This window comes from Desulfatibacillum aliphaticivorans DSM 15576, from assembly GCF_000429905.1.
Lineage (GTDB): Bacteria > Desulfobacterota > Desulfobacteria > Desulfobacterales > Desulfatibacillaceae > Desulfatibacillum > Desulfatibacillum aliphaticivorans.
In genome coordinates this window covers 1-57,671 of the sequence record NZ_KE386983.1, presented here as the reverse complement: position 1 = coordinate 57,671, position 57,671 = coordinate 1, and the positions used below count along the sequence as shown (strand labels likewise).

The following is a 57,671-nucleotide window of genomic DNA, read 5'->3' as shown; positions in this document are numbered from 1 at the left end:
GTATGGGCGTGGTGCACACAACGCCCTTTTCCTCCCGCTCCACTTACGCTCATTGCGTGGAATACGGGCCTGCCGGTCCGGTCCGGGTGGAAAGCATGTTCCCCCTGGGACCCAGCGGAAACATTGATTACCAAGGCAATTTTGATCCCTATTTCTTCTCCCTCACCACCAATTTCGACGCCTTCGCGCCCCGGGACTTCCCTGTTCCGCAATAAGGGGAGCCGGCGTGGCGCAAGCTGAGAAAACTTCATAAGCAACCATAACCAAACGGGGAGGCCAAGCGGCCTCCCCGTTGTATTTACAATCTTCCGATTTTTTGAGTCTCGCCGCCTCGCAATTTCAATCTTTTTCCGCCTTGCGTTTGACGGCGAGGTCCAGGGCCTTTTCCTCAATCAGGCGGGTGCATTCCCCTCATTTTCGTTTTTGATCGGGACCTCCCTTTTCCATGGTGAAAAAACAGGTTTCGGCCCCTGCCGGAATGGGGCTTTTAAACTCCACATTCCAGACCTTTTCCCGCCCCTGGCTTTTCATGAAATCCGTGCTGGCGTCTATCATCCCCTGAACAAAATACCGTTGCACCCGGCAGTCAAAAGGTTTGTAATGGTCCTGGTGAGGGCGCCAGTCAATATGGAAGCTGACCTTTTCCTCTGAATCAACGAGGGCGCTTTCCAGGGATGCATAGGCGATTCGGTTGATGACGGTGGCGTAAAAGCTGACCCATTCTCCCGTGGACATGTCGTCAGGAACCCGGGTATTTTCCGTGATCTGGCGGCCGATGTCATAGCCCACCTGCCATAAGCTGTCCAGGACCAGCTTTTGCCCCTCGGCCCCGCACTTTTCCTCCACGGTTTTCAACACCTTGATGGAGGTCATGGCCTGCATGGCGCCCCATTGCCAAAGCATGGCAGGGTCAAAATTTATTTTGGAAAGCACCTCTTTGTTGAGCCGCTCCAGACCCTTGGCGTAGGGCTGGTTGAACTGGAATTTTTCCCAGTTTTTTCCTCGCGGTGTTCCCAGTGCTTGTGGCTTTTATCGTCATGGGTGGATTTCATGGGACAGCCTCCCTTATGGGGTTCATTTGCTGTTTCGCGTTCACCATTCGATTAAGCGCTTGTTGCCGGGAACAGGATGGTATACACGGGGGATAGCTTGCAAGCGGTAATTTTCGGGCGCCGAAATCCGGCGCCCAAGGACCCAATAACCCGAGCCAGACCACTCAACTGCTCACGACACTCAAACTCTATATCAAGGCTAAAGGCATGATCTACAAGGATCTCGCCCGGGAAATGAATCTTAGTCTTACCAGTATCAAACGCCTTTTCTCCCAGGAGTCCTTTATCATGAAGCGCCTATAGGCCGTATGCCGGATTCTGGACTTTGAGTTATTCGACCAGGTCCGGGTTCTAGTAGCCAGCAATATCTTTTGGAACCCGATGGACCCTTGAGCAGAAGCAATATAGCAACCTTCATGACCGACCTCATGAAGCACCCCTTTGATAGGCCAAACCAGCGTTTGGGTTATTATCCTGGCATTATTACCGGGGATTCTTAAAAAATTATTTTGCGCAAGGCGGACGAACTTCTGGCCCAGTTCAACGAGCTGGCCGAAATGGACGCCAATCTTCCCCTGAAAAACCAGCGGAGTATGGGGCTGATGGTCGGGCTCCGGCCCTGGTATTACCGAAAAATGGCTGAACCCCGCAGAAAACCCGGAACCAGGGAGTCAGTAGAGCTTTCGACCGTGGGCCTGGCCCGAACAAATTGCGGACAAGGGAAGCCCTGCGCCCTACCAATGAAAAAAGACCTTTCGGTAAACCCAAACCCGTGGATTGCAAAAACCCGCCCGGCGGCCGTATCGGGGCGCTGCCTGCTGCGCCCTTCCTGTCATATCGCTCAGCGACCTCGTTCCCCACGCTCCCGCGTGGGAATGCATACGGATAGTGGGAGAGGTTTTTGTAGTTGGGTAGAGCCCCGCGAAACCCAACTAATCACCGCCGCAACGCAGTTCCTTATCAATTCCCCTTCCCCCCTGGCGGGGAAAGGCCAGGATGGGGGGGCTTGTCCTACCCGTGTTCCCATGTGAGGCGGTTCGGCGTGTCCGTTCTCGTTTTGGGGCCCTGTATAGGAGATGATTTTCGGTTAAAATATAGGGTTTTTACTGTTGTATATTTTTTATGCTTTATGTTATTTCAATATATTGTAAAGTTATTGAGTGTTTGACTGATATTCATCAAATACACAGGAGGCTGGTCTTTATGAAACGGTCATTTGTTTTTTTGCTATTTCTGCTGTTGTGCCTGCCATCCTGTGATGACAATGACAGCTCCGGCTTTTTTCACTCATTTTTTGGAAAGCTCGACGCATCCTTCAATAAACCGGAGGGCTTTGTTTTATTTGATGGTCCATTTTCGGAAAACGACACGGGAGTTGAAACACTTATTCAGTCCGACGGAAAAATCGTCGTCATGGGGTATTCATTTGACGGCGTCAAGAATCAGGTCCTGCTCCTTCGATACAACCCGGACGGAACGTTAGACAACCTTTTCGGAACAAACGGAACCGTTTACTTCGATGACGGGTTGGACCAGAAGGGCCTCGGGCTGGCCCTGGCTCAGAATGGCGCCATTATTGTCACGGGCTATGTCAGATATAACACCAAACGGGATATTCTTGTTTTAAAATATGAGCCGGACGGAACCCTGGACATTTTCACCACTTATTCGAGCCCGGGGGAGTTTACGGATATCGGATTCGGGGCCGCCGCCGGGCCTGACGGCAGAATTTATATTGTGGGAGAAATACTTGGCGCCAACAGCCAGGATCTTATCCTTTTGTGCCTGGACAACAATTTGAACCTTGAACCGGGATTTGGAAATAACGGCGTAGTAACATATAATGGGTCCGGCGATGACAACGACAAGGGCTTTGCGGTCGCCATACAGCCGGATGGCAAGGTTGTTGTTGCAGGCGCTGATATTGTAGTGGGGATGATAGAGGAAGACCTCCTGGTGTTGCGATATAATCCCAATGGCGTCCTGGACGCCTCATTCGGAAACAACGGCGTTTTCAAATACAGCCACGCAGGTGACAATGCAGATTACGGCAATTTTATCGCACTCCAGGACGACGGGAAGATCGTGGTCACAGGCTCGGCGCACGATGGAAACAGCTATAAAATCCTTCTTTTGCGTTTGGAAGAAAATGGAGTTCTGGACAATGGGTTCGCCAAAGGCGGCGCAGCCGTATACCCGGATCAACCCGGCGTGTTTGAATATGCATTTGGTGTGGCGGTTTCGCCACACGGCGAAATATTCGTTGCCGGGGTAAGCGACAACGGCCCCAAAAACCAGGCAATTGTCCTGGGATACGACTGCAACGGGAATTTGGACATGGATTTCGCCGAAAACGGCGTATTCACTTTTACCGGGCTGCCAAATACTGACGACCAGGCCAATGGGATCGCCATGCAAGCTGACGGCAACATTGTTGTAACCGGTTTTTCCAACAACGGGGTCGATAATGAAGTTCTGACGCTCAGGCTCATGGGACAATATAATGTGAACTGGACGAACGATCCATTCAGCCTCCCCCAATAAAAAATGGCAATATAAGAAGGCATGGATTGGGTGACCTCCATCCCTGAAATAGAGGAAACGGGAGCGGGTTCCGACCCGGCTATTACGGAAGCGCGGCCGCGTCCATGGAAAGTCAGGAACCACGGAATATATAGAACCATTCACAGGTATGGCAGCCATTCCTTTTGCTGCACGATTCACCCGCTTATACATAGCCTCGAAGTTTTTGCATTTCTTTTGCTTTGCCTGCCAAGGAATATTTGCTAATCTAAACCCAACGAAAAAAGCAACGGCTGGCGCCAACGGAACAGTCTGAAATTGAACTGAAAATGCAAGGCGCGCCCGTCAAGGATGAAAGAACCCCGCCTGGCAAGGAGACATGGATGAGTGATGTGGAAGTCGTTAATGTTGCAACCCTGGAAAACGAAATTGAGGCAAGGCTCTTAGGGGCGATTCTGGACGAAAAAGAGATCGTCCATACCATATTGTCCTATCACGACACGGCCTACGACGGCATGTACCAGGTGCAAAAGGGCTGGGGCGTGGTGCGGGCCGAGCAGGAATATAAGGAAGAGATCAGGGCCATTCTCGAGGATTTGCGTTCGGGCGAGGGCATGGTGGATATGCCCGAATCCGGCGGCGACGACGAGGAAGACGAGTAACAAGGCCTTTTAAAACCCGGCCGCAATAAATGCGCCTGACTGGATTGAGGTGAAAGAGGGGCTACGCGGCAGCCCTCTTGCCCCTATGTTGGCGGCATGCGATTATCGTGTATTTTTTAGGTCGTAAAAAAACATGGATCCATGCCGCGAAATCCTTTGGGGACGCAGGTTTTTTTCCGCCGGAATGTCACCAAATTTTATTCTTCGGCGTCTTGAATTCCCAAGGGGGAAGTGATATCGTCCGAGCGAAAAGATCGGTTATCATCATTGTGTTTCGCCGGGGCTCGCATTGGGCTTACGGCTTTAACGCGGTTTTTTAGCATGAATATATAGAGGTGATGCCATGACACAATCGACCGCAGTATATTCCCCGGATTTCTTGAAAGCCTTGGAAATCGGACGCCCGCCCAACATCAAAAAACTTTTTCCCAATTCCAAAGCGCTCATTGTGAGCGGAAAATACATAGACAGGGCCATGCTCGCCAAAGGCGGCGCCATGACCATCGCAGCCAACGGCAGGAGCAACCTGGTCATCAGGGGCTCTTTGGCCGCCGCCCAGCGCGCCAATGCCGCTATCATTATCGAAATCGCCCGTTCCGAAGGCGGCGCCAGTTCCTATTGCGCCACCAATTACTGGAACATCGCCCGGCAGGTGGACGCTTTGTGCAATGAAATGGGCGTGACCGTGCCCGTGGCCATCCACGCCGACCATTACGGCATTAAAAAACCCGAAGACGTGGCGCCGGCCGCCGTGGAAATCCCGACCTTGTTTGAAGCGGGGATGACGTCTATCGCCATTGACGCCTCTCATATGCCCGACGCCCAGAACCTGGCCGCCAACCTGGCGCTTAACGAGTTTGTGCCGGATTGGGCCGGACTGGAAACGGAAGTAGGCGAAATCAAAGGGAAGTCCGGCCTTTCCACGGTGGACGAGGCCAAATTCCTCATCGCCGGGCTCAACGCCCACGGCATCGTGGCCGACTGGATCGCCTTGAATAACGGGACCACCCACGGCATCGAGGCCAGCGATCAGGGAATCCAAGTGGAATTGACCACGGAAATCCACAAGGCCCTGGAGCCCTACGCCACCTCCGGCGCCCAGCACGGCACCTCGGGCAATAACTCGGACCGCCTACGCCGCATCGCCGCCGAAACGCACACCACCAAAGCCAACGTGGCCACGGCCCTGCAGATGATATCCTGGGGCCTGGAAGTCAACGATTACGGCAACGCGCAACTGGACGCCGACGGCAATTTCATCAAGGTGAAGGGCGAAGGCCTGACCGAAGAGCTTTGGGAGGAAATGAAAGCCTACGCCGCCAAGCAGGATTGGAAGGGCGGCAATTACAAGAAGCTCAATCTTCCCTTTGAAAACAAAATTATGGGCCAGCCCCTGGAAGTGCGGGAACGCATGGCTAAACGAGTGGAAGACTTCGTCTATACGCTCCTGACAGACGTATTCAACGCCGGAGACACCGCGCCCCTGGCCATCGAAGCCATGCTCAAGGCGGGATCATACGATCCCGGCCCCAAAGCCGAACGCATCGAAGACCCGGCGGATTGGACCCCGGAGAAATACCAAGCGCGCGCCGCCTCCCTGGAAAAGGAAGAAGGGCCGGAAGGGAATTTTGACGATTAGCATGGTCAAAAAAGCCTTTTGCCGTTTTTGCGGAAGCCTGCTTGGTGAAAAACATGTGGAAGGCAGGCTCCGCCTGCATTGCGATGAATGCGGGCTGACCAACTACCAAAACCCAGTCCCTGCCAGCGCCCTGGTTGTGGTGGACTCCCGGGGCCGATTGCTGTTGGTCAAGCGCAATGTGGAGCCCAAAATCGGCATGTGGTGCCTGCCCGGGGGATTCATGGAAATCGGCGAGCAGCCCGAAGAATGCGCCCTGCGCGAGCTTGCCGAGGAAACCGCTTTGAAAGGCAGGATCGAAGGCCTCCTGGGCCTTACCAGCAGTTCCAATTCAGACTACGGAACCGTACTGCTCATGGGCTATCTGGTCCGGGAATACAGCGGAGAACCCGCCCCTGGAGACGACGCCCAGGAGGTAGCGTTTTTTCCGCCGGATGACCTTCCCGAGCTTGCTTTTGACAGTCACAAACGCTTTGTGCGCATTTATCTGGCCGGGTATCGCATTGAAAAGCCGGTTTATTAAAGGCGCAAAGACGGCGGGCGCCTGCCGCGCCAAGAGAATAGAGGCTTATGCCGGTTTATGAATACGTAGCTCTGGACTCCAAGGGCAAAAAGCGGACAGGCATCCTGGATGCAGACAGCCCTTCGGTCGCCCGGGCCAAACTTCGGGAGGCCGGGTCCTATCCGGTGGAAATCACGGAAGCGCCCGAGGTTTCCGCCAGCCAGGATGAAAAACGCTTTTCCCTGCCCTTTTTGGAAGGCAGGATTCCGTCCAAGTATATCTCCATCACCACGCGTCAGCTTTCCACCCTGGTGGGCGCGGGCCTGCCCATTGTGAGCGCCCTGGAATCCCTGATTCCCCAGTCGCCCCATCCGGTTTTGCAAAAGGTTCTGGCCCACGTCAAGGATGACATCGTGGAAGGCAAAAGCCTGGCCGACGCCTTGTCCTCCCACCCCAAAGTTTTTTCCCCCTTGTACGTGAACATGGTCCGGGCCGGCGAGGCTTCCGGCGCCATGGAAATCGTCCTGGCGCGCCTTTCCGATTTGACCGAACGCAATGAAAACACCAAGGGCAAAATCCGGGCCGCCCTGGCTTACCCTGTAATCATGGTTCTGGTGGCCATTGTGGTTTTGACCGCCCTGATGGTCAAGGTGGTGCCCAGCATCGTCTCTCTCTTTGATGACGTGCAGCAGGCGCTGCCGCTGCCTACCCGGGTTTTGATAGCCGCCAGCGATTTTCTTGTCGACTATTGGGTTGTGCTTTTCGTCCTGATATTTGGCGCCGCCCTGGCTTTTCGCCAGTTCAAGAATTCCAAGCGAGGCCGCAAATGGTGGGATGCAAAATACCTGCGTATCCCTATTTTAGGCCCCTTGGCGCAAAACCTGTCTTTGGCCCGGTTCGCCAGAACCCTGGCCAGCCTCTTGACCAACGGCGTGCCTTTGGTGCCGGCCATGGGCATTGTGCAAAACGTGGTGGAAAACGTGCATATCGCCGAGGGGATTGGAGACGCCGCCGGAGAAATCGGCGAAGGCCGAGGCCTGGGGGAATCCCTGGCCGCCAAGCCCGGATTTCCGCCCATCACCATCCAAATGATGGAAGTGGGGGAGCAAAGCGGCGAGTTGGAGGCCATGCTGGAAAAAATGGCCGACATGTATGAAGCGGAAACGGAGAACACCATCGACGCCCTTACCGCCAGCCTCGAGCCCATCCTCATCGTGGCCATGGCCGGCGGCGTGGGATTTATCGTTTTTTCCATATTGATGCCCATGATGGAGCTTACCACAACCTTGCGGTAAACCGATCTTATTCCGGGCAGTTTAGCAATGAGGACAATAGAAAGATGAATAAAAGAGTGAACAAGGGCGATTCGGGCTTCACCCTTCTTGAAGTTATGGTTGTGATTGTGATTTTGGGCATGTTGTTCGCTTATGTGGGCGTGCGCGTCATGGGCGCCAGCGATGGGGCCAAGGTGGACATGGCTAAAATGCAAATCCAAACCTTTGAAACCGCCCTCAAAATGTTCAAGCTCCATAACGGCTTCTACCCCTCCACGGACCAGGGCCTGCAGGCGTTGGTGGAAAAGCCCACCACGGGCCAGGCGGCAACCCGTTACCAGCCGGGCGGATATCTCGCCAAAGGAAAAGTGCCGCTGGATCCCTGGAAAAATGAATACCTGTACAGATGCCCCGGCGAAAACGGCGACTACGACATCATTTCCCTGGGAGAAGACGGACAGATGGGCGGCGTGGATTTCGCTGCGGACATCAATTCCTGGGAGTTGGATTAACGGCTGCATCCGCGCCGGAAGCGACGACCATGGCTGACCGAGCAAATCAACGCATTAAAGGCCGCCAAGGGGGCTTTTCCCTCATGGAGCTCATGGCGGTGATATCCCTCTTAGGCATTCTGTTTTTTGTGATTGTGCCTCGTTTTGAAGAGGCGGCCAGCGCGGGAGACATGGATGAGTTGGTCCGCCTTATGTCGGCCAACGTGGCGAAAGAGCGGGAGACCGCCATCGCCAACCAGTCGCTAAGAAGCCTGTACATCGATTTTGAGGAGAGGACCTACGGCACGGACGGACCTCCCCTGACCGAAGAAGAGCTCATGGAAACGGAGCGGCAGGGAACGCAAATTTCCGAGGCCGTAACCCTCCTGGACGTGGAATGGCCCGGGGGAATCCTTCAAACGGACGGGGTGGCTCAACTGCCCATCAACAAAATGGGCTACATCGCCCATGCGGCTTTACACCTGGAAGATCAGGACGGCCCCGTCACCATGGTTTTTGAACCCTTTTTGGGCAAGGCAAGGTTTTATAAGGGATATGTTTCATTGGACGAGGAATAGGGCTGTAAATAGCCCGGCCGGATTCACCCTGTTGGAGATGATCATCTCCCTGCTTATCTTGGGAGTGGCTCTTTCCACCATATTCCGGCTTCAATCCATGTCCATCATGATGGCCGGCAACGTCCAGTTTGAAACCGTAGCCCCCATGCTCGCCCAGAAGAAAATGGCCGAATACATGATGACGGAGCCTGATGAGCTTGCATCGGACTCCGGCGATTTTGGGGACGAATACCCCAACTATTCCTGGTCGGCGACCGTTGATGAGATGGAATCCGAATACCTGGACGCCACGGGCGAAAGACTCCGTGCTGTCACCGTGTCCGTGATGGCGTCTGAATTCACCTATTCCTATGACGTCAAGACCTACCGTTTTTTGGACCCCCAGCAATGAGAATTTCCCGAAATGTCATCCATACTCTGTTTAATGACAAGGGCTTTACCCTGCTGGAAGTCCTCATCGCCATAGGTATATTTTCCATTATCATGACCATTGTGCTGGTTTCGTTCTCCGGCGCCATGTCCAACGCTGAGGGTGTTCAAAAAACCATCACCGTGTACGAGTCCGCAAAAGGCGCCATGGACCGCATGGTTATGGATCTGGAATCGGCTCGGGTGGCTGTGGCCAACACGTACAACAAGCCCGCCGAAGCCGAGGACTACGACCCGTTGCGTTTTGTCTGCACCAAGGACTATACCAGCGGCTCCTCCGTCTCCACCCTGCGCTTCGTGTCCCAGGCCCATGTGGACCTGACCGGGGCGGATGAAAAAGGCTTGGCTGAGATCACTTACTACCTCACCCCCGATCCCTCGGACGAAACGCGCAAGGTGCTGCGGCGCCGGGACATCCTGGACTGGGAGATTTTCGGGGAAGAAGACCAGGAGCTTGGCTCCGACCCCATCTTGTGCGAAAGGGTGCATAACATAGAGTACCTTTTTTACGACCAGGACGGGGATACGAGCGAGTCCTGGGACTCCGACTCGGAGGAGACGGAATTCGCCACCCCCATGGCCGTGGACATTATCCTGGAACTGGAGGCCTTTGACGAGGAGGACGCGACTCCTTTCCGGTTCGAGACCACCGTCAACCTGCCTTTCTACAGGGAGGAGCAGGAATGGTAAGGCTATTCTCAAGAATAAGGGCGCATCTCAGGCGCGATAAGGACGGAAGCCAGCGCGGAGTGGCTTTGCTTATGGTTCTCGCCGTCATCGCCTTGCTTGTCGGAGTGTCCGCGGAACTGCACCACCGGGTGCGGGCCGCCGTGTTTTCCACCGAAGCCTCGCGCCAGCGGCGCCAATTGGATTGGACGGCCCGCAGCGGCGTGGCTCTGGGCATGGCCATGCTGGTGTTGGATAAAAAGGCCAATACCCTGGATTCCGTCCAGGATCCGTGGGCCGACCCGAATGAAATCGCCGAAATGATGCTGGATTTTGACATATCGCCGGAATCGTTAAAGCTGGAAATCAAGGACCTGACGGGCCTGATCCAGATTAACGCCCTGGTGGAGCCGCCCAGCGGGCAGAAGTTCAACGCACCTCAACAGGAGTTGTGGGACCGCTTTCTGCGCCCCATCGCCACTTTGTATGATGACCTGGACCTGAACGCCACTACGGACATCATCAACTCCATGAAGGATTGGATGGACCGCGGGGACGACGAAGCCATTACCGGCCTGAACGGAGCGGAATCCGACTATTACCTGTCCCTGGACCCTCCGTACTCGGCCAGAAACAACTATTTCAACAGCGAGTCCGAACTGCTGCGCGTCAAGGGAATGACCCCGGAGTTGTTTTACGGATCGGAGGAGATTCCGGGAATAGCGGAGTCCTTCACCGTATACGGAGCGGACCCCGCCAAAAAAAATCCCGTGGAGTATCCGGGAAAAATCAATATGGGCAGCGCCCCCCTGGAGGTAATCCGGGCTCTCATGCCCATAGGCAGCGAGGATTTGGCCGAGTCCATCCTGGAGTACCGGGAGGAGCGGGAGGAGGATTATTTTCTCAATCCCATCAACGACGCCAATTGGTTCTTAAACGCGCCGGGATGCGCGGACCTTAAAATTGATGCTAACCTTTTGACCAGCGTCAGCGACTATTTTGAAATAACGTGCACGGCCAAACAGCAGGAATTCGTTAAAACGGTGAAGGCGGTCGTGCTTCGAAAAAAGGCGAACAACAGCCAGGATTATATCTGCGAAATTCTGGCCTGGCACAGCCTGTGACACAGATATGGTATTTTTATAAATTATTTGTTATTAAGGGTTTTGAAACCATTTTTACCACAGGTTGGAAGGCGAAAATAGATAATGCCGGAAAATAGGCTTGGGTTGGACATACAATCTGATTCGGTGCGGGCTGTGGTCATCGGGGGCGGGCTTAAGCCCAGGGTGGCGGCCCACGCCCAGGTCGAGGTTAACGGGCAGGGCGGCCTTGCCCTGGCCCTGAATAAAGCCCTGGAAGACCTTGGCGGCCAGACAGACGTGGACAGGATTCCGTGCAGCGTTTCTTTTGGAGACGCCAACACCTCTTTCAAGAACGTCGTCATTCCCTTTTCCGAAGCCAAAAAAATCCGCCAGGTGCTGCCCTTTGAACTGGAAAGCCTCATTCCTTACAAGGTGGAGGAGGCGGTTCCCGATTACCACGTCATCCGCAAAGGCGACCATACGGAGTGCCTGGCGGCCGTGACCACGGCTTTTGAGGTGGGCGGCGCTCTGGAGATTATGGCCAACGCCGGGCTTAACGCGGACATCCTTGCGCCCAGCGGCGCTTCCAAGGTGTTGGGCTACCTGGCATGGGCCCAGCCAAAAGAAGACGGCGTGTTCCTGGACGTGGAGCGCGACAGGGTGCTGCTCGGTTTGTTTTCGGGCAGGGAATTGATTCTGCTGCGCAACCTCAGGCAGAATTTCGAAGGCAATTTAAAAGCATTGGCCGGCCAGATCAACCTGACCATCAGGGCCTTTACGGAAAAAAACAAACCCGCATTCAACGCCAAAGCCATTTACTGCGCCGGCGCAGGCATGAATTGGGAAAACTTGCAGGATGCGGTTCAGGAGCAAACCGGGCTTCCCCTCAAGGAAATCAACCTGACCCGGGACCTCCAGCTTCCCATGGAAGGCCGCGTGGCCGGGAACTGGGACTCCAGCGCCATGGACGGGGCTTTGGCCCTGGCTTTGTATCACCCCACGGAGACCACCGGCTTTAACATGCGCCAGGGGCCTTTCGCCGTGCGAAGGCGTTGGGAGCAGTACAAAGGCTGGGTCATCCACGTCAGTATACTGCTTGCCATCCTTCTGGCGGCTTTCGGCGTGCGTTATTTCGCGAACAAAAGCGTGCAGGAAGCTAAAATAGCCAGCCTGAAAAGCCAGATTGAAGAGGTTTATCAATCCGCCATGGAAGGCCGGGCTTCCTCGGGAGATCCCCTGGCCGCCATGACATCCGAAATGGAGGCCCTGACCCAGGCCCCGATATTCCCGGGCGCCGAGGGCTCCAACGTCCAGGTGGTGGATGTGCTTAAAGCCATCAGCGACGGGATTCCTCCGGCGCTTAATGTAAAAATCACCAGTTTTTCCGTCAACCCGGAGCGGGTTGAAATAAACGGCGAAACCGATGCCTATGAGTCCGCCACGGAAATAAAAACCGGCCTTGAGAAGCAGCCGTTGTTTGAGGACGTCAGCCTGCAGTCCGTTACGGCGGGCAAAGATCCGGGAGTGTGGAAGTTCCGCATTAAGGCCCAGGTGCAAAAGGAGTCGGGGACCAACTCATGAACAGGCTTGGAAATAGAGAAAAATTAGTCCTGGCGGCGGGAATCTTTGTGGCGTTCGCGATTCTGGTCCACGCCTTCATCATCACGCCGGCCCTGGAAGGAAGCCGGAAGAGGCTGGCGGAGCTCCGGAAGATGGAAAGCAACCTTGTATCCATCATGGAATTGGCCGAGGAGTACAAAAAGGCCAAGATGAATACAAACGGCGACTGGGACAAACTGATCAACCGCAAGGACTTCTCCCTGGATAATTATCTGGGGCAGTTGGCGCGCCAGGCTGGGGTCATGGGCAAAACCAAGTACATCAAGTCCAGCAAAAAGCCCATCGCCAACAGCGATTTCGTGCAAACCATCGCAGACATCAAGCTGGACGACGTAACCACGGAGGAGTTGCTCAATTACTTGCATAAGATTGAAACCTCCCCCAATTTTTTATCCGTGCGCCGCATTACCGTCACGCGCTCCCAACGGGAGGACGATTACGGCGTCAGCGCCACTTTCCAGGTGACCACCATAGAAGCTGAGAAGGAAAAATGAAGAAGTTTTTCGGATATACAGCATATACCTTGTGCTCCCTGGTTTTCTTTTTGGCGATTTTGTTTCCCGCCGATCAAGCAGGACGATTCGTGGAAATGCGCCTGACCAAAGAACTCAAAAAGGACGTCTTTATCGGCGGAATCGCCCCGGCGGGACTGACCAGCGTCCGCCTGGAACGCCCTGGCCTAAGCGACCGGACCGGAGTTCTTTTACAGGCTGAAGAGGTCGTGTTTTCGCCTTCCATCATCTCCTTGATACGTAAAAAGCCCAATGTAGACATAGCCGCATCCATCTACAGCGGGGAAGTGGACGGTAAAGTCAAGGCCTCGGACAACGCCAAGAGCGTGAGAGGCCCTTACGAAGGGTTTATAGGCTTCCAACGCATTGACCTCAGCGCCATGGATGCCGTCTCGCGCATTCCTGAACCCGGGCTGGTGACAGGTTCTTTGAATGGCGAGTTCACTTTCTCCAATCTGACGGAAAGATGGATGGATATGGAGGGAGAGGGAGACTTTTCCATCTCCTCCGGCAATATGGTCATGTGGACCGGCATCGGCGCCGGCATGAATATTCCGTACGACGAAATCACCGCCCAGATTTCCATGAAAAACGGAAAAATCGATGTAAAGGATTTTGTGCTGAAAGGGGATCTGGTCCGGGGACGCTTTTCCGGCGCCATTCGTCTTAACAAGGATTTTGCCAGAAGCAGGGTCAACTTAAAAGGCAGCATGGAACCCACGCGGACCTTTTATGAGTCCGACCTGGGAAAAATAGCCAAGACGGTTTTCAGGAATAAAAAACCCGGCGACGCCATTCCTTTTACCGTAACCGGAACCCTGGGCGACATGCAGTTTGCACCCAAATGATTGGAAACCCAAGGCAGGGCCAGGCCTGCGCAGGATGAAAACATGAAGAAATTTGCGCCAATAGCCTTGAATTTATTAGTCATCACGCTGGTTGCATACCTGGCTGCGGACGCCTTTTATCAGGTCGCGGAGTCCAAGGTCGGCGCAATGCCCGTGGTTTTGGCGGAGGTTAGCCCGCAAGCCTCCCAGGCGCCTCAAAAGACCTCTCCTTACAGCGAATACAAGAGGTCCGTGGTGCAAAGGGATCTGTTTCACACTATAAAACCCAAGGAGCCCGCGGTTGCGCCTCCTCCCAAACCTGTGGAGGACATTGACCTCACGTCCCTGAAACTGAGCCTTTTGGGCACCATCACAGGCCCGGAAAAATACGCCTGCGCATTCATTGAGGACGCCAAGGCAAGATCTTCCGATTTGTACCGGATCGGCGACGACGTACAGGGCGCACAGCTTCGGCAGATCATGCGCGGCAAGGTGGTTTTGCATGTTAACGGCCGGGACGAGCTTCTTGTCATGGACGACGATGAGAAAAAGGCCCGCAGAAGAGGCCCCTCCAGCGGGCCGGCGCCCGTACAAGACTCTTCGGGCCGCGATTTTAAAGTGGGCAAGGAACAGATTAACAACGCCCTGCAGAATATCAATCAATTAATGACCCAGATCAACGTCCGGCCTGTGTTTGAAGACGGCAAGCCGGCGGGGCTTATGCTCAGGCGGATCAAGCCCAATTCCATCTTCAAGGAAATGGGGCTGGAAGATGGAGACGTCATCCAGGGAATCAACGATAGGGAAATTCAGGATACGGAAGATATCTTGTCTTTATATCAGAGTCTTAAGAATGCGGAAGAGGTCTCCCTGCAGATCAAGCGCGGCGGAACCCCCACGAGTTTGAATTACAGCTTTGAATAAAACCGGCGGCAAGGTCCATGTACTACGAACATTTCGGCCTTAAAGAAAATCCGTTTCACACCACGCCCGATCCCCGCTATTTGTATTTAAGCCGGGGGCATCAGGAGGCCATGGATCACCTTGTGTACGGCATCACCCAACGCAAGGGGTTTGTGATGATCACCGGCGGCGTGGGCACGGGCAAAACCACCCTGCTGAGGTCGCTGCTGTCGGATTTGGACCAGAACGTCAAAACGGCGCTTGTCATCAATCCGTTTTTAACGGCGGATGACCTGCTGCCCACCATTTGCGACGAGTTCGGCATCGACGCGCCTGAATCCCAGGGAAAAAAGGGACACCTGGACGCCATCAATGCTTTTTTGCTGGATAGCTTCTCCTCCGGGCGAAACGTGGTTTTGCTTTTGGACGAAGCGCAAAACCTCTCCCGGGACGTCCTGGAGCAGGTGCGCATTCTTTCCAACCTGGAAACGGATAAGGAAAAACTCCTGCAAATCGTGCTGGTGGGCCAGGAGGAGTTGGTGCATGTGCTGGGCATGAACGAAATGCGCCAGCTAAATGAGCGCATCGTGGTTCGCTACAGCCTGGACGCCCTGGATTTTGAGGATGTAAAAGCCTACATCCAGCATCGCATGATGGTGGCCGGCTGCAAAGGCCGCATTCCGTTCACCAACGGCGCGTATAAGGCCTTATACGCTTCGTGCCGGGGCATTCCCCGCAGAATCAACGCGGTGTGCGACCGATCCTTGCTGGCTGCGTACTCGCGCAATTTAAAGCAGATTGACAAAGACCTTATTTTGCAAGCGGCAAAGGAAGTCACGGGGCATACTCCCGCTGCCATGCCGGAAAAAAAGGCTTCCTGGGCATACGTGTCGCTCATGGCTGTTTTTGCGGCCGCCGCCGCACTGGGAGTCGCTTACGGATTCTGGCAAGGCCAGGGCGCTGCAAACGAAGATAAGTTAGAGGCTCAAACCCAGGTTGCAGCCCCCGCGCCCCCAACCGTGGAGGCGCCCAAAGCACTGGAGGCCCCGGCGCCTCAGACGCCGAAAGCGCCCCAGGCTGCCGCTCCCGAAGCCGCCGCCCCTCCGGAGGTCCCGGCCGCGCCTGATGTGGAGAGCCCGGCTGAACCGGAGCCCATGGACATGGTCGAAGCCTTGGAGCCTGTTGCTGAGCCGAATGAAAATGCGGAAGCCGCCCCGCCCGCCGAGGAAACGCCGGCGGCCAAGACGCCTGAAGCTCCTGCAGTTCAGCCTGTACCGGAAGTGAAAAAAGCCCCCCCCCCAGCGTCAGAACCCGTCCGGACAGTCGGCGCCTGGGCTTTGGATACGGAAACCAGCCTGGCGAAATTGTTCAGCCTGTATGAGTCCAACCCCAGGATCAAGGCCCTTTACGGGGATGAGCAGGCGGGAATTGTCTCTTTTCGAGCTCGGGCCGAGGTCGTCAAATTTTTCCAAAGGCCTTTCCGCGCCAGCCTAAAAGGCTTGCAAGACTCCCAGGGCGGGCACGCCGTGGTGGTGGGTTCTTTCTCCGACGGCTTTGTGGTTTCGGACGCGGCCGGGAACCTGGTGGAGGTTTCCCTGGATGATTTTGAAAAGCGTTTTTCCGGCGGCCTTGTCTGGCTGATTCCGGAAAAATTATGGATAAATCGGATCGGCCTGGGCGACAAAGGCCCCCTGGTCAACTGGATACAGGACGTGCTGATTCACGGAGGATACAGCCTGAGCAAGGACGGAGTTTACGGCCCCAGGACATCCAAAGCGATCAAAAGTTTTCAAACGGATTTTGGCATTCGGGCTGACGGGGTGGCTGGTCCCACCACCATTGGCCTGATGTATCAGCTTGCACAACATTTACCGGAACTGTCTGACTAAATGAGTACTATACACAGCGCACTTGAAAAAGCTCAAAAAGAGCAGGACGCCCGAAAAGGGCCGTTTCCCGGAAGCGGCGCGCCCCACGAAGGGCCGGGCCGGGGCAAAAACAAACGCGTTATTTGGGTCGTGATTGGAGTTGTTCTCATTTTTCTGATCGGATACTCGGGATTCCTGATCGCCGGCCGTCTTCACGGACCGGATTCCGGCAAGATGCAGGCTGATGCGACGCCCCCGGTGAAGCAGGAAGTCAAGGCTCCGGAAGAAAAAATTGAAGACGAATTTTTGCAGGAGCAGGAAAAACAGTTTGAACTGGAGGAGCAGGAGGAGGCGCCTGCTAATATTCTGGACCGAAACGGACGCCCCTATTCAGGAAACCAAAGGCCGGCCAGAGGACAATTGGTAGCCAGGGCGGAAGAGCAGCCGAAAACGGAAGCGGCCAAGGAAACCGAAGCCAGAGCCAGGGCGCTGGTGGAATCTCAGACTCTATGGTCGGAAAACCAGGAGCCCTTTGCACCCAAACGGCGCAGGCCGGAGGGTATGGAGGAAGGACGCCGACCCAGATATCGGCGCGAGAACGCCTGGACTATGGCCAAGGAGAATGAGCGGTTTGCCTCCTTACCGGGTTTCGACAAGATGGAGTTTAAAAACCTTCCCCGCAGGAGGGGAAGTTTTCAAGAAGATAACTTGCGGGAAGAGCCCGTGGAGCCGAGCGCCCCTATGGAGCCTGAAGTTAATGAAGATCCTCCTGCCATTGTGGCTTCCCGCTGGTATTCCAAGGGCCTGGACAGCCAAATGCTGGGAAGGATGGACGAAGCGCGGGCTTATTACACCAGAAGTTTGATAGAAGATCCCACCTATGCCCCCAGCTTGAATAACAGGGCTGTCATAGACATGGAAAACGGCCGAATGGAGGAAGCCAAAGACGGCTTCATCCAGGCGATGACCGCCGATTCGGCCTATGTGGACCCCTGCTACAACCTGGCGTGTCTGTACGCCCGTGAGGGCGCCCTGCAAGAGGCCATCAAGTATTTGAAAATGGCTGCGAACATGGATAAGGCTGTCCTGGACTGGGCCGAAGAAGATCAAGACCTGGCTGTCCTCAAGGATATGGACGAGTTTAAAGAGGTAATGAATGATTAAGGCAACTCACATGAGGCGAATGATGACTCACATGGCGAAATCCCTGCGCTTTATGCTGGCGCTCCTCGCAGTTGCGATCCTGTTGGGGACGAACGTCCAGGCCGCCCGGGTGACGGGTGCAGACTCTTCCAATGGCGTGGAAGAAATCCTGGAGCCCTCCGATTCCGGCGTGGATCAGGAGGATGAAGGCCTGATCCAGATTGATTTCGAGGATGCCGAGATTGCGGAATTCGTAAAATACATCAGCGAAGTGACTGGGAAGAATTTTGTCCTGGACAGCAAGGTTCGGGGGAAAATCACCATCATGTCGCCCAAAAAAGTCACGCCCGATGAAGCCTATCAGGTGTTCCTGTCCGTGCTGGAAGTTTACGGATACGCCACGGTTAAGGTGGGCTCTCTCACCAAGGTCGTTCCTGCGCCGGACGCCAAGACAAAAAACCCGGAAACCCGGCTTTTTGACCATAGAATTTCCGAGACCGACAAAGTGGTCACCCAATTGATTTCCATGGACTTCGCCCAGGTGGAGGACGTAGTCAAGCTGTTTCAGCCCATGGTTTCCAAGGGCAGCCTGCTGGTGGCGTACAGCCCCACCAACACCCTGATTGTCACGGACGTGGAATCCAACATCCAGCGTCTTGTAAAAATTCTTAAGGCCATTGACGTCCACGGCGTGGGCGAGGAGTTGACGGTCGTCCCCTTGACGCATGCCGGAGCAGCCGAAATGGCCAAGCTGGCCACTACATTGTTTGAAAGCAAAGGCAACACTTCCTCCCGGCCGCGGGTCAATACCAAGTCCAAGAACGCACAGACCGTGGCCGCCACCGGGGACGTGGTTAAAATCGTGGCTGACGAACGCACCAACAGCCTGATTATCCTGGCCTCCAAAGACGACACGGAAGCCATCCTCTCCTTTGTTGAATTGCTCGATAAAGAGCAGCCCACGGGCGAAGGCAAAATCCAGGTGGTTTACTTGCAAAACGCCACGGCCGAAGAGGTGGTGAAGGTGCTCCAGGCCCTGCCCGGCAAGCAGACCGACACCAAGAACAAAGCCGAAGCGCCGGTGGTTTCCAAGGATGTGCAGATTTCCGCGGATAAGGCCACAAACAGCATTATCATCGTGGCGGACAAGGAGGACTTTAAGGTCCTTAGGGACGTGATCGAAAAGCTGGATATTCCCAGGTCCATGGTTTATATTGAAGCGTTGATCATGGAAGTCTCCACGGACAAGGCCTTTGAACTGGGCGTGGAATGGCGGGTAGGCGACAACTTTGAGGTCAACGGCGATCAGGCGGTGGGCTGGGCCGGATCGGGCGGTGCGGGCAGCGAAGGCGCCTATACGCTCTTTCCCACCACGGCGGAAATCGCTTCCGGGGTGGCTGGCTTTCCTACGGCTTTTTCCATGGGCGTGATCGGCGAGAACATCAAAATCGGCGATATTTACTTCCCCACCCTGGGCGCCGTCATGCGGGCCTATAAAAATGACTCGGACGTCCACATTCTGTCCGCGCCCCATATTCTGGCCACAAACAACGAAGAATCCGAAATTTACGTAGGCAAAAACGTGCCTTACGTCACCCGTCAGGACACATCCAGCTCCAGCGTGGACTACACAAGCTATGAATACCGCGACGTGGGCGTCACCCTGAAAATCACCCCCCAGATCAGCCAGGAGCGCTTGGTCAGGCTGGATGTGTTTCAGGAAGTCACCCGGCTCATTGAGACGGCCGGAACCACCACCCAGCCCACTACATACAAACGCAAGGCGGACACCACGGTTATCGTCAAGGACGGAAACACCATCGTTATCGGCGGTCTGATAGACGAAAGCACCGAGGGGGGCACGTATAAAGTGCCATGCCTGGGCGACATCCCCTGGCTGGGCTGGGCGTTTAGAAGCAAAACCGAAAAACGCGAAAAAACCAATCTGTACGTCTTCCTCACCCCCCGGATTATCCAGACGCCTACGGAGGCCAAAGAGATTTCCGAGAAAAAGATCGAATCCATCAAGGAAGTGGAGAAAAACGTCATTGAATTGTATAAGCGCAAGCCGGAGCAGGTTATCAATGTAGAGGATTACCTGCCCAATTCTCCCGAGAAGGTTGACGAATTTCAGGAACCGGCAGAGGAGGAGACGCCCGAATAATGCTCCCGTCACTGGATGAAATACTGATCAGAGACCACGGGCTGCCGCCGGAAGATCTGGAAGACGCAAGGCGGGTTTCCGCGGAAAAAGGCGTCTCCCTGGGCGACGTCCTGGCCCAAAAGAACCTGTTGCAGGAAAACGCCTGGCTTCAGGCCGTGGGTGAATATTACGGCCTGGAGGTGTGGAACGAACTGCCCATTGACGCGGGGCCGGCCGACTATACCCAGCAAACGCCCATCCAGTTTTTAAAAAAGCATAAAATGGTTCCCCTGTTTTTGGCCGAGGAATCCGAAGATGAACAAGAGCCGGATCAGGACGAGGAACGGGAGCGGCAGGTGTACGTGGCCGTGGCCGATCCTTCGGGCTTCGACGCGGTGGACGACCTGGCTGCCCTGTTGAACGCGGGGCCTGTCACTACGATCCTGGCGCCCAGCGCCGCCATTACCTCCGCCATCAACATGGCCTACGACATGGCCCGGGACAGCGCCGAGCAATTGGTTGCGGACATGGAGGAAGGCGCGGACTCCATTATTTCGGAGATCGAAAAAACCGCCGACCTTCTGGAGGAAACCAGCGACGCGCCCATCATCAAACTGGTGAACCACATCCTGTCCCAGGCGGTCAAGGCCCGGGCCAGCGATATCCATATCGAGCCCTATCAGACTATGCTCAAGGTGCGGTATCGCGTGGACGGCGTGCTGTACGATCTCATCAAGCCGCCCAAGCGCATTCAATCGGCATTGGTTTCCCGCATCAAGGTCATGGCCAAGCTGAATATCGCCGAAAAGCGGCTGCCCCAGGACGGCAGGATCGAAATCCGCATCGGCGACCGCAACGTGGACATCCGCGTGTCCACCATCCCCACCACATTCGGGGAGCGCATCGTCTTGCGTTTGCTGGACAAATCCACAACCATACTCAAACTGACGGACATCGGCTTCACCGGCGAACAGTTGAAAACCATCCACGGCCTGATCCACCAGCCCTACGGAATCATATTGGTCACGGGCCCCACGGGCAGCGGCAAAACCACCAGCCTGTACGCGGTCCTTTCCACCATCAATACCGAGGACATCAATATCATCACCATTGAGGACCCGGTGGAATACCAGATTTCGGGCATCGGCCAGATTCAGGTCAATCCAAAAATCGACCTGACCTTCGCCCGCGGGCTTCGCTCCGTCGTGCGCCAGGATCCGGACGTTATTCTGATCGGAGAAATCCGCGATATGGAAACCGCAGAAATCGCCGTGCAGTCCTCCCTGACCGGCCACTTGGTTTTCTCCACCCTGCATACCAACGACTCGGCTAGCGCCATCACCCGTTTGATCGACATGAACGTGGAGCCTTTTCTCATTTCGTCATCGGTTCTGGCGGTCATGGCCCAGCGCCTGGTGCGGGTGCTTTGCCCCCATTGCAAGGAGCCCCACACGCCGGACGAGGCCTCCATGGCTTTTCTTAAGATGACGCCGGAGGATCTGGCTAAAGGCCAGATATACAAGCCTGTGGGCTGCCCCGAATGCCTGCAAACCGGGTACCATGGCCGGAAAGGCATCTTTGAGATCATGCCCATGGACCGCGACATTAAGTCCCTGCTTCTTACCGCCTCGGACGCTAACACCATCAAGGCCAAGGCGATTGAAAACGGCATGATCACCTTGCGGCAGGACGGCGTCAACAAGGTGCTGGCGGGCATAACCTCCATCGAAGAAGTCTTCCGGGTGACTCAACAGTGATAGGCGCGGCGCACAAGGGATTGCCAAGGGGATGTTTTCTCGTCCCGGCCCTGATTGTTTTGCTTACAATCCTCTCCGCCCCTGCCTTGGCCAACCAGGCTCTTACCATCGACGCCGACAGCCAACTGGCCTTCGCCGAAAGCAATTTCAGCCAGGGCGAGTATTACCGGGCCGTTTCGGAATATCGCCGATTTCTGTACTTTTTCCCGAATGACGACCGCGCCCCCCAGGCGGCCTTGCGTATAGGCCAGTCCTACTATCTGGGGCAGGATTACGAGGAAGCCCAAAAAGCCCTGGAATCCATGGCGGCGCAATATCCCCAAAGCCCCCTGGCCGCCGAGGCCTCGCTTTTAATCTGCCAGTGCAGCGTCAAAATCCAGGATTATGAGGAAGCCCGCACCTGCCTGAGCGACGTGGTCCAAAACGCAGGGCCTGGCGAACTGGCGCAAAAAGCCCGTTACGACGCCGGATGGGTGTATGTTCTGGAAGGGGACTTTAATGCGGCTGCAGGCGTTTTCAAGGGCATGGACAGGTCTGTTTGGGACAAGTACCGGATACCGGCCCTTGTCGCCGAGATCGACAAAGCCGGCGACTTGCAGTATAAGAGCCCTGGAACGGCCGGGGTGCTGGCCGTGGTCCCGGGCCTTGGGCATGTGTATACGAATCGTTATCAGGACGCAGCCATTGCATTTTTGCTGAATGCAGGCCTGATTATAGCGGCTTACGAAAGTTTCGACAATGACCAGGAAGCCCTGGGATCTGTCATTGGAGTGGTGGGTTTCGGTTTTTACGCCGGAAATATATACAGCGCCGCGTCCAGCGCGCACAAATACAACAGGAGACAAAAAGCCGCCTTTACCAAAAGCCTGGAACAGGTTAAGGTTCGGGTCTCGGCAGGCGCCTTGCCGGACGGAACGGGCCAAGGCGCGTCGCTGACCATTCCGTTTTAGAGCAGGGTGGAATTCCGCGCCGCCTGCAAACAGGCTTTTTGCCCGGCGTCTGCGCCTCAATATAAACGTATCCTCTCCACAAGTATTTTGATGGAGGAGGTAATGGAGAACTATATGCGTGTTGCAGTAATTGCCCCGCCTTATCCCCTGGAAGAGGCGCCTGCTCCCCCCTTGGGAGTGTGTTATGTGGCCGCCGCCTTTGAGCAGGCGGGTGCGGAAGTCAGGATTTTCGACTTTGTCGTGTCCGGTTACAACAAGGAAAAGATTCAAAAAGCCATGGACGAGTTCAAGCCCCACGTGGTGGGCTCCACCTCCGTGACCATGAGCTTTCCCCAGGCCGCGCAAATCATCACGGACGTCAAGGAGATCGATCCTTCGGTGTACACCATTATGGGCGGCCCTCATGTGTCGTTCTGGGCGCACGAGACCTTGGAAAAATTTCCCGCCGTGGACTGCATTGTGATTGGAGAAGGCGAGCAGACCATTGAAGAAATCACTCCGCTTCTGGCCAAAGGCGAAACTCTGGAAAACGTGACCGGCCTGATCCTCAGGCATAACGGTGAAATTGTTGAAACCGGCCATAGGGATTTTATCCAGGACCTGGACTCCCTGCCCATGCCGGCCAGGCATTTGCTGCCGTTGTCCCGGTACAAGGCCTTGGGATTTCCCGTATCCATCATCACCAGCCGGGGATGCCCCAATAAATGCATCTTTTGCCTGGGCAGGCGCATGGTGGGGCATAAGGTGCGGTATCGCAGCGTCAAAAAGGTGGTTGACGAAATCGAAACCCTGCTGGAACTGGGGTTCACACGCATCAACGTGGCGGACGACTTGTTCACCTCCAATAAAAAACGGGTGCGTGAGGTTTGCAACGAAATCAAAAATCGGGGCCTGAAATTCGGATGGAGCGCTTTCTCCCGGGTCAACACCGCGGACAAGGAGACCTTCGCCCTCATGCGGGAGACCGGCTGCGATTGCGTGAGCTTCGGCATTGAGTCCGGCAACCAGGAAATGCTGAAACGCGTGAAAAAAGGCATCACCCTGGCGCAGGCGGAAAAAGCGGTGAAGATCTGCAAGGAAGTGGGCATCCTGCCCCATGCTTCCTTTATGGTCGGGCTTCCCGGCGAAACCCACGAAACCATGGCCGACTCCGCTCGTTTCGCTAAAAAGCTGGACGCCATTTACGGCTACCATTTCCTGGCGCCCTTTCCCGGAACAACCGTCCTGGAAAACCTGGAAGAATACGACCTGGAAATCCTCACCGACGACTGGAGCCTGTACGACGCCAACCGGCCGGTGGTGCGCACCTCCCAGGTGTCCCCTCAGGACGCCATTGACTTTGTAGGCCGGTTTGAAAAGGAATGCGAAGAAGAGTGGAAGCGCCTGGAAGAAGGATTCGGAAAAGGCGTCAATTCTCCTGAGGACGATCTGCGCGTAGAAGGAACCCGCAAGGTGGGCGGCACGTTCCAAATCCTGGAAGAGGATCTGGTGGAACAGTGCGGCGTCATCCCGGCGGATCTGGCCAAAATCCCGGAAAAGGCCCTTTCGTTCCTGGTGGACGCCATCGCCGGACGCACAGGCCGGGATCATGCCATGGTGGAGTCCATTGTGGTTCCCTTTTATAAAAACGGGCATATCCGCATTGTAAACGGCGGCGACGACGCCTGCTGGGCATGGACGCCCAACCCCGGCCAGGCGGCCTGACAGGTCCGATTGTTGGGTTTCGAGATATACTCCGTGAATTTCGACGGTCTTTTTTGGCGAGAATAGGTTTTGCAATTAGATGACCCTATACGCTCTCTACCCAACCTACCATTTTTACATGAAAAGACGTAGGTTGGGTTGAGCTTGCGAAACCCAACGACAACCGCCGGCGGATGTCTGATTTACATCCGAGAGATTTTACGCAGGTTCATCCAACACATATTTCTCTTGCCAACATCCGGGAGCCGGAATTCATGGATGGCAAAAAAACATCATCGCCGCTATTCTACGCCCGATTCGCCGGACTCCTGTATCTCCTCATCATTGTATTGGGGATTTTCGCCGAATTCTTTATCCGGGCCAAGTTGATTGTTTCCGGAGATCCCGTCGCCACGGCGGAAAATATCCTTAACTTCTCAACCCTGTTTCGCATGGGATTTTGGGCCGATGCCCTGATGGTCATAGCGGACGCCGCCCTGGCGCTTTTTTTGTACGTCCTCTTTGAACCTGTTCATAAAAAACTGTCCATGGCCGCTGCCGGCTTCCGGTTGATTCAGGCTGTGATTCTCGCCTTTAATTTGCTCAATTACTACGCCGCCTTTTTAGTCCAGATCGTCCCCTATTCCATGTTGCCTCGGCCTCAGGAGCAAACCAACGCCCTCACCATGCTGTTTTTGGAATTGCACAGTCACGGCTACGACCTGGGCTTGATTTTCTTCGGCGTTTCCAATCTGGTTCTGGGGCATCTGGTTTTGAAATCAGGCATCCCCAAACTGCTTGGATACGGTCTTGCCGCCGCCGGAATCGTCTATCTGTTTGGAAGCAGCGTGCGGTTTACACTTCCTGAGCTTTATTCCCAAATCGAGGCTGTCTACATCATCCCCTTAATCGCGGAGCTTGCATTTTGTATTTGGCTGCTGACGGGGCGAAAGTCTTCATTCGTCAATATGTAGAAGGCCCCTGGGTCCCTGCTTGCGGGCGATCCTGAAACGCGGGTCGCCCTTGCGGGGATGACGATCTTCTTTGGCAGCCTGTTTGTTGGGTTTCGAGACAAGCTCTCCGAATCTCGACTTTCTTTTCCAGAGAGAACAGGTCTTAGCAATTGGAAAAGTCTATGCGCTCTCTACCCAACCTGCGTCGCGATTGCAGAGTCGCAGGTTGGATTGAGCTTGCGAACCCCAACAATATCGGTCGTTTGAACGGAGGTAATCCAACATCAAGCGAACTCAAAAAATCCCCGGAAATAGAACGTAGCAGAACAGCATGCCTAAAAGACCCGTGCACAGGCCGTAGATCAACAGGGGGACGGAGTTCCGTTTGATGATGGCGCCTTCCGCGCCGGTCAGGCCCACCACGGCGGAGGCCGCCACTATATTGTGGATGCAGACCATGTTCCCCATGGAGCCTCCCACTAACTGCAGGGCGACGATGATCTGCCGGGGCAGGTGCATTTGCTCGGCCAGGCCGTATTGAAACTCGCTGAACAGCAAATTGGAAACAGTGTTGCTGCCGGTGATAAACGCTCCCAAAGCCCCCACAAACGAGGCGAACAACGGCCATGCGCCCCCGGCCAGGGCGGCCGCGCCCTTTGCCATGGAAAGGGGCATGGAAGGGTAATCCAGGGCGTTATGGGCGGATTGCTTGAATATCTCCACCAAAGCCACGGCGAACATCAAGGCCAGGGCCGGGCCGATGATCCTCTTTAAGGCATTGGACCACGCGACGCCCGCCTTTTTCCACGACATCCCGTGCATAGGAACGATGAGCAATGCCGTCAGCATAAAAGGCATGATCCCCGGCAAATAAAAAGGCTTCATGCTGAAATTGACCGATTCGTAACCCATGATGGCCGGGATGTTAATTTCCAGGCCCATGACCCAGGACTTGAACGGCAGGCTGGACAGCCTGGTCAGCATGAGCAGCGCCCCAATGAGGATATAGGGCGCCCAGGCCCGCATCTGGCTCATATTGGCGGCGTTTTGGCCTCCGCCGTTCATGTCGATGGACCCGATCCAATCCTTTTCCCATTGCTCTTTCGGGCCAAAGGTCCAGGTATTGGCGGGCAGCAGCCATTTCTGCTTTACCGCGAACACGGTCATGGCCAGGGCGATCAATCCGCCCATGAGGCTGGGAAACTCAATGCCCATGACAAAGGCGAAAAACAGGTAGGCCGCTGCAAAACACGCCGAGGCGAACAGGGAAATTTTCCAGGCCCCCAGCCCCTCCTTCCAGGAGCGATTGGCGCCGAAATAACGGGTGACAAAGCAAATCACAAACAAAGGCAGGATGAATATGGGAAGCGTATTAAGGACCGCGCCCCATTTTCCCACAACCCCAAAAAAAGCCCATGCGTCCGGGATGGAGGCGGGGGCGATTCCTTGGGCTGCGGCGCTGTTGACAAGGGGCGTCAGATTTTTCAGCCCGAACCAGACCACGGCGCCGATCACGCCGAATGTCACGGGAAAGGAGTTCAAAATCAAACAAGCCATGACGGCGGCCAGGGCCGGAAATCCCAGGCTGATCAAAAGCGGCGCCGCAATGGCCGCGGGCGTTCCGAATCCGGCCGCGCCTTCCAGAAACGCGCTGAATAAAAAAGCGATGAGCAATATCTGCACCCGTTTGTCGTCGGACAGGCCTCCGATGCCTTGCTTTATCGTTTCCATACCGCCGCTTTCCTGCAGCGAAAACAAAAGCACGATGGCCCCGAATATGATGATCAGGATGTTCAGGGTGTTGCCGAATCCCCCCAGCGTGGCCGCCAGGACGAATCCCACGGGCATTTTCCAGACCGCCACAGCCAGGACGGCGCACACCGCCCAGGCCATGGGCATGGCGCGGACCGCGGGCCAGTGCATCCACACCATCAAAACCAGGGCGACGAGTATGGGAACGCAGGCGGCGATTGCGAGAAATCCGATGGACATAAGGCTTCACTCCCGGGCTTGATGAATGGCTTGAAGAATACGTAACGGAGAATTGGGCTTGCTTTTGATTTCTTAGTATTCGGGCGGGCGTTTGGCAATCCAAAATGCCAAGATGGGATGAAAAATGCCGTGGCGACTTTGGAAGGCGCTAAGCCCTGGTAAGGCTGACATCCCTGCAATGGCGGGAGGCTAAATCATCAAGTTTTTTCTTTTAATGACATGGAGAATGGAGGCCAAAGGGCAAGAGCCGCTGGATTCCCGATTGCGGACGATCCCAAAAAGATGGATCGTCCTTACGGGGATGACGAACTGATATGGCAGAGGCAAGCCGTGGGGCCGCTTGTTTTTCAACGGCCAAAGCGAAATTGAATCCAAAACCAAGGGAATGCAAAAGCCGCCGCTGTCCGTCATCCCCGTGGAGCCATGGAGGCATGATGATTGCGGGCGGTTTTGCAGTCATCATGACGCAATGGCGGAAACGGAGATCCAGTGTTTTTAAAACGCGCCGATAGTTCTATTAAAGTGTTTAAATTTAGATATTTATGTATACATTCCCACGCGAAGCATGGGAACGAGCGTTTTGGCGAGACGCCGGTTATGATCCAAACAATCTCGCCCACCACGAAGAAGTGGTTTGCTTTGTTTTTCGCTCCGTCCTTTGGCGCTTCAACTCGTCATAGGAGACATCCGAAATGATTTGGCCGTCTTCGGGGACAAGATCATTATCAAAATCCTTAAAATCGAAAGGCGGCGCGACAATTTCCGGTTCTAAAACATCGCCTCTGCAGACAATATCCACCACATACCCTTCCGTTCCATGCCTCAGCACCGAAAACTCCGTGCATGGAAAATATCTCGGTTGATTTATCTCGGAATCGTCAAGCGTGGGTTCATAGTCATACAAATACTGTCCCGTTAAAAAAAGGACGCCGCCGTCCGTCAATTCAAGGTAGTAGTGGACGCCTTCATCCTCCCACTCCTCAACTTCAAAAGCGCGCGTTGCCGAATAGTCTTGAATAAGCAATAATCCCTGCTCTTTCAAATCGCGAATATAATCTTCGACGGAAGGGATATTTGAGGGACGGTCGCCAGCCATGTTGAACAGAATGAAAGACCCGGCCATTAACAAAAACATGAATACGCTGATACCGAAGAAAACAATCAGGGGGGAACCGGATTCAAGCCAGCCCAAGTTTCCTAAAAATACAACCAGGCCCATCATCCCAAAGCATACGAATAATCCGGCGCCGAGTAAACGCATAGGCCTCCATTATTTTATAATTAGACCTGAGTGAGGATGAGAGAAACGAAAGAGATACCTATGTATTTTGATATCATATGACTTTTTTATGTCAATATATTTTGGAAGGCCTTGTGAGGATGACGGGGGAACGCCAATGGAGGAGATGTTCTTGGATATCGGGCGGAGGACGCTGGATTCCCGATAACTGCACTTGGGAATGACGGATCAATTACCCCCTCTGCCTTTGCGCGGAGCGCCATTTTAAAAAGTTTTGATCAAACTTTTCCAAAAGTTTGCCGCCGGAGGCAGCAGTTATGCAGTTCCGCGCTTTTGCAGTTCTACAGTGCAGCAGTTTGTTTTTTTCCCGCCTTTTTCTAGTTTTTTTCCGGCTCTTCGTCTGTTTCCTCAGGCGGCAGGACGGGCGGGGAGACCAGGCCCAGGGAGTCTCCCAGGATTTTCACCGAATCGATAAAATGCCTGGGCAGGGGAATGGTGCGCTCTTCCATGAGGATTCCCAATTGCAGGGCTCGGGTGAGGATAAAGGAGGTGTCCGTCCCCTGGTTATGATCGCACATGAAGGAGACGCGCAGGGCGTCGGTGATATGGGGCAGCATGGGGGCAAAGTCCTCGTGCGTCGCCAGAAATCGCACGTACTGGGCGATCACCGGGCGATTTGTACGCACGAAATCCACGAATTGGGGGTCCAGGTTGGGGGTGCAGAACAGGTCGTTGATGATTGCCCCGGCCATCATATTGGCGAAGGCGTCCTCCCAATCCGGGTAATTTTGGGTAAAATGCTCTTTGAGCTTTTTGAATACGGCCATTTTCACCACGCCCACCGCTTCGGTGAGCACGGGAACCAGCTTGTTGTCCACTTCTTGGGTCATGGGTTCAGCATCTCGTACAAAGCCAGGTATTCCTGGGACAGTTTATGTTTAGGCGCCAGGTGCACAAGGGGCGTTGCTTTGTCGTGAGACTCCCGCACCTTGATGGACTGGGACAAAAAGGCGTCCAGCACCGGCAGGTTTTCGCTTTTCAGCTCGTTGACTATTTTGTTGGGCAGCTTGGCCCTGGCCTGAAACTGGTTGACGATTATGCCTTCCACCCGCAGCTTGGGATTGTGATCCTCCCTGATTTCCTGCACGCTTCCCATGAGGGTGTACAAGGCGCGGCGGGAGAAGTCGTCGCAGTCAAATGGAATCAGGCACGAGTCCGCGGCTATCAGGGCCGACAGGGTGAAAAAGTTCAGGGCCGGAGGCGTGTCCATGAAAACCGCGTCGTAATAAGGTATCTGGTCCAGGGCCTCCTTGAGCTTGTAAATTTTGTACCGGGCCTCCAGCTTGGAGCTCAGGTCCGCCATTTCCCCATGGGCGGGCAAGACGTCCAGGTTGTCAAAAGGCGTATGGTGGATATAGGCCTCCGCGCCTTTTCGCCTGAGGCTGATCCGAAGCATGTCCTGGAAGAACTCGGCCAGGGTCTCCCGGGAGTCCAGGTCCCCGTTTCCCAGCAGATACTGGGTGGCGTTGCCTTGAGGATCCAGGTCCACCAGCAGGGTGCGCTTTCCCTTGCTGGCGCCCATGGCGGCCAGATTGCTTGCTATGGTGGATTTCCCCACCCCCCCCTTTTGATTAAAAACCACTCTGCGCATGTCCCCTCCTTTTGGGCGGCAATTGCGTCCCGGGCCAAGGCTCCGGCCCGATCCGGCGTCCTGAAAGCCGCAATGCGGCAATCTGCGAGCAATTCAATATCAGGTCGTTTATCAGATTTACCAGTTTTGTCAAACCCATGGATCATCGTTTGCGTCTGGCTCTTCTTAACAGCTTGCGCTTGTGCGCTGCAATCTTTTCCTTGATGTCCTCCCGGTATTTGGTCACGGCTTTAAATGCGATCCAGTACGTAATGAAAGCCAGGGGGATTCCTGCGACCACCCCTCCGATGGTAAGAATCCATAGCATTTCCGGGGTCTGTTTCAGCATTTCCATGAGGCCGTTGAAGCTGAATTCCGAGGGAGGCTGGAAGGGCACCCGGGCCGTATAAAAAAACTTGCCCACGTGATAGGTGAACCAATAGACGAACGGCGCGGTGGCGAAGTTGGAAATCTGCACGCCCACGGCGGCGGAAATCTTGCTCCATTTAAAAATGGCCGCAAACAATACGGCCACAGCCGTATGCACGCCCATATATGGGCTCATCCCCACAAAAACGCCCAAAGCCAGGCCAAGGGCCAATTCCCGAGGGGTTCCCCGAATGGCGAGAAAACGATGAAAGGCCCGCTTAAGAAAGCCTTTCAGGCCTGCAGACTCCGGCAGATAATGCTTGTAAAAATCCTGCTCAATATCGTGGTCGCTAAGACCGCAGTCGTCTTCTCCGGAGGAGAAGTCTTCCGGAGCGGACGGATCGCGCCCCGCCGGGGCGGAGCACTTTTTTTCAGGGCTTTGTGTGGTGGATTCAGTCATGTCGAAATTGGTCCCGAACATGGACAAAACAAAAACTGCAATATGATTTATTCGGCTGCGCCGACCCGCGTGACGCTTTCAATGATTACGGGAGTCTTGGGCACGTCTCTGTAATATCCTTTGACTCCGGTCTCCACCTTGGCTATTCGGTAGACCACGTCCATTCCTTGAACTACCCTGCCAAACGCGACATAACCGAACTTCTTTTGATTGCCGGGCACATGATTCAGGAAATAATTGTCCTTTACGTTGATGAAAAACTGGGCCGTGGCGCTGTCGATCTCACCGGTTCGGGCCATGGCGATGGTCCCCGCCAGGTTTTCCAGACCCTTGGGCGCCTCATTGACTATGGGGTCGTGCGTTGCATCCTGTTTCATGTCCGCGTCGAATCCGCCGCCCTGGATCATAAAGCCGTCAATCACCCGATGAAAAATTTTTCCATCGTAAAAGCCTTCATCCACGTAGCTGAGAAAGTTCTCCACGGTCACGGGGGTCAGGTCGGGCCTCAACTCAACAACGAATTCGCCCATGGAGGTTTTTATCAGGACTTCGGGCGAAGGCCCCGTTGCCGCCGCTTGGGCCGGGGCGGCCTCCTCCGATTTGACTGCCGCATCCGCTTTCGCCGCTTCTCCGGCTTTTTCCTCTTTGGGGGTGCACGCCCCCAGACTCAATAAAACAGCCAACACCACGCAAAGAACCCTGATTGCCTTCATAGCGCCTCCGCAAAAATTATCTTGAATCATCCGGCGTTACTCCTCTCCGCTTGAGGGCCGGACTTTATAGACCACTTCTTTTTTTATATGCACGGTCCCGGGCTTGGCGCCCCGGGGCTTGGTCACGTTGCACGCCTGGGTGCACGACACCGGAACGATTCCGCCGTTCCGGGCCTTGCTGTGATACGCGGCAATGGCCGCAGCCTGCTTTTTAACCTGAGAGTCCGGCTGCTCCCCATCCCTGGCCCGTAAAACCACGTGGCTGCCCGGCATGCCGCGCACGTGAAACCACCAGTCGTTGGGCCTGGCCGTCTTGAGGCTCAAAAGGTCGTTGTCCTCATCGGTTTTGCCGGCAAGCACCTCCCAGCCCCCGGGAAGTTCGTACCTGAAAACCCGAGGCTCAGGAGGAGAAAAACTATCTTTATCACGCTTTTTGCCGGTTCGGGAAACCATTTTGATCCTGCTTTGTAAAAATTAGATTAACCCCGCCTTACCCCTCAATTTTTCTCCGTTAAGACTATCATTCTTTTCCGTCAAGATAAAGCCCTATCGGGTATAGGTAAAAAGACTCCCGCCTTTCATGGCAGTGTTTGAATCGTGTTTGAACAGCATGGATTTTTTGTTGTGAAAAAAAAGCCTTGACAAATTGACGCGCTGCGTCATATTGTAGTTGACATACTGAGTATGCATGGCCCTGGGAATTATCTCCGGGATTTATTTTTTAAGGTTTCAACTTTTTTTACATCTTTTAACATCGCAATGTGAAGAGGAGAAGAACAATGAGTGAAGTAGACGGCAAAACGCCTGAAGCGGCTGTGGAGGAAAAAACCGAAACCGCCAAAGAAGCGCCTGCGGCGGCGGCTGAAAAAGTGGAAGCAAAAGCTGAGGAGGCAAAGGAAATAAAAGCCAAGGCCGCCCCCAAAAAGGCTGCGGCGAAAAAAGCCCCGGCCCAAAAAACCGCTGCTAAAAAGACCGCCGCCAAGAAGGCTCCGGCCAAAAAAGCGGCGCCCAAAGCGGCCGCCAAGAAAACTGCGGCAAAGACCACGGCGAAAAAAGCTCCGGCCAAGAAAGCCGCCGCACCCAAAGCGACTGCTGCAAAGAAAGCGGCGCCCAAAGCGCCGGAAAAGAACCCCAAGGCGATTTATGTCATCAACACCGCCAAAAAGGTTACGGACAGCCTGCCTGCTCCGGTTTCCGGATACAACGACAAGATCCTGGCTGCTGTGACCACGGGCGTGGATTTTGTCGAGGAAATGTCCAAGAACGCTGTAACGACCGCCTCCGCTTACGTGGACCTTGGCAAGGCCCTGGTCAACGAACGCAAGGCTAAAATTCAGGGCAAAGTGAAGACCGCGGCGGACACGGCGACCCTTACCGCGCTTGAGTACAACGAAAAATACGTCAAGAAAGCTCTGGAGTCCGGCAAAAAAACCCTTGAAACCGGGACCGATCTAGTTGAAGATATGGGGATGGTCGCTTTGGAGACCTTCGGCGTTATGGCTGAAAACGGCAAAAAAATCGCCGCAAGGCTTCCCATACCCGGAAAAGTGAAATCTCTGACCTCTAAAGTGACGGCCCTGGCCTCCAAATAGTGCGCAGACAACCGCCGCCCGGAGCCGGGTAAGGCATAGGCCGCAGCCCAGTCCCCTTGAAGGGGGGCTGGGCCGCCTTTGACAACCACTCCGAGCATAAAAGGCAATCCATGCGCAGGATAAAAAAGTATTCCAACCGCAAACTCTATGACACCGAAGACAAACAATATATCTCCCTGGCCCGGGTCTCCGAACTGGTCCGCGCCGGCGAGGAGGTGTTCATTCAGGATTCCAAGACAGGCGAAGACCTGACCGCCGCAACCATGTCCCAGCTTTTAGCCAGGGACAAGGGCGTGCCCTCGGGGGTGCTTATGCAGCTTTTACAAAAAGGACAGGGAACACTGTTGTCGGCTCGCAAGTTCGTTTCTTTGTGGCAGGGCGCCATGAGCATGGCGGAGGGAGAGTTGGACAAAGTCGTCTCCCGCATGGTGAAAAACAACGAATTGTCTGAGTCCGAGGGCAGCCGGTTTAAAAGCGAAGTCATGGGTTACGCTTCCAATCTCAAGGGCTGGATATCCGAAAAAATCGACCAGCGGGTGAACGAAGTTTTAGGAGTGATGAACCTGGTTTCCGCCGAGCAAGTGGAGGAGCTGGAAAAACAGGTGGCCGCGCTTACCAAACAGGTGGAGGAGTTGCAGAAGGACGGCGCTCCGGGGGAAAAGGAAAAAGCTCCGGCCAAGAAAAAAGCCCGCGGGTAATACTGCACCGCGTCCCATCTACACACAGCGGCGTCCGGCGACCCTCTGCCGGAAAGCCTGACTATATACGCCCCGAGGCTTTCAAGCCTTGGGGCTTTTTTATGCGCAATTAGGCTGCCAGGCTTTAAAAAGGCGTCGATGGCAATGCCGCTATGCGGCGCGGTTCAAAATTCCGACGCCCGAGTAAACCTGGACGAAAAACAGAATCAATACAATCAGGTTCGCCAAAGCGTGCAATGCAGGCATGAGTTTGCGGGGTTTGGGCTTTAAGTACTGAATCAGGCCGGTTGCCAGGGCGAAAATCATCAATACCGCCATGACCGCGCCCGCGGCTTCATGCAATTCTCCGATCAAGGGATCCAGTTTGTAGATCCCCCCGATGATTGAGCCGCCCGCCATGCCGCCCAGAAAGCCGGCCAATCCGATCAGTCCGAAAAGAGCGTGCCTTTTTCGTTGAAATTTCGCCTTTTGATGCAAGTGCAGGCTTTTAAAACGGGCGAAGCCCAAGTAAAAGGCGTAAAGGCATAGAATGAACATGAGCGATTGGAAAAGGGGATGCAAATAAAGCACTGCCGCCTCCTTGATCGGGGTTCCTGAAAAACAACCGGAGTGAATTATTGTTGTTATGAATATAAGGCGGCCTCGGCGTTTAATCAAGAGGCTGGGGAGGGGCGAAGGTTTACGTAAGAATGCGCCGCCGCAATAACCGCCTAAAAATACATATTATTGGGGGAATTATTAAAAAACGGGAAGGGTTTTCCCCTTCCCGTTGCTGTGATCAGCTTAGCGCTTTGATGACGTTGTCCCTGAACTGCTCCATGGATTTTTCGAATTCCCGGTTGACGAAAGGCTTGATGATAGGCTTGGCCAGGCCCGGCAGGGGAAGCTCCAGGTTCATGGTGGTGGAAAAATCCACCTTAACCTTGCCGCCGCTTTCCGTAATCACGGATTTGCCGCTGCACACGCCGTTTCCTATGCCCTTGACGGGCGTCCATTCCACAACGCCTTTATCCCGGTCAAAGGAGTATTTGGCGGCGTATTCCACCTGGACGGAATACTTGCCCACGCCTTCCTTCGCCATGATGTAATGGTACTTGTCATCCCCCAGGTCCTTGATTTCCTCTACTTTGGTGAAGCATTTTCCGGTTGCATTGACGTCCATGAAAAAATCGAAAGCCTTATTAAAGTCGCAAGGCAGGTCGATTGTTTCGTTCAGTTCCAGACTCAGTTTCAAGGCCATGCAATCTCCTCCTCCAGGGCGTTTTCAGCCCATCCTCAGGTTATGATTTTTTATGGCCTGACCTTACAATCATTAGGGCAAAGTCTCAAGTTATTTCGGACAATTCAACGCCTGACGCAGCGTTTCGACCATTTGCTTGTGATAGATGGGTTTTTGCAGATAGCCGGCCAAGCCGGCTTCCCGGGCTTTTTCCTCGGAAAACAGCTCGGAATACCCCGTGCACAGAATGATGGGGATGTCCGGGCGGATTTCCTTCATGCGCGAAGACAGCACATCCCCGTTCATCTGAGGCATGCACATATCCGTAAACACCGCGTTGAAGGAGTCCGGGGCTTCGCCAAAGGTTTGGAGAGCCTCCACGCTGTTTTCCATGGCCGTCACCGTATAGCCGGAAAACTCCAGCATGCGCTTCATGACCTTCAAGACCTGGGGTTCATCGTCGACTATCAGGATGCGTTCCTTATCTGCAATGTCGTGTGACTGGACATTCATTATTCCTTCTCCGCTTTTTTGCTTTCCATGCTTCTATGCCGGATCTCCAGTTGGATTGCAGCGCCCGGCTTTTTCAGGTCCAAATAAGGCCTTCGAGCAAGCCCTTTTGAATTAAGTCGGCGCTTAACCGAAAAAGGTGACGGGGAAATGCTCCCATCCCGTCAAATAAAATATTAGGGGCAGTGATTCATTCAGAGTTCAGGTATCTTATTTTGGATTTTTGAGCGGAGTCAAGCGACAAAATCGTAGGTTTTCCAGGAAATGCTCCATCCTATTTGAAATAATAAAAAAAACTTTTTTTCGAGCGCTCGTTATATATTTTAAGGCGCAATGCCTCCGTTTTTTACTTCAGCGGCGGGCGCCGGCATCAGGGGCAAAAAGGGCGCCCTGCTTTGGCAAGACGCCCTTTTTAAGCGGTTAGTTTTGCATCAAAATCATTCCGAATACATATCCTTATGCTCGGCGCGGATGACCTTCTTGTCGGTTTTGCCCACGCTGGTCTTGGGAATTTCATCCACAAACAGGACTTCATCGGGCAACTGCCATTTGGCGAACACATTGCTTAAATGAGCCCGGATGTCGTCCGCGTTGACCTTGCCTTTGGCGTCATCCCGGAGGACCACCAGGGCCAGGGGCCTTTCCTGCCATTTAGGATGTTCCACGCCAACCACCGCGGCGTCTAGGACGTCGTTGTGGGAGATAATTTCGTTTTCCATGTCCACGGAGCTGATCCACTCGCCGCCGGACTTGATCACGTCCTTGACCCGGTCCGTAATTTTCAGGTAGCCGTTTTCGTCCATGGTTCCCACATCGCCGGAGCGCCAGAATCCGTCTTCCGTAAACGAGGCTTCGGAGCCCGGGGCGTTGTGGTAGGCGCCCGTAATCCAGGGGCCGCGAATGAGGATTTCACCGGGGGTCTTGCCGTCGTGGGCCACGTCCTTGAGGGTGGCGTCCACCACCTTCACATCCAGGCCGCCCACGGCGAAGCCCTGTTTCTTTTTCAAATTCCATCTTTCGTCCTCGGAAAGGGAGGTTTCCAGCCAGGGCATGAGGCGGTTGATGGTGACCAGCGGGGTGGTTTCCGTGGCGCCGTAGGCATGGATGATTTCCGCGCCGGTCATGTCCCAGAATCCCTTCATCATGGAGACCGGGGGCTCGGTGGCGCCGGAAAGCAGGCGTACGCCGGTGAGGTCGGGTCTTTCCTCCAGGTTTCTGATGTACTCAAGCAAGGGCATGAAAATTGCCGGGGCGCCGGCGCTCATGGTCACGCCTTCATCCACGATGAGCTTGCTCAGGGAGTCCAGGGTCTCCAGGGTGTACATGCCGGGCAGGATAATGCGGGATCCCACCAAAGTGGCCGCCTGGGGAAGGCCCCAGCCCAAAGCGTGGAACATGGGGACGATCTGGCAGCAGGTGTCCTTGACGTTCATGCCCGTGTTCATGCCGATGCACATGGAGTGCAGATACACGTCGCGATGGGAGTAATACACGCCCTTGGGCTTGCCCGTGGTGCCCGTGGTGTAGCAGGCTGCGTAGGCTGAGGTTTCCTCCATCATGGGCCAGTCGAAAACCGGGTCGGATTCGGCCAGCAGTTCTTCATAGGAGTGGGTGTTCTCCAGGGGCGTTTCCACGTCGGACATTTTTTTGCCCGGCATGGTAATCACCACGTAGCCTTTGATCTGCGGGCAGAGAGGCGCCAGGGCGTGGGCGATGGGCAGCAGGGTTTCGTCCACAATAATGTATTCGCAGCCGCTGTGCTCCACCACGTAGGCCAGGTCCTGGGGAGTCAACCGCAGATTCAAAAGCAGCATGACGGCGCCCATTCCGGGCACGCCGAAATACACTTCGTAATTTTCATTGGAATTCCAGGCCAGCACGCCCACCCGGTCTCCCACCTTGACGCCCAGTTTGGTCAGGCCGTTGGCCAAACGCTGCATGCGTTCATATGCGTCGCTATAGGTGTAGCGGAACATGCTGCCGTCCAGTCTTCTGCTGGCGATTTCCTGGGGACCGTAATTTCTAACGGAATGTTTAATAATGTTGGTTACATTTAAGGGATACCTGTCTTGACTAGTGGCGGGAAAGCCTTTGATAAGTTCCATTACCATTGCTCCTTATTGTAAGAAATTTTCGGGGAATAGGTCTTGTGTTGGGAAAAAAATGGGCCTAAAATTTGCCTTGTGAAAAGTAACGGAATTATACGCCCCTTTGGTTCTAAAAGTCCATAAAATAATTCCGACCGATGAAGTTTTCCGAGTGTATAATCTTTGAACGGACAGGCAGAAGCAGTGTTTTGCCGCCCCCGCCTGCAAGCATACCGCTCAATGCGTCCATGAGATCCATTGACTTGCATTCATGCCGCTGTTATACATTTTTCAAGCTAAGTTTAAGCGTCTTGGAGGGGGAGACATGCCAGCACACGCCGCGCCCGCCCAAAGCCATGCTTTGGGTTCCCGCCTGGGGAATGCCATACAAGCGCTCTTCAGTATATTGAACTTTTTTAGAGTGGGAGGTTGGGTCCATTTTCTGGGGCTTTACTTGCTGGGAGCGGTGTACGCTGCAGGAGAAATTCCGATGACCACTCCATTTTACGTGGGGTTCGGCTGTTGCTGCGCTTACCTTTCCTTCACTTACGGCTACAACAATTTATTTGACAGAGATTTGGACGCGCCCGCGAAAAACCCTATTACGGCAGGCCGCATCCCCTTTAACCAGGCCCGTTACCTGGCGCTGACGGCAGGCCTTGCAGGCTGGGTCCTTTCCTGGCTGGTATCCGTTCCCGCGGGCCTGCTTGCAACCGGCATGCACCTGGCTTCCTGGTTATATTCCGGCCCGTTTCAGGTTAAACGAATCTTCATAGCCGGCAGTCTGACGAACTGCCTGATCTTCATTCCCATTTTTACTATGGGCATGCTCATTTCAGGGGGGGCGGCCGCTGGCGGCTTTTTTATGGCTCTTGTTTTTTGCCCCAGCGTGATGATTCCCCAATTGGCCCATGAAATTCAGGACAGGGAAAGCGACCTAAAAGCGGGCGTTCAAACGGTAGCCGTAAAAGCGGGAAAGAAAAAAACCATCGGATTCATGAGGCTTTTGGCCCTGTTTCGCGCCTTGCTTGGATGGGTCGGCTTTTTTCCCGGATATCTCGCGGCGGGGGATGCTCTTTTAATCTCGGCGATTTCACTTTTTGAAATAGGCCTGATGAGCCTATACTCGCATGAGAGGGACCTTGCAAAAATGCGCCTTTTCTTCCGGTTTTCGAACATTATTCTAGGCCTTGGACTCCTGGCTTTGTGGATGCTTCGGGGCAGGCTTGAGGGGGCGATTTGAAAAGGCGAACGCCCATTTCGCTTGCCCGGCTGATGACAGCCAGGGTTCTTGGAAGACGTTTTCCCGCCTCCATTGGCATGATCGTAACCCATCGCTGCAACCTGCGCTGCGCCTATTGCGGCTTCCCGGACCTGCCCTCCGACGAAATGGACGCAGATCAATGGCTGGAAGCCATCCATGCATTTTTACAGGCGGGAACTCTGCGTATGGGATTCAGCGGAGGCGAGCCTCTTTTACGTCAGGATCTTGACCGGCTGCTTCGGGCGGCCCACGGCAAAGCCTTGATCACCTTGAACACCAACGGCCTGCTGCTTCCGGAAAGAAAGGGGCTGCTGAAGTGGGTGGACGCAGCGGTGATCAGCCTGGACGGAAACCAAGAGGTTCATGACAGCCTGAGGGGGCAAGGAGCCTATGCCGGGGCCGTCCAGGGGGGGGAGGAGGCCGTCAAAGCTGGGAAGAAGCTGATCTTCGCCATGGTGGTGAGCAAACAAAATACAAATCAAATTCCTCATGTGCTTCGTTTGTCCGAGGACATGGGCGCCCAATGCTTTTTCCAGCCCGTCACTCCCTGCGCGGTCAGCTCCGGGAAAGCCGCAAGCATCCTCCCGGATTTGGAGGAATTTAAAAAGGGCGTGTGTTTTTTACAGGCGGCCAAAAGGCGGGGCAGGCCTGTTTGCTGCTCAAGATCATATCTGAAATCCTTAATGCGCTATCCTGACGCTTCTGTTGAAAAAATACGGTGTAAACTTGGCTTTTACGGAGGATTCGTCACTCCCTCGGGCCGAGTCTGCCGGTGCCATGTCAACCTGGACTCGGACGCCGCGCCCTCGGGGAAGGATTTGGGATTTGTGGAAGCGTTCCGGCGAATGCCCATAACGGATTGCCGGGGGTGCTTCATCTATCCTTATGTGGAGTTGAGCAACCTTCTTTCGGGAAATCCAGGCCCTCTTTATGAGGCTGTAAAGCAGGCGGCATTGAGTTGGAGGAATTCCGAAAAATGAAGATAGCTCAATCAATGCTCAGGTTTATTTTTATTCTTATAGCTTGTTCAGGAATTTGCACATTATTTTTGTTGGAAATGGTTACAAAGGGTTGGGTGAATGCGCTGTTAGATCTAGTATTTCTATTGATAATAACGTCAATCCTAAATCAATCCAGGTTTAAAAATATTTATATTATTAAAGAATTTATCTTTATCGTTTATTTTTCTTTTGCTGTTTTTGCTTACGCAATCTATCTACTACTATTTTTCAATCATCCTTTCTGGGGAATTGTATTTTTCGCCTCCGCAGTTTTTGTATTCATAACGCTAAAAAAAGCCATGCCGCGGCATAAAAAAAAACTGGGCTATCGTGCGTTCACATTGCTAAATCTCGGTTTTTTCCTGATTGCTTTATTGATGTTCCCTCACCTTAGGGATTGGTCGTTTGACGACATGGACAGGCATGAATGGAATAAAGCCGGTCTGAATCGTCCAGGCATAAAATGGGTGATAGAAAGCCGTCCCGAGGAAAATGGATTTCAGCTCATTTATCCTGATGGGAGCCTGGAGCAGGCGACATGGTTCGATCCTTATATGATTCGCCCAATCAGGGGGGAGGCTGTCCTCATTTCGTATGAACGGCGCAGGAGAATAGACAAAATCAACCTGAGGACCTCCTCGGTGCAACATTTTTTTCGCAAAGGAGGGCGCCGCCCTTTCTTTTTTCTATCCCCAGATCAGGAACTGCTATACACCGGCAGCTTCTATGCCAACCCTCCCAACAGAAGTATGCTTGAGGTAGATGTCAGGGACATGAGTTTGAGAAGGGAAATCCCCTTTGGCAACGCCGTGAAAGCAAAAGGCGAGCCGGCTTTTAACGGATTCAGGATAGGAGCGGCTTGGAAGGATCAAAAGTACGTCGGCACTTTCCGGGGCTCTGTTTTTTCCTTCAACAACTCCAACGCCCCAATTGCCGACCTGAAGCTGCCCTCCATCTTACTCTACAACCAATTCTCCTTTTCCCAGGAGCTTAACCGGGTGTACACGCCAGGCTTTCCCTTACGCCTGTACGCATTAAGCATGACTCCCTTGGAAGTAAAAGCGCATAGACGCTTGCTGGCGGGAATGTGGACGGTTCCCGTTCCCGAAAGGAACGAAGTCCTGGTCAACGGAGCCTTTAGTGTGCTGGTCCTGGATTCGGACACCCTGGAGACAAAAAAACGGATATTCACGGGATTTGGAATAAGGTGCCTGGACTACGACCCCGTGCGCGACTGGATATACGTAGCTAAATATTTTGAAGGAAAACTGAAGGTTTATGACTGCGCCAGCGGCGAAAAAATTGGAGAATTGGAAGTAGGCCCCTTGCTGCGCTGTGTGTGTTACTCCCCGGCCAAAGACTGCATTTACACCGGAAGCGCAGCGGGGGTTCTGGAGATTTCACCGGAAATCTTTAAACATTGAAAAATCCCAGGGGGACCGGAAACGGGTACTCAAACATTTTACTTGGAATGCTTCCCGAGGCTCAAACTTTTCAGGAAAAAGGAATCCCCTATCTGGTTGTAAATGAATTCCGCTGTTTTTTGAGTAAACCTGGGAAACCAGGCATGGGTTGCCACACCCGCGGTAAACATCATGTTCCACAAAAAATACTCCCCAGTATCCCTAAGGCATTGCCGATACTGCTCTTCCGTGCAAAGTCCTGCGGGGTCGGTATCCAGGTCGTCTCCCCACCAGGCGTCGGTTCTGCTGGGGGCGCATCCGGTTGCCCCGACAATGGTTTGCAGGGCGCGGGCGTACTCAGGTTCAGCAGACACAAATCGCTTGGCATAGCACAAACGCACCATGAACTTTTTGGTATTTTGAACCTGGCGGATTCTATCTATCAGCAAGTCAATTGATTGCAAATCCCTGGAGGTAGTATGCCTGATATCCAGGGAAAACTGGATCGCCCCGCCGGGAAACGATTGGGTCAGGAGTTCCAAGGTTTCTTTGGAAGGGAGTGTCACGATATCCCATGTAATGTACAGGTTGTATTTTTCGCTCAACACCGTGCGCGTGTAGTCCATGGGCATGGGGCCCGTAAAGTCATGAAAAATATTAACGTATTGAATGGCTGGATCCCTGCTCCATGCCCTGAGGTCTTCCCTGACCCTTTCGGGCGAACGGACAACCCAGGACCTGCCGAACACCTTTTTTTGATTTTCAGGAGCCCCATAACAATGGTCGCAATGAAAAGGGCATCCCCGAAAGACCATGAGGTAAGGATAGGTGGGAAAGGTCCTTTGGTTGCAGGCTCGATGCATTTTAAGCATGGCATTTTTGTAGGAAGGAAAAAACGATATATCACGGTAATTATTGGAGTCAAAATCCTCCCTGGTAAGCGCGTATTGTTTTTCGGACTCCCAATCCCTGCACACAAGATTGGGTACGGAAGACAAATCCCCACCCGTTCTGTACACTCTGACAAACTCGGCCAAAGGGATATCCCCGTCCCCCTTGATCAAGTAATCGATTTTGGAATCCCGCAATAGCTGTTTTCTAAACACTGTCGCGGAAGCTCCGCCGGCGACAATCAAAGCCCGGGGATTGATCTTTTTTATCTGATAAGAGAGTTTAATAGCGGACTTCATGGCGGTGAACCAATGAATGTCCATAATAATCACGTCCGCCCGCATGACTTCCTTTTTCGTCCATTCATTATGGAAGCGCCCTAAAACGGGAGCATCTATCCGATTAATGACAGCAGGAAGGGACATGGGCAGGATGGATCGAAGCATCATCTTCGAGTCAGGATGAATATATAGAATCATTGAATCGCCTTGCACGAAAACATTTCTATAAAAGAAACACGGCATCACAAATTGTAGTGGGAAACACTGTTAAGCTATCATTATCTGAATTTGGTTTTTCAATCAAGCAGTAACTGTGTTATACGAAACAAAGGGTGGAAGAATTCTATCGTAATAATCCAATTCATTGGCCGGGTTTTTTGTTTTGAAAATTGCTCTTATTATTCCGGAAAGCAGCCGGATAGACGTTTTGGGCCGGTTTTCCGACACCATGACGCCGCTCCCCAACCTGGGTTTGCCTTACATTGCTGCAATCTTGGAGGAAAATGGGCATAAAATCCTGGCAATCGACCAGTTCGCCCAAAAAATCAACCATAGCCAGGTTTTGTCTTTGCTTCGCGACTTCAAGCCTGACTTGGTAGGGTTTTCCTGTTTAACCGCCGCCATGCCGTCTGTTGAGGCCATGAGCGCCCTGATCAGAACAGACCTTCCCAAAACAAAAATCGTGTTGGGCAATGTACATGCATCCGTCTTTCATGACTATTTAATCCAAAAGGGCGTGGGGGATTTCATTGTACATGGCGAGGGCGAATCAATCATCGCCCAACTGTGCGAGGCTTTGGAATGCGGCGAGTCTCCCGAAAAAATCGCAGGACTTAGCATGCTGCGTAACGGAGAGGCGGTTTATACCGGCCCAGCCCCGCAAATTGAGGATCTTGACAAGCTGCCGTTCCCGGCCTGGCATCTTTTTCCTTATCACCTTTATGAATGCCATCCTTTGTTTGGAGTTAACGGCGTCTGCCTGCCGGTCATCGCCTCCCGAGGATGCCCTTATAGCTGCTTTTTCTGCGCCCAGGCTTCCGCCTTCAATGGAGTCCGGGTGCGAAGCGCCCAAAACGTAGTGGATGAAATGGAATATCTGGTCGATAGATTCAATGCGCCCATGTCCGGCCTGGCGGACTGCATGTACCCATTAACCCATAAGATGGGAATGGATTTCTGCAGACAGCTGATTGACCGCAAACTCCATAAAAAACTTTGCTGGGCCACGGAAATGCGGGTGGACATGGCGGAGCCTGAACTTTTGGGGATTATGAAGGAGGCTAACGCCATACAGATTGCCTACGGTGTGGAGTCAGGAAACGAAGCAATGCTGCAACGGTTAGGAAAGAAGTTCAAAATGGAGGACGCGCGCCGGGCTATCGCACTGACAAAACAAGCCGGCCTCTCCACATGCGGATTTTTCGTTCTGGGATTTCCGGGGGAAACGTCTTCATCATGTTGGGACACCATCCGTTTTGCAAAAGAACTGGACCTGGACTTCGCCAAGTTCAACATTGCCGTGCCCTATCCGGGGACTCCATTCTTCGATTCCTGGTGGGACGGCAAGGTGGAAGATATGGAATATCATAAGTACAATGCCTGGTTTTCGCCCCAAAAGGGGGATTCACTGCTTCATGTCCCGGAAGACATGACGCAAAAAGAGTTGCTGAGGTTTCAGCACCTTGCCATGGCTGCGTTCTGGATTCGGCCATCAAAAATCTTCCAACATTTCAAAAACGGAACCATTTCCCCCAAAGTCATGTGGAAGGGTTTCAAGGCCATGATCCTAAGTATGTTTGATTCCTTTTTCCGTTCCTGAAATCTTTTAAAAAGCTGCAGGCGCCGTCATCATCATGAACCCAAGGGCCAACAATTGCAAAATTCTCATTGTATCCCCTCCCCTTTCGCGCATCCGGTTTAACCTGAGCGGCATCATGCCCATGCAGCCCTTGGGGATTGCGGCCCTGGCCGGCTATCTGCGGAAAAAGGGGCTGGACGTGGAACTTCTGGACAGCGTGGCGTTGCGGCATACAACCGATCAAACTTTATGGGAGATTCTCAAGCGGAGCCCTCAGATCGTCGGTTTTTCCACCACCATATTCAACATCGCCCACACCCACGTCATCATTCGGCGTTTGAAGGAAATTCGCCCGGAAATCAAAACGGTCATGGGCGGATACGGAGTCGTGTTTCCGTCGGAGATGCTGGGAAGCAAATTGGAGGAGATCGACTTTTTCATCAGGGGTGAAGGGGAAGAAGCGTTTTGGAAGCTGGTTTGCGCTATCCAGGGTAAAGCGGACGTTGAAGAGGTTCCCGGCCTTATCTGGCGGGAAAACGGCCGGGTCAGGCAAAATCCTCCCAGCCCGCCGTTAGATCCCAACTCCCTGCCGTTGCCGGCCCTGGATCTGTTGCCCAAGGCGCCCTATTCCATGCATCCCCCGTTTAACATCAAGCCGCCGCTCTGCCTTGTGGAGACCGCCCGAGGATGCGGCTGGCAGTGCAATTTCTGCAGCCTGTCCAGGGACCTTCGACAAAAGAGCGTTGAGCGGGTCAGGGAGGAAATCGCATGGGCCAAACGAATATTCAAAGCGCGCGAAGTGCATTTTGTGGACCCCACATTCACGGCGGGCCGAAAAAGGCTTTTTGAATTAACCGCTATGATCAAAAAGGATTTTCCCGGATTGGCGTGGTCATGCAAGTCCAGGGTGGACCTGATGGATTATGAAGCTGCGCGGCGCATGGCGGGAGCAGGCTGCCATATAGTCTCTTTGGGCATGGAGTCCGGGTCGCAAAAAATGCTGAACGCCATGAACAAAGCCGTTACCGTGGAGCAGTCCGTGCGTGCGGTCCGGGCTTTGAAAAAGGCGGGCGTGCGGTCCCTGGTCTACATCATGTTCGGAGCGCCCGGAGAAACGGACCAGACCGTCAGGCAGACCATGGACCTGCTGGAACGCATCCGCCCGGATTACGCCTTGTTCGCCGGACTTATGCCCGATCCCTTGTCCGCCCTTCTCAGGCGAAAAAGCAGCGAAGGCGTGTTGAGCCAAGAGGATGTCTTTAATTTTTACTACAATAACAGCGCGGCCGGAACTCCGCTGGAAAACGATTCTTTTACGGAAATACCCATGGCAGATATCAACAGGTGGGTCAAAGACGCCTATACCTCCTTTTACGTGAATCCCAGGTACATGGCGTCCAGGCTGTTTGCTTCAAAAAGCCTGCGGGAAATCAAAAACCTCGCCCATGGCGCCATCATGCTGGCCAAAGATGCGCTGTTTCCTCCTGGACCTTAAAGGACTTAAACGGCCTTCCTAACCAAGTCAATAGAGCTCACTCGGATGAAAACAACTGCCTTGCGTTCTCCTCCAGAAAATTCTTAATGATCAACCCGCCCCCCTTGGCCATGTTCCAGGGGGAAATCCTGCCCGAGGCAAGATGCCGCGCAATCAGGCCGGGGCGCACGTAAAACCGGAAAAAAGCCTTTTTATGCAGCCGGACCAGCTCCTCGTCCGAAACCCCATCCGGCGAGTACACGATCCCCTCTCCGTCCTTGGGCTCGTAATTGGCTGAAAACATTTCCCAGGGCGGCAAGTCTCTCGCAGCGTAAACGTCGTCGAAAAACTTGGACCCAGGGTAGGGCGCCGCCCGATTGAACTTGGCGAAGTCCAGGCCGATGCGTTGAGCGAAGCCTATGGTCTTTTCCATGGTTTGCCGGGTTTCCCCGGGCAGACCCAGCATAAACAGGCCCAAGGTGGTCACGCCCTCGGCCCTGGCCGCGGCCACCGCGTTTGCCCCCGCCTCCAGGGTGACTCCCTGCTTGATCCGGGAAAGCACCTCCCGGTCCCCGGACTCCAGCCCGAACAAAACCATGGAAAGCCCGGCCTGCTTGAGCATGCGCAGCAGGGGGCGGTCCACCAGATCCACCCGGGTTTCCGTTATCCATTGAATTTTTTTATGCAGGCCCCGCTCCGTCATCTCCCGGCAAAAGACCTCTGCATCCTTTTGCGTCAAAGGAAAAATGGCGTCGCAAAACCAAAACAGATCCACCCCGGTTTCACGGTGCACCGCCTCGATTTCATCCACCACCTTCACCATGTTTCGCTTGCGCAGGGTCGGGCTCATGACGTTTTGGGCGCAGAAATAGCACCTGTAGGGGCATCCGCGAGAGGCGAGCACGGGCAGCAGCCTTTTTTTAAACGCAAACAAGGGCGGCGCTATGTATTGATCCAGGTCAAAATGGCGCCAGGCCGGCAAAGGCAACGAGTCCAGGTTCTGCAGCGGCTCAGCCTCGGGATTGGTCCAAACCTGGCCGTCCCGTATGCAGCTCAGCCCTGGGACGGCCTCCAAACCGCCCTTGCCTTCCAGGAACGCGTTTAGGCGCTGGACGGTTCGCTCCGCCTCCCCGTGAGCCGCGTAATCCGCCAAGCCCTGCTCCAGCAATTCCCGGGCGAACAGGGTGGCGTGAATGTTTCCCAGGACGATCTTCGCATCGGGGCAGGCCTTCCGCAATGCAGGAACCATGACCTTCAGGGCGTCGGCCGTGGGCGTAAGGCACGAAATCCCTATGACCTGCGGCTGATAGTCAATGGCCGTCTCCAATAAAACACGCCCCGGCGAGGCGAATCCGTCATATACGGAAACCACGGCGCCGGCCTCTTCCAGACAGGCGGCCAGATAGGCCAATCCCATGGGAATGAACGGGACCATGACTTTTTCGAATTTCCCCATGACCGAAAACTCGTCCGGTCTGGGGTTCACCAGCAGCCACTTCATTGGTTTTCCTCGGATTTGAAGCTCACCGACTCCTGATCCTGCAACAGGCAATCGCACGGGATCAGGCTGACCTCTGCGCCGATTAATTCTTTGCACGGGTTTTGCTCGCCGTTCAAATAATATCCCTCGCCTCTGCGCAGTTCCATTATTTCATTATATGGGCCGAACAGCTTGGCAATTTCTTCAGGAGAATAAATCTCAGGCTCCGCTAAAATGTATCCGTTCTTCGGCCGTTGGCTGCACCACGCCTTTAATTTATCCGGACCGATGGAGTATAACAGGTCCACGTCCCGGGCGTAGGATTGAATCAGATTGTCAGTATACGGCTGCGCCCCGATTCTCACTAATTCATGGGTGGTGGAGGCGCTCTTTCCGGCCATGATCACCACAATGTCCGCCGTCTGGGGATGGCATAAAATCTCGGATTCGGGCGGCAGATCCTTCAGGGCTTTCATGGCTTGGTGGTCTTTATATTCCAGATAGCCCAGGTCCAGAGAGTGAAAGGAGTACAAGGCCAGAATTACTCCAACGACGGCTGCAACTTCTCTTTTTCGTTGAAATTTCAAGCGTTCAAACATCCCCGCCGTGAACAAAACAGTGCAGACAGGCGCCAATACCGCGAAAGTCTTTTGCAATTGCCTGCCTGGATCCAGCACAAAAACAAAATAGTTGTAACAGGCGGCATGAACCAGCAAAAACGCAACGACGGAAGCCGGGATGAGCAGCTTCAACTCCAAAGGGAGGGCTTTTTCAGCCTGAGCTCCGGCGACGAACAAGTATCCCAAAGACGCCAGGGCCGCCGTCCAGCAAGCGGCCAGGAAAAAATCCGCTTCCCGGAAGGCGAAAAAGCCTCCCGCAAACGGAATCAGGCAGAGCGCTAAAACCGCCCCCTGGTTTCGGTCCTGACCGGTCTTTTTCAAAAAATACTCCCCCAAAAGCAAGACGCCCAAAAAGCAACATCCGATCTCCAAGGTCAATGCATTGCTGACAGCCGCCCAATGGTTAAACACGTTGAACTGAAACCATTCCAAAACGGACTGATCGCCCAACCGCCCGATAATCCGGGGAATGTCCAGATTGGGGGAAAAGGAGCCCTGATGTAAAATGTCTTGCATTTCGGAAAAAGACATGGGCCGGTTATTCAACAGACGGGAGCCGAAAAGGGATTTGCCCGCCACATAGGCTATGGAGCTGAAAAATCCTAATGTCAGGACTCCCGCTCGAAAAAAGAACGTTTCCTCCCTTTTCCAAGCCCAGGCTGTTGCCGCGAACAGGCTCAGCCCCAAAACCGGCAAAATCACAGGATATACAAAGGACGTTATTAACAATACCAGGGCGATACCCACGGGAGATCGTTTTCGTAACGCGATGCACCACAGCCCGATTAAAACCACGTTGCTGCTGCGGACCAGCCCGGCAGTAACAATATGATTGATGCAGTTGAACAGGACTATGGCAAGCGCAGCCCAGGCGCCAAGCGCCGCGCCTAACGGCTTTTTCAAATACAAGGCCCAGACTGCATACCCTATAATCAGCATGAGCATGGCCCACAATTTGGAAGCGGCCAAAAAGGGATATTCGGCGCCCAACATCTGAAAAAAACCAGCCAGCGCGACAAATATGACCTTCATACCAATTAGCAACGAGTGAACGGCCAGAACCTCCCCTCCTGGGGAATGGATGGGCGCGCCTCCATTTATATACTGATGCAGGGGAAAATAATGCGTCAGGTCGTCGCAAAAGGCGTAGGGCCTGGCAAGCATTTTCGCCAAAATCACGCCTGCCAGAACCAGCATCAGGGCATGGGGAATCCAGGCGCCTTTGGATCGAAGGTCATTCATGGGCGCCCTCCCCTTTCCCGCCCTCGCCGGACTCTTCAGGAGTTAGAGTTCGGGACATAAGCCATTTTGCGCCGGCGAGATCCATGACCACAGCGGGCGCCCGGTCCAGAATGCCGAAGCGGCTGCGCCCCCCTACCCGCTCCCTGTGATGCACGTTCACCTGAACCACGTGCAACCCCTGAAGCTGGGCGAAAGGCCCCACAAAACGGTGTCCGCCGTGAATAGGCCAAAAGCACAGGCGGCGGACGTCCGCCCGGAATACTCGGAGCGTGCAGCCGGCATCCTGGATGGAATCCTTTAAAACCGCACGCCGCACGCGATTGGATACTTGGGATGACAAGCGTTTGAACAGGGTATCTTTCCGGTGGTTTCGAATTCCGCAAACCATGTCCGCCCCGGTGGACTCCAGCAGGCTGACCATGGCGGGCAAGTCGGCGGGATCGTTCTGACAGTCCGCGTCCATGGCGGCGATCACCTCTCCTCGCGCAGCCATGACGCCCGCGTAAAGAGCTGCGCTCATTCCTTTATGCTCCAGGGGCAAACGCCGCACAAAATCCGGGGCGGATTTTAGGATATTCGCCGTGTTATCCGTGCTGCCGTCGTCCGCCACGATCCATTCCACCTTGCCGCACCGCTTTTCAAGAACCGGAATGACGGACTCCATTTCCGGAATCAGACGAGCCAGAGCGGCGCCCTCGTTGAATGCGGGAGAGACTATGGACAACAGCTTGATTTTTTGCAAAAAACCCTCCCAGGTTTAAAAAAATGCGTGCGTCAAGGCCGTGGTGAAAAAGAGGAAAAGGAGCGCCCGGTACGGGGGATTCTCCTGTTTTCAAACATATATAAGTATTGTATACAAATCAAGAGGGTGCGGGGCGGGATGCCTTTCTTCCGCTAATTTTCCCATGCAAAAACATTTACGGAGAAACGCAATGGACGGCGCTATGCAATACGTCTCGATACTGGCTGTTTCCTCCGCCGAATCCGTGCGGTTTTGGCTGACGGTCGGCTTTCTGGGCCAGGCCTTGTTCGGAAGCCGGTTTCTGCTTCAATGGATTGTGAGTGAAATCAAAAAGGAAAGCACGGTTCCCATTGCGTTTTGGTTTTTGAGCCTGGCCGGAGGCGTGTTTCTGCTTGCCTATGCGATTCACAAAAAGGATCCGGTGTTTATTGTGGGCCAGGCCGGCGGCTTGATTATCTATTTTCGCAACCTGACTCTTATTTTTAAAAAACGCGCCAAAGGCGAGACGGGATGAGCCGAAGTCCCTCCCAAAATAACGAAGTTCGCCCTCGATATGCCGCCGCAGGCATTGCAGGCTATGGGCTGATTTTCATCCTGACCCTGGCGGTGCTTCTCCCGTTGGGGATGTCCACGCCCGAGGGATACCACGCTTTTTACGACGAAGGCTCCGCCGTTTACGCTTCGCACAGAATCGCCCAAGGGGACCATTTATACAAAGACCTGTGGTATTTCAAAGGCCCCCTTTCCTATTACTGCCTGGGTTGGATTTTTTCGATTTTCGGAGAATCCCTGGCTGTCGCCCGCATAGCCGGGGCGGCATTGCTGTCCATCCTGATGGTTCTGGTTTTCGCCTGCGCCCGGCGGCTTGCTATGCTGCGGGAAAATCCGGATACATGGGAGGCCCCTTTGGCCGGCCTGACAGCCTGGGGGCTGGCCGCCATGGCGGTCGTCCAGCGCGTAAGCTGGCACAACTCCTGGTGCGTCAGCCTGCTCTGTTTGGCGGCGATATGCTGTGCAATCCAAGCGGAGCAAACAGGGCGGCGATCCTGGACGGCGGCTTCCGGCTTTTTGGCGGGCGCCGCGTTTTTGACCAAGCAAGTGTTCGGGCTGTGGCTGATCCTGGGCATGGTGGCCCTTTGGGCCATGGGCAAGGCCAGGAAAAACAGCGAATCCGGCCTGAGCCCATTTATTTGGCTGGGCGGCTGGATCGCTCCTTTGGCGGGATGGATCATTTACTCCGCCTTTGCCGGGAGCCTGCCGGATTTTTTCAATCTGGCTATTCTTTATCCATTCAAAGCCCGCGGCGTGGTGCAAGGCCTGGCCCTGGCCCCTCCCGCCCTGGATTTCTCCGGTATTGGGCTTGTTTTTTACGTATTGCCTATCCTGCTTATTGTCCTGATTCTGCGGTCTTTCGCCGCCGGAATTCATAAGGGCCGTAGCCTAGCTCTATACGGAGTCCCGGCTTTATGCCTCTTCGGGACCTTGTTCCCCAGGGCGGACATGGGGCATTTGAGGCCGCTCATCCCCTTAGCGGCGCCGGGAATCGCCCTGCTCATGCTGGACGTTCTGAGAAAATTCTCCGGTCCTTCCAAAACCATGTTGGCGGGCGCCGCAGTCCTGACAATATTCGGCCTGCTTTTGGCCGGGCCGTCCCTCAGACCTGCGCCCCAATCCTCCCTGGATTCACGCATGGCCGGGGGTGTGACAGCCGACCCCGCCATCGCCCGGGAGATTAACGCCCTTGTCCTTGAAATCCAACGAAAAACCCATCCCGGGGAACCCATTTTCGTCGCCCCATGGGCGCCGTTGGTTTACTGTCTGGCGGAGCGCCCCAATCCAACCAAGGCGCGGATTATCTGGCCTGGCCAATGGAGCCAACCTCCCTATATTGATGAAACCGTCGCTCTTCTGGACAAATCCGGCGTGAACATCATTGTGTGGGTGAGCGGGCAGGAAAAAATCAGCGGCCGGAATTTTGAGGATTACGCTCCGGTAATGGCCCGGCATATTGACGAAAACTTCATCCCGGTGAAGCAAATCGGACGATTCAACGTTTTGAAGAGGGCGGCCGCGCATGCGCTTCCACCCGGCAAGTGAGATTCTTCTGTTTAAAAACTTGCGGTAGTGTTGTATGAACAACCCATGGGTGGGGGGCCTCCCTGCGTAGTTTGTTTCAACATGATCCAATGAAGTAAGGCTTTCGCAGCCGCCCCTGTTTGACTGCCCAAGCCTTGATTTCCCGCACAAAAAGGGGTGCCATGAATATACCGGTCAATTTTCTCGAAGGAAAATCCCGCATAAAAATACTGTTTGTCAGATCTCCGCGCCACGTGTGGCCCATTGTAAACGAAAGCGATAATTTTCTTCTGCCCCTGGCTTATCCGACTCTGGCGGCCTACCTGCGGGAGCACGTCCCGGGCGTGGACATCACCATCCTGGATTGCTGCGTGCGCCAAATGGGATGGAAGTCCCTGACAAAATACATCCGGGAAACCCAGCCCGACATTGTGGCCATTGGAGAAAAAACCGTATTCTACCATGAAGGGTTTCGGGCCTTTGAACTGGTCAAAAAAGAAGCGCCCCAGGCCGTGACCATAGCCGGCGGAGTCATGTACACCGCCCTGCCCCAGTGGACCCTTGATACGTGCAAAGCGGTGGACTACGTGGTCCTGTACGAAGGAGAGGAAACCCTTCGGGATCTTGTGACCACCCTTCGGGACGGCGGAGAGCCCTCGTCCGTAAGGGGAATCGCCTACCGGGACGCCGACGGAAAGCCGGCCCTCACCCCGGCCCGCCCTCTCATAGAAAATCTGGACGATCTGCCCATGCCCGCCTACGATCTGGCCGGCATGGACTATTACAAGCCCTTCGGCCATTTGTGGCCCAAAGCCATTACCGTGCAGCGCAGCCGGGGCTGCATTGCAAACTGCAACTTCTGCTCCTGGCGCATCCAGGAAGGCAGGCCCCAACTGGTGGACGGAAAATACGTCTCCCATCAGGCCTACCGAACCAAAAGCCCCATACGCATGGCCGATGAAATCGAATGGCTGTACCGGGATTACGGCGTCCGCTATCTTTTTTGGGTGGACGGCACCTGGAACGCCGACCACGACTGGCTGGTGGAGTTCTGCGAGGAAATATTGCGTCGGGACATCAAATTGGACGGATGGTGGGCTTTTGTGCGGGCCGACAAATTGGTGGAGCAGGACGCCAAAGGCATTTTGCCCTTGATGGTCAAGGCCGGATTCCGCCATACCCTGTTGGGCGCCGAGCACGACTCCCAACAAAGCCTGGACTATGTAAACAAAGGGCTTAAGGACTACAACCTGACTCAGGAGGCCTTTAGAATCCTGTCCGAGAAGCACCCCGAAGTTTTTCGCCAGGCCACCTACATCACCGGCCTGCCCGATGACACCGTGGATTCCATCAAAGGCCTGTTAAAACACGCCCACGCCTGCGACCTGGACTTCGCCGCATTCCATCCCATCCAGCCCTTTCCCGGCACCCAGTTTTATGACTGGGCCTTGAAAGAAGGCCTGGTAGAGGAAACCAACTTCGAAAAATTCGACATGTTCTATCCCTCCATGCGCACCTATCACTGCAGCCGGGAGGAAGTGGCCGAAGCCACCCAATGGTGCTACAAAAACTTTGTGGCCAAAAAACCTTTCCAATATTTCAGCCGCATGTTTTCGCCCCATCCCATTCGCAGGGACCTGCACCGGTGGTTCGCCTTCGCCATCATGCGGGTTATCCTGAAAGACCTGAAGGGAAGCCTGACCCAGGGCTCCCGATTTAAAGGTTTTTCGGGCATCGACACCTTGTGGAAACCCGACTGGTACGACGCCTGAGTTCGGTTTTCCTATACCGGCCTTGGCGCCGTACGGCGCGAATTCTGAATATTTAACCCAAGAATTCAAACCCGAAAAAATCACACCTGTATAGATGGTATTCAGGGGATATTGCCTTTTTGAGGCTTGCATTTCTCCCTGTTTTTCGGCTCGATGCGGGAATCACCCTATTTTCATTGCCAAGCATGCCGGGCCTTTGCTACGAATTAACCCAAAGGCCGACTTAATTCCAATCAAAAGGACTGAGGGTCAAGTCTCAAACGTCAAACGTAGACTTGACCCCATGGTGACGAAAAAGGAGGGTTTGATGGTCGTAAAATTCCTGAGAAATAAAGTCGTGGAAGTGGAGCCGCGGAAAGACGGAACCCTGGGAGTCTCCTGGAGGCTTACGGATGATCTGCTGAAAATGGAAGTCAACCTGGTGGTTCAGCCCCCGGCCCTGGAGATCATCGAGGCTGCGGCGGAGCTTGGCAGATTCGTTCCCAAGGGCCTGGAGGACGCTTCCGAGATTATCGAAGATGTGGAAGGCGTGAACATCGGCGCGGGCCTCAGGAAGATCGTGCGCGGCGTTTTGGGCGGCCCGGAAGGCCAGTCCCTGTTGTCCGAAGCGGTTTTGGAATGCTGCAACGCGGTGATTTTGCACTTCACCCGGCCCGGTCTGGAGATCGGGGAAGCCCTGGAAACTGAAGAAGAAAGGCTGGAAGCCGTGCGGGCTATGGTCAAGAGCAGCCCCAGGCTGGTGCGCAGCTGCATTTCGTTTCAGGATGACAGTCCCATCATGAAAGGGCTGGACCTGTAACCCGTCTTGTTTTTTTAAATGCGACTTTCCACAATCATTCAGGGGGAGAAATCCATGATATCATTCAATCGCAGCCAGATCATCGGGGCTGAATTCATAGACGACAATACCATCCGGTTCAACGGAAGCCAGACGGATCACATATACAACATGGAAATCAACATGGACGTCCGCATTTCGGACGGCGAGATCGTAAAGATCGAAGGCGACATGAAACGCTACACCAACTTTGTGTGCCCCCAGGCCGTGCCCGTCTTGCAGACCGCCGTGGGAATGTCTTTGCGCACCAAGGACTGGGACAAGGCCATCATGAAGGAGATCGGCCGCAAGGGATGCGAGCATTTTGCGGAAATCGTCATCGAGTGCGGCCGCTGCTTTGAGCAGGCCTTGCGGTCCCGGGATCTTTACCTGGCGGTGTGCGCCGATCCCGGCCTGGACCAGGAGGCCTTCCTGGAAAACTGGCAGTCCGCATAGCAATGGGGTCAAGTCTACGTTTGACGTCTGAGAACGTCGGCGAGTCCGGTATGCATTCCCGCGCGTTCCGCCTATATCGCAAAAAAAATACTGCGACACAGGCTGACAGCATGGGAGCGAGTGAGGCGGCCTGTTGGGCCTGTGAAAATTTAACCAAAAGGAGCGAATGGTGATAATCGACTTACACGTCCATACATGGCCGAAGTCCCAATGCAGTCAGATCGAACCGGCTGAACTGGTGTTGAAAGCCAAGGAGATCGGCCTGGACGGTTTTTGCCTGACCGAGCACCAGGTGCTTTGGGACCTGGAGGAAGTCAAGGCGCTTGCCGCGGACCATGGCGTAAGAATTTTCAGGGGAAACGAAATCACCACGGCCCAGGGCGACATTCTGGTTTTCGGCCTGGAAAAGGATATCCAGGGCGTGGTCACGGCCCGAGCCTTATGGAAGGACGTGGAAGAGGCCGGGGCTTTCGCCATCGCCGCCCATCCGTTCCGGGGCTTCAAAACCTTCGGCGTGGGCCAGTTGGAAATGAACCTGGACCAGGCGGCAGCCAAAAAGGTGTTCAAGTACGTGCACGCCATTGAGGTTCGCAACGGCAAGGTGTCGGATAACGACAACGCCCTGGCCGAACAGGTGGCCGAAAAATTGGGCAAGCCCGGAACCGGGGGCAGCGACGCCCATTTGATTCAGGACCTGGGCGTTCACGTGACCATCTTTGAAAAGAACATTGAGGACGACGCCCAACTCCTGGCTGAGCTTCACGCAGGCCGGTTTAAAGCCGGCGCTTTGCCATGACAAGAAGGGTTCAGGTCTTTGGTTGACTTTTAGAACCTGTCAACGGTCAAACAAAGACCCCATCACAACGTCGCAAGGAGAATGGATCCCGCTCCTCGCCGTCATCTCCAGGGGGAATCATGCCTGACAACAGCAACGACAGCAATCTGAAGCATCCGGACAGATTCAACAGCTTCTGCTACCATTTCAATGAGGAGGAGCGCACTGTTGTTTTTTTGCACAAAGTTATCCTGTACCTGGTGCGTGTATTGGCTGTGCTCATGACTTTGGTGATCCTTTGGAGTGTTCTGGATGTCGTCTGGATACTCTTTAATAACATTATCACGCCGCCATACGGCATTCTCAAGCTGGATGACATCCTAAACACCTTTGGCGGTTTTCTGGCCGTCTTGATCGCCATTGAAATCTTTATGAACATCATCTTGTATCTCAGGGAGGAGGTAATACACGTAAAACTGGTGGTCGCCACGGCGCTCATGGCCGCCGCCCGCAAGGTGATTGTTTTTGATTATGGAAATTTGGAGGTGGCTTATGTATGGGCTACAGGCGTAGTTATCGTCGCCCTCAGCATCAGTTTTTTTCTGGTTTCCAAAACGGAAAAAAAGGACTGACATTGTCAAGCCGCAAATCACATTTTGAGGGACGATACTGATTTCAGCTTTCTTCACCGGCGGCTTTTTCCGATCTTGCAGAAATCATTTCATGTCCCTGAAATCTACCGGCGGCAGCCCCTTGCGGGGATGGCGATAGCTTTTCGTCAATGCATTGATCAGGTTGTTGTGCGGGTAAAATCGTATTAAGATATCCCACTAATTTTGTTGGGTTTCGCAAGCTCTACCCAACCTACGTCGCGGATGCTGAGCCGTAGGTCGGATGATTCTGTAATGGATATCTGATTGGAATCCCCGCAGTATAACTCGGCTATGCAGATAGCAATTACGTTCGGGTAGGTTCACCCAACACAATGCGCTGAAACAGGGAATCTACCGATGCCTTTTAGCTCAATTTTCAACCTAAAAGTTAATTTTACTTCGAGCTTTAGCAATTTGATGAATGAGTTCTTCCTTGGATAAGTATTTTGGGCCTAAGTGATAGTCTTTTGATACATATTCACAGTCACTAAGCGCCTGCTCAAATTTCCGGCAATAATAATTTGAGAGCGCTCTAAAAAAATATGCTGCTTCAAAAAAGTAGTCAGACCCAAAGTCTATAACTGTTGTAAAATCTCTTATCGCCTCATTGTATTGGCCAAGATCCAATTTCCATCTTCCTCGTCTAAAATATGGCGCTGGTTCATCAGGTAGATATTCAATAACTGTCTCTAAATCCCTGAAAGCACTTTGATAGTCTCCCATCTGACGAAAAACCTCACTGCGTTTTTGATATCCTTCATAAGAATTTGGAAATTCGAAGATCAAGCAATTGCAAATTTCAAGAGCTTCATATAGGTCACCCTGCCTTGCTTTTAAGGAAGCCTGATCTATCCGGCTAAGCAGTTTTCCACTCATCATTTTACCTTTCTAACATCTTTCTGAAGCAGGCATTTAATAAAAAATTTTGGGTTTGATGTTTGAGATTGCCTCCATTTTTTCTTTTATTTGGTTTCACAATCTCTACCCAACCTGTTATGGGTAATACGTGTCAAGAGGCAAAACCGCTCCCTGTCCTTTTTTTATAGGAGTAGTTTTTTTTGAATTCACCTCCGGCGCCTTACGTTCGCAAGGATCTTCCGACGTTTGATCACTCTGTTATTCGCGGGTTGGTTGCCGCATGATTTTTTTTCGTCTTGGG

At 54.0% G+C, this 57,671-nt stretch carries 53 protein-coding genes (1 of these 53 running past the window's edge); 36 read left to right on the top strand and 17 right to left on the bottom strand.

What is annotated here, in order from left to right; all coding sequences use genetic code 11:
- Positions 1 to 215, top strand: partial view of a penicillin acylase family protein gene (locus G491_RS32975; protein WP_051327576.1) — the final stretch only. Its footprint begins 2,671 nt before the window's first position; 215 of the gene's 2,886 nt are visible here — the last part of the coding sequence; the start codon falls outside the window, past its left edge; it ends in the stop codon at positions 213 to 215.
- A gap of 196 nt (positions 216 to 411) precedes the next feature.
- Here G491_RS32975 and G491_RS32970 read toward each other — a convergent pair whose 3' ends face one another.
- Positions 412 to 903 carry a hypothetical protein gene (locus G491_RS32970; protein WP_157468674.1) on the bottom strand — a complete coding sequence of 164 codons (492 nt, stop codon included), beginning with the start codon at positions 901 to 903 and terminating at the stop codon, positions 412 to 414.
- 1,352 nt (positions 904 to 2,255) lie between these two features.
- Between G491_RS32970 and G491_RS0127925 the strand changes: the two genes are divergently transcribed.
- The 21 genes from G491_RS0127925 (at position 2,256) to G491_RS0127825 (ending at position 25,278) form a co-directional block, all read left to right on the top strand.
- Positions 2,256 to 3,596: a delta-60 repeat domain-containing protein gene (locus tag G491_RS0127925; protein ID WP_028316878.1), complete on the top strand. Its 1,341-nt coding sequence runs from the start codon at positions 2,256 to 2,258 to the stop codon at positions 3,594 to 3,596.
- 362 nt (positions 3,597 to 3,958) lie between these two features.
- A complete protein-coding gene (locus G491_RS32965) occupies positions 3,959 to 4,237 on the top strand; it encodes a hypothetical protein (protein WP_028316877.1) in 279 nt (92 codons plus the stop codon).
- A gap of 343 nt (positions 4,238 to 4,580) precedes the next feature.
- Positions 4,581 to 5,876, top strand: coding sequence for a class II fructose-bisphosphate aldolase (locus G491_RS0127915; protein ID WP_028316876.1), 1,296 nt, complete (start codon positions 4,581 to 4,583; stop codon positions 5,874 to 5,876).
- Complete coding sequence (locus G491_RS0127910; protein WP_248635545.1) at positions 5,866 to 6,396, top strand: NUDIX hydrolase; 531 nt, start codon at positions 5,866 to 5,868, stop codon at positions 6,394 to 6,396. The genes G491_RS0127915 and G491_RS0127910 overlap by 11 nt, the downstream gene beginning before the upstream one ends.
- A gap of 47 nt (positions 6,397 to 6,443) precedes the next feature.
- Positions 6,444 to 7,670 (top strand): type II secretion system inner membrane protein GspF, encoded by a 1,227-nt coding sequence (gene gspF, locus G491_RS0127905; protein WP_015949864.1) that lies wholly within the window; start codon positions 6,444 to 6,446, stop codon positions 7,668 to 7,670.
- Positions 7,671 to 7,714: 44 nt separating this feature from the next.
- Positions 7,715 to 8,161 carry a type II secretion system major pseudopilin GspG gene (gene gspG / locus G491_RS0127900; protein WP_015949863.1) on the top strand — a complete coding sequence of 149 codons (447 nt, stop codon included), beginning with the start codon at positions 7,715 to 7,717 and terminating at the stop codon, positions 8,159 to 8,161.
- A gap of 29 nt (positions 8,162 to 8,190) precedes the next feature.
- Positions 8,191 to 8,718 carry a pilus assembly FimT family protein gene (locus tag G491_RS0127895; protein WP_028316874.1) on the top strand — a complete coding sequence of 176 codons (528 nt, stop codon included), beginning with the start codon at positions 8,191 to 8,193 and terminating at the stop codon, positions 8,716 to 8,718.
- On the top strand, positions 8,696 to 9,109 hold the full coding sequence (locus tag G491_RS0127890; protein ID WP_169829540.1) for a type IV pilus modification PilV family protein: 414 nt from the start codon (positions 8,696 to 8,698) through the stop codon (positions 9,107 to 9,109). Before G491_RS0127895 ends, G491_RS0127890 begins: the two co-directional genes overlap by 23 nt.
- The gene (locus G491_RS0127885; protein WP_028316872.1) at positions 9,106 to 9,837 is read left to right on the top strand and encodes a type II secretion system protein; all 732 of its coding nucleotides are present in this window, start codon (positions 9,106 to 9,108) and stop codon (positions 9,835 to 9,837) included. The genes G491_RS0127890 and G491_RS0127885 overlap by 4 nt, the downstream gene beginning before the upstream one ends.
- Positions 9,831 to 10,937 (top strand): type II secretion system minor pseudopilin GspK, encoded by a 1,107-nt coding sequence (gspK, locus tag G491_RS0127880; protein WP_028316871.1) that lies wholly within the window; start codon positions 9,831 to 9,833, stop codon positions 10,935 to 10,937. The genes G491_RS0127885 and gspK overlap by 7 nt, the downstream gene beginning before the upstream one ends.
- An 84-nt stretch (positions 10,938 to 11,021) precedes the next feature.
- A complete protein-coding gene (locus G491_RS0127875) occupies positions 11,022 to 12,479 on the top strand; it encodes a PilN domain-containing protein (protein WP_028316870.1) in 1,458 nt (485 codons plus the stop codon).
- Entirely contained in the window at positions 12,476 to 13,012 is a 537-nt protein-coding gene (locus G491_RS0127870) for a type II secretion system protein M (RefSeq protein ID WP_028316869.1), read from the top strand. Before G491_RS0127875 ends, G491_RS0127870 begins: the two co-directional genes overlap by 4 nt.
- Positions 13,009 to 13,878 carry a type II secretion system protein GspN gene (gene gspN / locus G491_RS0127865; protein WP_028316868.1) on the top strand — a complete coding sequence of 290 codons (870 nt, stop codon included), beginning with the start codon at positions 13,009 to 13,011 and terminating at the stop codon, positions 13,876 to 13,878. The genes G491_RS0127870 and gspN overlap by 4 nt, the downstream gene beginning before the upstream one ends.
- A gap of 42 nt (positions 13,879 to 13,920) precedes the next feature.
- Positions 13,921 to 14,781: a type II secretion system protein GspC gene (gene gspC / locus G491_RS0127860; protein WP_157468672.1), complete on the top strand. Its 861-nt coding sequence runs from the start codon at positions 13,921 to 13,923 to the stop codon at positions 14,779 to 14,781.
- A gap of 17 nt (positions 14,782 to 14,798) precedes the next feature.
- A complete protein-coding gene (locus G491_RS34800) occupies positions 14,799 to 16,649 on the top strand; it encodes an ExeA family protein (protein ID WP_051327575.1) in 1,851 nt (616 codons plus the stop codon).
- On the top strand, positions 16,650 to 17,792 hold the full coding sequence (locus G491_RS0127850; RefSeq protein ID WP_028316866.1) for a tetratricopeptide repeat protein: 1,143 nt from the start codon (positions 16,650 to 16,652) through the stop codon (positions 17,790 to 17,792).
- A complete protein-coding gene (gene gspD, locus G491_RS0127845) occupies positions 17,785 to 19,935 on the top strand; it encodes a type II secretion system secretin GspD (RefSeq protein ID WP_028316865.1) in 2,151 nt (716 codons plus the stop codon). The genes G491_RS0127850 and gspD overlap by 8 nt, the downstream gene beginning before the upstream one ends.
- Positions 19,935 to 21,671, top strand: a complete 1,737-nt coding sequence (gspE, locus tag G491_RS0127840) for a type II secretion system ATPase GspE (RefSeq protein WP_015949851.1) — start codon at positions 19,935 to 19,937, stop codon at positions 21,669 to 21,671. Before gspD ends, gspE begins: the two co-directional genes overlap by 1 nt.
- A gap of 20 nt (positions 21,672 to 21,691) precedes the next feature.
- Positions 21,692 to 22,621: a tetratricopeptide repeat protein gene (locus G491_RS0127835; protein WP_169829539.1), complete on the top strand. Its 930-nt coding sequence runs from the start codon at positions 21,692 to 21,694 to the stop codon at positions 22,619 to 22,621.
- 114 nt (positions 22,622 to 22,735) lie between these two features.
- Positions 22,736 to 24,325, top strand: coding sequence for a B12-binding domain-containing radical SAM protein (locus G491_RS32955; protein WP_169829538.1), 1,590 nt, complete (start codon positions 22,736 to 22,738; stop codon positions 24,323 to 24,325).
- A gap of 254 nt (positions 24,326 to 24,579) precedes the next feature.
- Entirely contained in the window at positions 24,580 to 25,278 is a 699-nt protein-coding gene (locus tag G491_RS0127825) for a DUF4386 domain-containing protein (protein ID WP_028316863.1), read from the top strand.
- Positions 25,279 to 25,551: 273 nt separating this feature from the next.
- On the opposite strand, the gene G491_RS0127820 is transcribed toward G491_RS0127825, so the two are convergent.
- The 7 genes from G491_RS0127820 to G491_RS32940 all read right to left on the bottom strand — a co-directional run bounded on the left by G491_RS0127820 (position 25,552) and on the right by G491_RS32940 (position 32,114).
- Complete coding sequence (locus tag G491_RS0127820) at positions 25,552 to 27,249, bottom strand: L-lactate permease (protein WP_028316862.1); 1,698 nt, start codon at positions 27,247 to 27,249, stop codon at positions 25,552 to 25,554.
- Between the two features lie 595 nt (positions 27,250 to 27,844).
- Positions 27,845 to 28,510 carry a hypothetical protein gene (locus tag G491_RS32950; protein ID WP_051327573.1) on the bottom strand — a complete coding sequence of 222 codons (666 nt, stop codon included), beginning with the start codon at positions 28,508 to 28,510 and terminating at the stop codon, positions 27,845 to 27,847.
- Between the two features lie 356 nt (positions 28,511 to 28,866).
- Entirely contained in the window at positions 28,867 to 29,379 is a 513-nt protein-coding gene (locus tag G491_RS0127805; protein ID WP_028316860.1) for a hypothetical protein, read from the bottom strand.
- Positions 29,376 to 30,140, bottom strand: a complete 765-nt coding sequence (locus G491_RS0127800; protein ID WP_015949844.1) for a ParA family protein — start codon at positions 30,138 to 30,140, stop codon at positions 29,376 to 29,378. The genes G491_RS0127805 and G491_RS0127800 overlap by 4 nt, the downstream gene beginning before the upstream one ends.
- A 142-nt stretch (positions 30,141 to 30,282) precedes the next feature.
- On the bottom strand, positions 30,283 to 30,948 hold the full coding sequence (locus tag G491_RS34795) for a DUF2062 domain-containing protein (RefSeq protein WP_169829537.1): 666 nt from the start codon (positions 30,946 to 30,948) through the stop codon (positions 30,283 to 30,285).
- A 47-nt stretch (positions 30,949 to 30,995) separates the two neighbouring features.
- Positions 30,996 to 31,661 (bottom strand): peptidylprolyl isomerase, encoded by a 666-nt coding sequence (locus tag G491_RS0127790; RefSeq protein ID WP_136360721.1) that lies wholly within the window; start codon positions 31,659 to 31,661, stop codon positions 30,996 to 30,998.
- 36 nt (positions 31,662 to 31,697) lie between these two features.
- Positions 31,698 to 32,114: an NFACT RNA binding domain-containing protein gene (locus G491_RS32940; RefSeq protein WP_035220542.1), complete on the bottom strand. Its 417-nt coding sequence runs from the start codon at positions 32,112 to 32,114 to the stop codon at positions 31,698 to 31,700.
- A gap of 326 nt (positions 32,115 to 32,440) precedes the next feature.
- Between G491_RS32940 and G491_RS36205 the strand changes: the two genes are divergently transcribed.
- Both G491_RS36205 and G491_RS34790 read left to right on the top strand, forming a co-directional pair.
- A complete protein-coding gene (locus tag G491_RS36205; protein ID WP_211239182.1) occupies positions 32,441 to 33,253 on the top strand; it encodes a hypothetical protein in 813 nt (270 codons plus the stop codon).
- Between the two features lie 110 nt (positions 33,254 to 33,363).
- On the top strand, positions 33,364 to 33,951 hold the full coding sequence (locus G491_RS34790; protein WP_157468668.1) for a polyhydroxyalkanoate synthesis regulator DNA-binding domain-containing protein: 588 nt from the start codon (positions 33,364 to 33,366) through the stop codon (positions 33,949 to 33,951).
- Between the two features lie 150 nt (positions 33,952 to 34,101).
- Here the strand turns inward: G491_RS34790 and G491_RS0127765 are convergent, their stop codons facing one another.
- From G491_RS0127765 to G491_RS0127745, 4 genes are all read right to left on the bottom strand, one after another.
- Entirely contained in the window at positions 34,102 to 34,521 is a 420-nt protein-coding gene (locus G491_RS0127765) for a DUF4079 family protein (protein ID WP_028316857.1), read from the bottom strand.
- A 208-nt stretch (positions 34,522 to 34,729) separates the two neighbouring features.
- On the bottom strand, positions 34,730 to 35,191 hold the full coding sequence (locus G491_RS0127760) for an SRPBCC family protein (protein ID WP_028316856.1): 462 nt from the start codon (positions 35,189 to 35,191) through the stop codon (positions 34,730 to 34,732).
- 90 nt (positions 35,192 to 35,281) lie between these two features.
- Complete coding sequence (locus G491_RS0127755) at positions 35,282 to 35,683, bottom strand: response regulator (RefSeq protein ID WP_028316855.1); 402 nt, start codon at positions 35,681 to 35,683, stop codon at positions 35,282 to 35,284.
- Positions 35,684 to 36,117: 434 nt separating this feature from the next.
- On the bottom strand, positions 36,118 to 37,785 hold the full coding sequence (locus G491_RS0127745) for a long-chain-fatty-acid--CoA ligase (RefSeq protein ID WP_015949835.1): 1,668 nt from the start codon (positions 37,783 to 37,785) through the stop codon (positions 36,118 to 36,120).
- Positions 37,786 to 38,038: 253 nt separating this feature from the next.
- Here G491_RS0127745 and G491_RS0127740 point away from each other — a divergent pair, with 253 nt between their 5' ends.
- The 3 genes from G491_RS0127740 to G491_RS0127730 are packed head-to-tail and all read left to right on the top strand — an operon-like array spanning position 38,039 to position 41,456.
- Positions 38,039 to 39,010 carry a UbiA family prenyltransferase gene (locus G491_RS0127740; protein WP_084511728.1) on the top strand — a complete coding sequence of 324 codons (972 nt, stop codon included), beginning with the start codon at positions 38,039 to 38,041 and terminating at the stop codon, positions 39,008 to 39,010.
- Complete coding sequence (locus G491_RS0127735; RefSeq protein WP_028316853.1) at positions 39,007 to 40,011, top strand: radical SAM protein; 1,005 nt, start codon at positions 39,007 to 39,009, stop codon at positions 40,009 to 40,011. The genes G491_RS0127740 and G491_RS0127735 overlap by 4 nt, the downstream gene beginning before the upstream one ends.
- Positions 40,008 to 41,456, top strand: coding sequence for a hypothetical protein (locus G491_RS0127730; RefSeq protein ID WP_157468666.1), 1,449 nt, complete (start codon positions 40,008 to 40,010; stop codon positions 41,454 to 41,456). The genes G491_RS0127735 and G491_RS0127730 overlap by 4 nt, the downstream gene beginning before the upstream one ends.
- A gap of 38 nt (positions 41,457 to 41,494) precedes the next feature.
- Here G491_RS0127730 and G491_RS0127725 read toward each other — a convergent pair whose 3' ends face one another.
- Positions 41,495 to 42,805 carry a B12-binding domain-containing radical SAM protein gene (locus G491_RS0127725; RefSeq protein ID WP_015949830.1) on the bottom strand — a complete coding sequence of 437 codons (1,311 nt, stop codon included), beginning with the start codon at positions 42,803 to 42,805 and terminating at the stop codon, positions 41,495 to 41,497.
- A gap of 184 nt (positions 42,806 to 42,989) precedes the next feature.
- On the opposite strand from G491_RS0127725, the gene G491_RS0127720 reads away from it, so the two are divergent.
- Together G491_RS0127720 and G491_RS0127715 are read left to right on the top strand one after the other, a co-directional pair.
- Entirely contained in the window at positions 42,990 to 44,426 is a 1,437-nt protein-coding gene (locus G491_RS0127720; protein ID WP_157468664.1) for a B12-binding domain-containing radical SAM protein, read from the top strand.
- A gap of 34 nt (positions 44,427 to 44,460) precedes the next feature.
- Entirely contained in the window at positions 44,461 to 45,900 is a 1,440-nt protein-coding gene (locus G491_RS0127715) for a B12-binding domain-containing radical SAM protein (RefSeq protein WP_028316849.1), read from the top strand.
- A 37-nt stretch (positions 45,901 to 45,937) separates the two neighbouring features.
- Here the strand turns inward: G491_RS0127715 and G491_RS0127710 are convergent, their stop codons facing one another.
- The 3 genes from G491_RS0127710 to G491_RS32925 are packed head-to-tail and all read right to left on the bottom strand — an operon-like array spanning position 45,938 to position 49,963.
- Positions 45,938 to 47,380 carry a B12-binding domain-containing radical SAM protein gene (locus G491_RS0127710; protein WP_028316848.1) on the bottom strand — a complete coding sequence of 481 codons (1,443 nt, stop codon included), beginning with the start codon at positions 47,378 to 47,380 and terminating at the stop codon, positions 45,938 to 45,940.
- Positions 47,377 to 49,221 carry a hypothetical protein gene (locus G491_RS0127705; protein WP_028316847.1) on the bottom strand — a complete coding sequence of 615 codons (1,845 nt, stop codon included), beginning with the start codon at positions 49,219 to 49,221 and terminating at the stop codon, positions 47,377 to 47,379. The genes G491_RS0127710 and G491_RS0127705 overlap by 4 nt, the downstream gene beginning before the upstream one ends.
- Positions 49,214 to 49,963 (bottom strand): glycosyltransferase family 2 protein, encoded by a 750-nt coding sequence (locus G491_RS32925; RefSeq protein WP_051327571.1) that lies wholly within the window; start codon positions 49,961 to 49,963, stop codon positions 49,214 to 49,216. Before G491_RS32925 ends, G491_RS0127705 begins: the two co-directional genes overlap by 8 nt.
- A gap of 190 nt (positions 49,964 to 50,153) precedes the next feature.
- On the opposite strand from G491_RS32925, the gene G491_RS0127695 reads away from it, so the two are divergent.
- From G491_RS0127695 to G491_RS32920, 7 genes are all read left to right on the top strand, one after another.
- Positions 50,154 to 50,477 (top strand): lipid-A-disaccharide synthase N-terminal domain-containing protein, encoded by a 324-nt coding sequence (locus G491_RS0127695; protein WP_015949824.1) that lies wholly within the window; start codon positions 50,154 to 50,156, stop codon positions 50,475 to 50,477.
- On the top strand, positions 50,474 to 52,060 hold the full coding sequence (locus G491_RS0127690) for an ArnT family glycosyltransferase (protein WP_028316846.1): 1,587 nt from the start codon (positions 50,474 to 50,476) through the stop codon (positions 52,058 to 52,060). The genes G491_RS0127695 and G491_RS0127690 overlap by 4 nt, the downstream gene beginning before the upstream one ends.
- Before the next feature lie 161 nt (positions 52,061 to 52,221).
- On the top strand, positions 52,222 to 53,811 hold the full coding sequence (locus G491_RS0127685) for a B12-binding domain-containing radical SAM protein (protein ID WP_028316845.1): 1,590 nt from the start codon (positions 52,222 to 52,224) through the stop codon (positions 53,809 to 53,811).
- Between the two features lie 307 nt (positions 53,812 to 54,118).
- Positions 54,119 to 54,610, top strand: a complete 492-nt coding sequence (locus tag G491_RS0127680) for a DUF2889 domain-containing protein (protein WP_015949821.1) — start codon at positions 54,119 to 54,121, stop codon at positions 54,608 to 54,610.
- Between the two features lie 54 nt (positions 54,611 to 54,664).
- Positions 54,665 to 55,084, top strand: a complete 420-nt coding sequence (locus G491_RS0127675; RefSeq protein WP_028316844.1) for a DUF2889 domain-containing protein — start codon at positions 54,665 to 54,667, stop codon at positions 55,082 to 55,084.
- Between the two features lie 166 nt (positions 55,085 to 55,250).
- Entirely contained in the window at positions 55,251 to 55,880 is a 630-nt protein-coding gene (locus G491_RS0127670; RefSeq protein WP_028316843.1) for a PHP-associated domain-containing protein, read from the top strand.
- Between the two features lie 119 nt (positions 55,881 to 55,999).
- A complete protein-coding gene (locus G491_RS32920) occupies positions 56,000 to 56,491 on the top strand; it encodes a phosphate-starvation-inducible PsiE family protein (protein ID WP_015949817.1) in 492 nt (163 codons plus the stop codon).
- Positions 56,492 to 56,893: 402 nt separating this feature from the next.
- Here the strand turns inward: G491_RS32920 and G491_RS0127660 are convergent, their stop codons facing one another.
- Complete coding sequence (locus G491_RS0127660; RefSeq protein WP_028316842.1) at positions 56,894 to 57,391, bottom strand: tetratricopeptide repeat protein; 498 nt, start codon at positions 57,389 to 57,391, stop codon at positions 56,894 to 56,896.
- Positions 57,392 to 57,671: the final 280 nt, after the last annotated feature.

Coding starts and splice junctions, on each gene's coding strand:
- G491_RS0127915 (WP_028316876.1), top strand. CDS start 4,581: ATGACACAATCGACCGCAGTATATTCCCCGGATTTCTTGAAAGCCTTG.
- G491_RS0127820 (WP_028316862.1), bottom strand. CDS start 27,249: ATGTCCATCGGATTTCTCGCAATCGCCGCCTGCGTTCCCATACTCGTC.
- G491_RS0127745 (WP_015949835.1), bottom strand. CDS start 37,785: ATGGAACTTATCAAAGGCTTTCCCGCCACTAGTCAAGACAGGTATCCC.
- G491_RS0127760 (WP_028316856.1), bottom strand. CDS start 35,191: ATGGCCTTGAAACTGAGTCTGGAACTGAACGAAACAATCGACCTGCCT.
- G491_RS0127710 (WP_028316848.1), bottom strand. CDS start 47,380: ATGAAGTGGCTGCTGGTGAACCCCAGACCGGACGAGTTTTCGGTCATG.
- G491_RS0127790 (WP_136360721.1), bottom strand. CDS start 31,661: ATGAAGGCAATCAGGGTTCTTTGCGTGGTGTTGGCTGTTTTATTGAGT.
- gspN (WP_028316868.1), top strand. CDS start 13,009: ATGAAGAAGTTTTTCGGATATACAGCATATACCTTGTGCTCCCTGGTT.
- G491_RS0127740 (WP_084511728.1), top strand. CDS start 38,039: ATGCCGCTGTTATACATTTTTCAAGCTAAGTTTAAGCGTCTTGGAGGG.
- G491_RS0127715 (WP_028316849.1), top strand. CDS start 44,461: ATGAACCCAAGGGCCAACAATTGCAAAATTCTCATTGTATCCCCTCCC.
- G491_RS0127695 (WP_015949824.1), top strand. CDS start 50,154: ATGGACGGCGCTATGCAATACGTCTCGATACTGGCTGTTTCCTCCGCC.
- gspE (WP_015949851.1), top strand. CDS start 19,935: ATGCTCCCGTCACTGGATGAAATACTGATCAGAGACCACGGGCTGCCG.
- G491_RS0127670 (WP_028316843.1), top strand. CDS start 55,251: ATGGTGATAATCGACTTACACGTCCATACATGGCCGAAGTCCCAATGC.
- G491_RS0127875 (WP_028316870.1), top strand. CDS start 11,022: ATGCCGGAAAATAGGCTTGGGTTGGACATACAATCTGATTCGGTGCGG.
- G491_RS0127800 (WP_015949844.1), bottom strand. CDS start 30,140: ATGCGCAGAGTGGTTTTTAATCAAAAGGGGGGGGTGGGGAAATCCACC.
- G491_RS0127890 (WP_169829540.1), top strand. CDS start 8,696: ATGTTTCATTGGACGAGGAATAGGGCTGTAAATAGCCCGGCCGGATTC.
- G491_RS0127850 (WP_028316866.1), top strand. CDS start 16,650: ATGAGTACTATACACAGCGCACTTGAAAAAGCTCAAAAAGAGCAGGAC.
- G491_RS0127825 (WP_028316863.1), top strand. CDS start 24,580: ATGGATGGCAAAAAAACATCATCGCCGCTATTCTACGCCCGATTCGCC.
- G491_RS32965 (WP_028316877.1), top strand. CDS start 3,959: ATGAGTGATGTGGAAGTCGTTAATGTTGCAACCCTGGAAAACGAAATT.
- G491_RS0127660 (WP_028316842.1), bottom strand. CDS start 57,391: ATGATGAGTGGAAAACTGCTTAGCCGGATAGATCAGGCTTCCTTAAAA.
- gspF (WP_015949864.1), top strand. CDS start 6,444: ATGCCGGTTTATGAATACGTAGCTCTGGACTCCAAGGGCAAAAAGCGG.
- G491_RS34795 (WP_169829537.1), bottom strand. CDS start 30,948: ATGACTGAATCCACCACACAAAGCCCTGAAAAAAAGTGCTCCGCCCCG.
- G491_RS32950 (WP_051327573.1), bottom strand. CDS start 28,510: ATGCGTTTACTCGGCGCCGGATTATTCGTATGCTTTGGGATGATGGGC.
- G491_RS0127730 (WP_157468666.1), top strand. CDS start 40,008: ATGAAGATAGCTCAATCAATGCTCAGGTTTATTTTTATTCTTATAGCT.
- G491_RS0127885 (WP_028316872.1), top strand. CDS start 9,106: ATGAGAATTTCCCGAAATGTCATCCATACTCTGTTTAATGACAAGGGC.
- gspG (WP_015949863.1), top strand. CDS start 7,715: ATGAATAAAAGAGTGAACAAGGGCGATTCGGGCTTCACCCTTCTTGAA.
- G491_RS0127755 (WP_028316855.1), bottom strand. CDS start 35,683: ATGAATGTCCAGTCACACGACATTGCAGATAAGGAACGCATCCTGATA.
- G491_RS0127705 (WP_028316847.1), bottom strand. CDS start 49,221: ATGAATGACCTTCGATCCAAAGGCGCCTGGATTCCCCATGCCCTGATG.
- G491_RS0127725 (WP_015949830.1), bottom strand. CDS start 42,805: ATGATTCTATATATTCATCCTGACTCGAAGATGATGCTTCGATCCATC.
- gspC (WP_157468672.1), top strand. CDS start 13,921: ATGAAGAAATTTGCGCCAATAGCCTTGAATTTATTAGTCATCACGCTG.
- G491_RS0127690 (WP_028316846.1), top strand. CDS start 50,474: ATGAGCCGAAGTCCCTCCCAAAATAACGAAGTTCGCCCTCGATATGCC.
- G491_RS0127675 (WP_028316844.1), top strand. CDS start 54,665: ATGATATCATTCAATCGCAGCCAGATCATCGGGGCTGAATTCATAGAC.
- G491_RS32955 (WP_169829538.1), top strand. CDS start 22,736: ATGCGTGTTGCAGTAATTGCCCCGCCTTATCCCCTGGAAGAGGCGCCT.
- gspD (WP_028316865.1), top strand. CDS start 17,785: ATGATTAAGGCAACTCACATGAGGCGAATGATGACTCACATGGCGAAA.
- G491_RS0127895 (WP_028316874.1), top strand. CDS start 8,191: ATGGCTGACCGAGCAAATCAACGCATTAAAGGCCGCCAAGGGGGCTTT.
- G491_RS0127925 (WP_028316878.1), top strand. CDS start 2,256: ATGAAACGGTCATTTGTTTTTTTGCTATTTCTGCTGTTGTGCCTGCCA.
- G491_RS34790 (WP_157468668.1), top strand. CDS start 33,364: ATGCGCAGGATAAAAAAGTATTCCAACCGCAAACTCTATGACACCGAA.
- G491_RS32940 (WP_035220542.1), bottom strand. CDS start 32,114: ATGGTTTCCCGAACCGGCAAAAAGCGTGATAAAGATAGTTTTTCTCCT.
- G491_RS32970 (WP_157468674.1), bottom strand. CDS start 903: ATGCTTTGGCAATGGGGCGCCATGCAGGCCATGACCTCCATCAAGGTG.
- G491_RS0127680 (WP_015949821.1), top strand. CDS start 54,119: ATGGTCGTAAAATTCCTGAGAAATAAAGTCGTGGAAGTGGAGCCGCGG.
- G491_RS0127805 (WP_028316860.1), bottom strand. CDS start 29,379: ATGACCCAAGAAGTGGACAACAAGCTGGTTCCCGTGCTCACCGAAGCG.
- G491_RS0127870 (WP_028316869.1), top strand. CDS start 12,476: ATGAACAGGCTTGGAAATAGAGAAAAATTAGTCCTGGCGGCGGGAATC.
- G491_RS32920 (WP_015949817.1), top strand. CDS start 56,000: ATGCCTGACAACAGCAACGACAGCAATCTGAAGCATCCGGACAGATTC.
- G491_RS36205 (WP_211239182.1), top strand. CDS start 32,441: ATGAGTGAAGTAGACGGCAAAACGCCTGAAGCGGCTGTGGAGGAAAAA.
- G491_RS34800 (WP_051327575.1), top strand. CDS start 14,799: ATGTACTACGAACATTTCGGCCTTAAAGAAAATCCGTTTCACACCACG.
- G491_RS0127685 (WP_028316845.1), top strand. CDS start 52,222: ATGAATATACCGGTCAATTTTCTCGAAGGAAAATCCCGCATAAAAATA.
- gspK (WP_028316871.1), top strand. CDS start 9,831: ATGGTAAGGCTATTCTCAAGAATAAGGGCGCATCTCAGGCGCGATAAG.